Source organism: Rhizobium sp. BK112, assembly GCF_014193215.1.
Lineage (GTDB): Bacteria > Pseudomonadota > Alphaproteobacteria > Rhizobiales > Rhizobiaceae > Rhizobium > Rhizobium anhuiense.
In genome coordinates this window covers 1-57,671 of the sequence record NZ_JACHYZ010000019.1, presented here as the reverse complement: position 1 = coordinate 57,671, position 57,671 = coordinate 1, and the positions used below count along the sequence as shown (strand labels likewise).

Below are 57,671 nucleotides of genomic sequence, written 5' to 3'. Positions count from 1 at the left end.
TTGCCGTGCTGCCATTGGCTTTCAGAACCGTCGCGCGGGTCGTCTTCTTGTCGACCGTAGCATTGCCGTCAGTGTCGTATTCGATGGTCTGCGTCAAGCCGTCGGCAGAGGTGGTAATAGTCTTCGAATCCTTCAGCGCGGCGTTCGCACCGAAGTCGCTGAGGGTTTGGACTATCGAGCCATTGGTTTGCTTTGCTGTGACAGATTTTTTATCAACGATGCTATTACCGTCGACATCGACGGTGACCGTGGTCGTGAGGCCGTGAGCTGCGACCGTGGCGACGGTCTTGCTTTCCAGCGTCGTCCCATCCGCCTTGAAGTATGTTAGGGTCTGCTTCGTGCCGCCATCGGCGTTGAGAACGGTGACGTCGCTCATGGAGCGAACCGTCGCGCCGCTGGCATCGGCCCAGCTCGTCGTCTTGCTCAAGCCGCTGGCGTTGACTTTGGCCGTCGTGCGAGAGATCAGCGCATCGCCGATACCCGATTTCGAGATTGTCTCGGTGCGGCTGCCGTCCGCGTTCAGCACCGTGACGTCGGTGGTGACCAGTTCAAAGATCCCATTGCCGTCGAGGTCGGAACTCGAGGTCTTCGACAGCCCGTCATCCGAAGTGGTGACGACCGCCTGGCTTTCGAGCGTGCCAGCAGCATTATATTGTTTGAGGTCGTCCTTCTGCGTTCCAGCGTCGTCGATTGTGATCGTTTCTACAAAGTCATCAACGTTGTCGCTATCGATCTTGGTCTTCACCGTGGTGGTTTTCTGGTCGGCGCTGACTGTGGTGATCTTCTGCGAGATCAGTGTGGTGTTGGTGTCGGTCGCCCTCACCGTTTCCGTGGTGGTGACCGATCCGAGCGGATCGAGTGGCGTTTTCTTCCACGACAAAATCTGGTTGACCGTGCCGTCGCCGTCCAAATCGTAGTCGGTCGATCCAGAAAGGCCGTTGAGATTGGTCGTGACTTTGGTTGTTCCTACGAGCGACGTTCCCCGATAATTCGATACGGTCTGGAACTGCAGTCCATAGGTGTCGAATGTCGTGACATCGGTCATCTTGGCATCGACCACCTCGTCGCCGTTGATGTACTCGCTCGTCGTGATCGACATGCCGTTGCCTGACGTGACGATGATTTTCTTGTCGAGACGCGTGGCATCGCTGCTCGTCAGAGAGATCGTCTCGGTCTTGCTTCCATCGGCATTGAGCACCGTTTGGTCGTTCGTAATCCGGTCGCCGACGCCGTCGTGATTCAAATCCGCCGATACGGTCTTGGTCAGGCCATTGCCGCTGATGTCGGTGATTGTCGTACTGATCGTCGATGCATCCGCAGCGTATTGCCGTTCCCAGATATTGACATTGCCGCCGACCGAGACCGTTTCGACCCGGCGCGTATCGGTCCTGCCGTCGCCATCCGCATCCGTCACGATGGTGGTGCTGCGGCGATCGGCGCTGACGTCGGTGACGATCTGGGTCTTGAGCGTTCCGTCCGCGTTCGTGCTCCTCACAGTTTCCTTCCGCGCTCCGGTGGCGTCAAGAACGGTGACGCTTTTCGTCATGTCTTCGAAGACGCCGTCGCCGTTGGCGTCGGTCTTGACGTACTGGGTCAGACTATCGGCCGATGTGTTGGTGAGAGTCGTGGCAATGGTCGCGCCGTTGGCGTTCTTCGATGTCACCGTTTCAGTGCGGCTGCCATCCGACCACGTGGTAATGACGTCCGTCACCACGAGATCGTTGACGGTATCGCCGTTGACGTCGGTGCTCGTCGTCTTCGACAAGCCGTCGGCAGATGTGACGGCCACGGTCTTCAGGACCAATGAGCCGTCGGCGTTGAGGGTGCGGACCGTTTTAGTCGTCTTGCCATCCGTCCCGACCACAGTCTCGGTCAGCCTGTCGGTCTTGGTGTCACCATTCACATCCTCGGTGACCGTGATCGACTTGCCGTCAAGACTGGTCTTCGTGATCGTCTGCGACAGCAGCGTACCTGTTGTCCCGGTCTTGGTGCGATGCTGGACGGTCTGCGTGCGGTTGGTGGCATCGATCACCGTCACATCCGTATCGGTAAAATCGATGACGTTGTCGGCGTTAACGTCGCTCGTTGTGGTCTTCGACAATCCGTTGGCGGTGGTGATCGTTGCCGCTTTCGAGCGCTTAGTGAAGGACGCATTGGTATTGTAGACAGTCGTGTCCAGGGTCACGTCGCCCGATGCCGCGACCGTCGACGTGGTGACGGTTTTGGTTTCGGTCGGGCCATTGCCGTCCGAGTCCATCTCTGTGGTGATCGTGCGTCCGTCGGCGCTGGTTGTCATGTTGACGACGGAGAGAACTTTGCCGTTCGCGCTGGTCTCCTTGGTCGTTTTCTTGCGAGTGCCATCCGCCGCGACCGTCGTGGTCTCGGTGACGATATCGTCATAAACCCCGTTGCCGTCGAGATCGAGACTTGTCGTCTTGGTCAGGCCATCGGGGGAGCCGTTGACGGCTGTTCCAAACAGGACGGTGCCGTTGACGCTGAGCTGCTGCGTGGTCGTCGTCGTCGAACCATCGGCGCCCTTCACGAAAGTCTGCCGCTGATTGGCGATGCCATCGCCGTCTTGGTCGAGTGTCGTCGTCACGGTCAGGCGGTCAGCGCTGGTGACCGTTGTCGTTCGGTGGGAAAGCGATCCGTCGGCATTGAAGTTGGACACTGTCTTCGTCTGGACGCCCGATGCATCGACCGTCAGGACATTGGTCTGCGAGCGGTCGAATGTGCCGTTGCCGTCATCATCGAACTGGGTCTGTACGCTCTTTCCGTCGGCGCTTGTGGTGACGACGTTGCGGAAGGCGAGGCTGCCGTCCTTGTTGTAGGCAAGAATCGTTTTCTCAACCGAGCTATCGACCTTCGTCACGCTGCTTGTCTTGACGATATAGGAGGCATTGTCGGTTGCCAGCGTTGCATCGCCGACGGCTCCCGTCGTGCCGTCAGCACGGGTGAAGGTCGTGGTTCCGGTGATAGCGGAGCCATCCTCAAAGGTTTGGCCGCTGCCCTTCGGCGTCAGGTCGATAGAGGTGATGCCGAGGCTGTCGAGGGTCACCAGTTGGCCGTTCAAGTCCACTCGGAATTTCGACCATTGGGCATCGCCAGCATCCAGCTTGCCGTTGCCGTTGGTGTCGAAAACATGCTTCAACGCCTCAAGGTCGCTCGTCGCAGAAGAATCCCACTCGGTGAAGGCGAATTCGCTCGAACGGCTGATCTTGCCGTCACCGTCGGCATCCAGTACGAGAACGCCGGTGCCTGTTCCTGCCCAAGCCGTCTGATGCTGGTAACCGTCGCCGTCCACGTCAACGAACTTATCCGAATCGTCCAATGACGTAACCGACAAACCGTTACCCGCGATGTCGAGAAGCACAGGTTTGCTTTTCTTGCCGCCGTTGTCTGAACGCTGCCCCCATCCAGATGACGCGTCCATCCAGGTCAATTCCCAATGTACGGTCAGTCCAAGAGTTAGAACGCCATTATCATAGTTACCGTATTCTTTGCTCGCATCTCCAACCCGGGTCCATCCCCATCCCCCCTGGCGGGAATATGAATCCTCTGTACCTGACCAGGCATCTGGCGCACCGCCTGGCGACGACGGTCCGTCTTGATAGTATCCATAGTTCGGGAGAGCCGAAAAATCCTGAATTGCTGCTGGTGCCAACGGTGCGACAGAAGTCATCGGTGCCGGAGCCGTCAGTGGGGTCAACGAAGAAGCGGTAGTGACCGATGAAGGAGTTAAGAGCGCTGGGAATTGAGGCAGCGCCCACGAGCCGCCAAGCTGCATGCCGGCGTTGATAATGGCAAGATTGTTCAGATGCTGTTGCCCACCATCTCCATGAAGGTCGAAATCGAATTGGGCACCGGTTTTTTTTGCATCGGCAATTCGCTTGTCGATATTCTGTGAAAGTGTGTCTGGCTTCATCTTATAAAACATGACACGCGCGGCGTCTTGTTCGTCTGATGTCAATCGGTTCCAGGCCCCTGAGTCTTTGGAACTAAAGAAATTGTCAGCCTTTGCGATAACGAGCCCCGCAAATGCGAAGGTTGCATCGGTGTCGACAAAGTTTTCCAAATCCATTGCAAGCTTGTAGTAGTTTCCGTCATACTGCTTGAGGTTGAGCGGATCGTCGCTGGCCCCTTGGTGCGCAGCAATATAGTCGTTAAGCATGTCAATGGCGGTTGCAATTTTAATATTGCCTGGACCAACATCGATCAAGGCCATATTATTGAGCTTGCCTCCGAAACGTTCGACACCTCGTTTCAAGCCATTGTAATTATCGGCAAGGTTTTTATTATTACCCCAGAATTTCACCCAACGGTCTGCGAAATTCTGGACGGCACCTCCTCGGGTACCAAAAGCAAGATCCCGATTGTACCTCGTATCAAGCTCGTTGGCGACTGCCCCCATGAGGGCAAGGGATGAAATCCCGAGCTTATTAGCAACGGTATTGGCTTTGAGTGCATTCTGTACGATAAAGTCTGTCGTTCCCTGCGTGAAAAGCGATGTCGCTTCTGCCATGGCATGTCCTCTTGAAATTACTCGTTGTTAATTGCGTATATAACCAGGGCGGTCCACGCTGAACCAAGTATAAGTATTGCAGACCAAATACACATTAACCGCCTTAAGGCGCCATCATTCTTCCGAAAGACCTGTATTAAGACTGCCAGGACCATTAGCAAGTAAACCTGGGGTGACACCACCAGTATTTTTGCAAAGATACCCTTAATGCTGAAGATACCGGAGATTTCCTCATGCACGCTTTGATAATAGGCTCCCTGCCTTAGGAAAGTATACAAAGATATAAAGTAGAAAATTGAAATTGCGATTATAAATAATCTACACAAATCTTTTCTATTCATGAATTAAATCTCACACAATCGGCTATTTTACTTGGCATACATTATTTGCCGAGTGAAAAGACATTCGGAGCCTGATAATAGGAAGGAAATGCGCCAAAAGCGGGAGGCGCATGCGATAAAGATGCATTCAAATCGAGCGGGCCGGGTTCAACCAAGGATAACATTTGAGGGCTCATTTCAAGGTCCCGCTGACGCCGCTTTGCCGGGATGATTCAATAGATCAACAAGGTTCTCACACGCTGGATTCCGAAATCACGCGCGCCGCAACTTTCGTAAGTAGTAAAAGTGGAGTTGGCAAACAGGTCAAAACGACACTTTTTGAAACGGAATATTGAGTACACTTTCGCTTTCAAAGATATCCAACTGAAACTCCGGAGTGTAAGAAATCAACTTAATGACGAAATTATTTTTGCTCGCGGCAGTTGTCAATAGCCTTCAGTTTAAATTATTTCTTTGATAGCCTGTAATTTTTGAGCTCACGGAACTCAAGTGAAGAACAAGCGAACGGGGCCAAAGCCAAGAATAATCCCCATCGGCGTGATCAAATCTTTCCAACTGGAGATGAAATCTTTTTATTAATCGCATATTGAAATGCTTCTCGCACTCCGCTTCGTGGTTGCGAGAAGCATTCAATGGCTAGACAAAACCTGGTCCGGATTATCTAACGGGATATACGTTAAGTGATTCCGTGTTACTCGCGGCAGCCAACCACTTGGCGTCGCCAAACCTTCGGGGAAACCTCCACCCGAGCTATCTCAGCAGAGCGATGAGCCCACTGGCGCGAGAATTTTCAAACGATCGAGGTCATCGGAAGCGATTGGTCTGGAAAGCGCGACTTGGCACTCGTCCCTGTCGACCTTTTTGACTATTGCCGCGGCAGCCGGAACAGGGCAGAGACCCGAGCAGATGATCAAAAGCAGCAGCAGAGCAATGGCCTGCTGTCCACCTGCCGAGCAACTGAACCCAACGTTTTTCAAGGCCCGTTCTCTTCGATGTCTTTGTAGCAAGCGTCGAGAGGACCGATCTCTCGCTTCGCGATTGCGCTCCAAATTCCATTCGCGAAGTCGAAATACTCCATGATGCATTTGCCGCTGTCATATGAGCCCCACTGCGCCACCATCAGGCGGCTGTCGAGCTGGTATTTGAGGGTGAGATACATGTTGTCTTCACCACCTCGCGGAAACGAATATGGTCGACCGGTTTTGTTGCTGGCGACAATCACCGCTGAGCAGCCCGTGCCGCAGCCAAACTGAATCACTGAATATTCACCCGCAAAGCCCGGTCCCCCAGCCATTCCTTGTCGGATCCGAGTGCGAAAGTCCCTGAAGTGAGCGTTGCTCCCGGAAAAATCAGGCTTCGCTGTCTTACCGCGATAAACACGCTCTACCGGGAAGTCGGCGGTTTCAGGCTTCCTGGACGCGGCCTGTGGGGATTTCGGTGCTTGATCCGAACCGCTCCCCGGCCAGTCTATGGCGGAATAGTTGGGCGACTTAGTTTTATCGCTGCCCCAGATCGTTTCGAGATAATCCTTTTCGCCAACGATGACCGCTTCAAGTTTTGCTATGTCGCCAACGTTTGGGTTTGAGCCCTTTTCCTTGATGGATTTTACGGTCACGGCAGAAACGCTAGTCACGAACGTGGCGATAGTGCCCGAATCGTTTACCTCGTACGAATTGAAAAGCGCGAGTCCGCCGTCAGGGGTTGGAGTTGCGGGAGGACGATCCTTGAAACTCATCCCGTTGCTTCCGAGCTTGGTGCGGATCTCGGTGAGGGTGGTCTTGCCGAATTCGAACCCTTCGAAGTCCGAGAAGGCTCCGGCCGTTTCGCCTCCCCAGTCCGTCTCCAGGTAGACAATCTTGCCGGAGGCTCGATGGTACGTAACGGAAAGCTCGTTGCCGCCCGAAAGCTTGTACTTCTCAATCGTGTGGGGACCCATTGCCTCTGTCGCGACCGGACGGCTGCCTATGCTGACGAGTTGCTGTCGATCGCCTCCAACTGACACGCCGGACATCGACTGAGCAAAGGCTGTCGATACCGTGGAAATCATAAGGGCGGAAAGAGCCGCTGCGAAAAGATGTTTCATCGAGTACGGGTCCCCTGCCGGAAAAGATCAATCGGATACTGAGACGTCGATCCAGCGGCCAGCGCCCTGGCTGCCGTAAATATCCACGTCAATCCAGACATTCCCGCGAACGATCATGTTGGCGGCGTCCCTCGTCATTGTGCCGTTGCGAAGCATCTGTTCAAGCGCTTGGCGGTTGACCGGATCTGCAAAGAACGTATCCGTCTCGTCATCGCGGTCGCGTACATCGTATTGATGGAAATTTGCTCGGTCTTGCCGAATGATCTGCCACGGCTGCGTCAGCCTTGCGCCGGTTGAGTTAAACAGGTCCGCCTCACCGATATAGGCTCGGTAGCTTTCGACTAGGCCGTTTCGATGTGTTGCAGTGACCCTTGCCTGAGCATGCGCAGTCCCGCTCATGGCCGCTACACCAAATAGTATCAACAAAAGTTTTTGCATGGTGCCCTCTTTCGAGGACGTTCGTACTCAGAGTTGTAAGAATTGACTAGACGAAAAAGCGCACCTGGTTAACACCGACGCCGAGAGCCGCCTGAAACAAGAGCTTAGCGCACCCTCGTCGGGCACAGCTCCTTGAACTGGTCGATTGCAACGGGATAGCCGCTGGCCATGCTCCCATCGAGCGGCTCATTGGTATCCGGGTCGATCAGCACAAAGTCATTTCCCATCGTGCCAGCGTTGGTGGCGGTATTTCGCCCGAAGAAAACATAAGTTTGCCCTGTAATCGTCGTAAAGCGTCCGGTCTTGCAGTCGCCTGTGAACTTGTTTTGAAGATCGATGGCCAGCTCGTCTTCAATGCACTGATCCGTTACCTTCAGAACGTAGTCACGGCAAAACGCAACTGCGTCTTCGCGGCGGTGTTCGATCTGGATGACGGCCCGGGGCGTATCAATGCCTGAGCGAGACACCACTGAGACCTGCATCCCGGCGCGAGAGCCGTAGTAAACCTTGTCTTTCCGATCACCGTCCACCGGCTCACCCAGGATGATTGACTTGTAAGCGCCTACGGCCTTTGTCATGGTTGTCTTCAAGCAATCTATATCCGCGCCACACGCCCGCCGTTCCGCCAACAAGGACCGCGACAATGGTTTGACGACCACTGGCGCCTGTCTGCGAGCCTCCCTGAAGCCCGCTGCCATCGCGTCATCCAGGCCCGAAAGCTCATCGTTGGAGCAAATGGCATGCTCATCGGCACTGGACGCCTTCCGGCAATCGAAGCTAGCCGCGGAAGCCGGGCTCGCTGCAAACGCAGCCCCCATGATCAAACAGACAAAAATAAGCATGCCGCTACGGACAAGCCGCTCTGGCCATGCATAGCTTTCGGGCGCAGGGACTTGAGTGTCCATCATTGTCATTGATCCCGCCTGAGGTGGAATTTGCTGTCGTCGGAGACGTCTTTTTCCAGGGTCATGGTGCAGCGCCAGTCCGAACCGCAAATGATCACCGGTTGGATCTCAGAAATCTGCCAGGCGTCAAACTTCGTCTTCTTGACGCCCGCAGCGCTGTCCAGGCCGACCAAACTTCGCACTCCAACTCCCTCAACCCCAATCGTCCTAAGAGAGCACGCCGCTGAACCACACTCAACTTCAATTTTTCGGCTATTGCAAAGCGTAACGATCTCGCCCGACAATAGATTGACCGCATCTCGATCAATCCCGCATGAATTGGCCTGCTGCCGGTTTATCGGACACGAGATTAAGCTAATCCCACCTTGGTTTCAAAGTCATTTGGGCTGAGATACCCCAGTGTCGAGTGGCGACGTTTCGGGTTGTAGAAGCGCTCGATGTAATCGAACACGTCCGCTCTGGCGTCGTTCCTCGTGCGATATACCTTGCGTGCCGTTCTCTCCGTTTTCAGTGATGAGAAGAAGCTCTCCATTGCTGCGTTGTCCCAGACATTTCCGGAACGGCTCATCGAACAGGTGATGCCGTGGTCGCCCATGAGGCGCTGGAACTGCTCGCTCGTATATTGGCTACCCTGATCGGAATGGTGCAGCAGCGCGTCCGGTTTTCCTCGACGCCAGATCGCCATGATCAGTGCATCGGTGACGAGTTGGGCCGTCATGTTGGCATTCATCGACCAGCCAACGACACGGCGTGAGAACAGGTCGATGACTGCTGCGACATACAACCAGCCCTCTGCGGTCCAGATATAGGTGAAGTCAGCCACCCACTTCTGGTTCGGACGGTCCGCTACGAACTGGCGGTCGAGGACGTTCGGCATGATGACGGCACGGTCACCGGCATCCTTTGGCAAGCCACGCCGTCTTGGCCTGGCCCTGAGCGCATTCAAGCGCATCAGCCGCTCTATACGATGGAGGCCGCAGGATAACCCCTCTTCCAGCACATCGTGCCAGACCCGTCGAGCACCATAAGTGCGGTCGCTGGACTTGAAGCTCTGCGTGATCTTGTCCAGCAAGAGCTCATCATAGCGGGCGTGTTCGCTCGGAGAACGATTGAGCCAGGCGTGAAAGCCTGATCGGGAAACTCCCAGCGCTTCGCAGAGCCATGCCACCGGCCAGATCGAACGGTGCTTTGCAATGAACGCGAACTTCATATCGCGTCCCTGGCAAAGTAGGCTGCGGCCTTTTTTAGGATATCGCGCTCCGCCTTCAGCTTGGCGACTTCACGACGGAGCCGCTCGATCTCAAGCTGCTCCGGCTTCATATGCCCTTTTCCAGGAAACGACTGGCTGGGATCGTCGCCGTATTCACAAACCCATTTGCGCAAGACATTCTCGTGGACATCAAGATCACGAGCCGCCTGCGCAACAGTGACCCCACGTTCCCTGACAAGCTTCACAGCCTCAAGCTTGTACTCGCGGCTGAATATTCGTCTTTGCATTCATGCTCTCCGGTTTCAGGAGGAACACCTTAACTCGATGTCCATGAAACCGGCAGCAGGCCACCCAGCCATTACGCAGTGCGGTTGAGGCGGACTTGGAGCGCTTTAATGGTAAGCTTGCGGAAGACGTCGCAGCAGTTTGCTATTTTTACATGCTGCCAAATCGTAGCGTGATGTCATCGCTTTTCGCACGCTCCGTGCCAACCATCGAGGCGAAATGTATTCCTTATGTTTACCCCGCGCTAGGATGGCTTTTTTCAATATTGCTGCAGCTTAACAAGCCACGCATCGATGACGCACTTATCCGAATCAGAATAGTCTTGGAACAAACAGATGGGCGGCTGTCGGATGGACGATCTTATATCTCTGGAGAACTGCTCACCGTCGCTGATGTGGCACTAGCTAGCGCTTTAGCGCCTTTGCTGCTGCCGGCTGAATATTTCGCACCAGTACCGAAGTATGAACAAATGCCGCCTGAACTCAGAGTAATTGTAACAGACCTGCGGGACCGGCCCACGGCGATGTTAGTCCAAAAGCTTTATTCAGGATTTGCAGTGAAGCTAAACGAACGCTAGTTGGCAGACTCGCTCGGCGAGCGTTGTCCCCTCGGCGCGCGCATTCGCGGAGCCGCTGAACCTGACGGAATAAAGGTTCGTGCGGATGCGTGGAGAAGCTTATCTGTTTATGCCGGGCCGGAGCGCAGTGCGATTTCGCGCTCAATCTAGCAGCAATTAACAGCGCTCAAACGACCCAAAAGGACGCTGAGCTTGCCGAGGCAGAAAGACGAATGAAACTCCGCCGTCGATGACATTCACTTTGCCAATAGAAATAGCCACGCACCACAGGATATCCATGAACCGGAGAGGAAAATGCTTACACGTTCGACATGTATGATGCTCATCTCGCTGGTCGTACCGATGCCGATGGAGGTCGCTCGAATGGATAAATCGGAACATGGCTACTCGAATGAATGGGTGGTTGACATATGCTGCCGGGCTCTCGCAATGGCTTCGTCAAGGCGTGCACGGGAAACAGCGGCAAGACGCTCGACACCAAGCAGCCGAGCCAGATCTCGCGCCGGATCCAATTGGTCCAGTAAGTCGGGATTGTCGAGTACCACAAAAGCAAGTTCCGCAAGCGGGATATCGGCGATCGACCTGCGTGCATCCTCGCTGGCTGGTTGGCGATACGGAATAATTTCGGAAACGGTTCCCACCTTCCAGACGAACTCGCCGCTCGATTCCTTGGTCGTGTCGAGACCACGCAGATGAAGGTCGATCCTCTCTCGGATTCGTCCGCCAGTACGCAACCAGCCGTGCGCACGAGAAATCCGCTGGGCTAGTATGTCTGTGCGTAGCGGACTTTCGGTTTCGATGACCACTTCGATCATACCTCGCAGGATATCCCTATAGCCGAATTCAAAGAACTGATCGGGATCGGCTCGGAAGCTGGACAGATCGGTGACACTGTATCGCCGCCGATCCGAAGCTTCGTCGCCAACCGAAGCGGCAGGTGGTTGCATTTCCACCGATTCAGACACGCTGGACGATGGCGACGTCTCCACAGAGACGAGTTCGGTCTCGACGGTCTCTGGAGGCAAAATAGACTGCTCGACAGGAGCGGCAGCTTCGTCGTTACGAATTTCGTCGATCCCCTCCACCTCGTGTCCCATGTCCCAATGGGTCGCAGTGCTCTCCATTTCCGTAGCGCGACGCACCCTGCTTTCCTCCAGCAGGCCCTCGAGGCTGGCGTGAAGCCGCTCGGCGCAGCCTGCTGCATCAAACCACCAATCGGTCGACCAGACACGCAGTATGTTCCAGCCAAGGCCTCTCAACACCTGTTCACGGACCTTGTCGCGATCTCTGGCGGTTGCCGATCCGTGATAGGTGGCGCCGTCGCACTCCACGCCCGCCAAATAGGTACCAGCCAGATCGGGATGACGGATACCGAAGTCGATCCGGAAGCCGGAAATCCCAACCTGCGGCACGACCCTCCAGCCGCGCCGTTCCAATTGTGCAGCGACGGCCTCCTCAAAGGGGGAATCGAAACCACCGACAGAGCCGATATCTTGCGCCGGCAGGGCGATTGCGCCACGCTCGGCATAGTCGAGGAACGTCTTTAGATGCTGTACGGCGATCGCCTTGGTTCGGGCCGGGTCGATCTGGTCAGCCGTGAAACCTGAGAAGACGATGAGTTCCTGTCGTGCACGCGTCACAGCAACATTGAGGCGCCGCTCGCCCCCCTCGCGGTTGAGCGCACCGAAATCCATCATCAGCTTGCCAGCGGAATCCTTCCAGAACGTGATCGAAAAAAGGATGACATCCCGCTCATCGCCCTGCACGTTCTCCAGATTCTTGACAATCGTCGACTCGACGCGTTCCTCGACAAAGAACCACTCGAGCTCCGGATCGTCTCGGCGTGCGGCATCGAGGAGATCGAGGATCAGCGACTGCTGTTGCGCGTTGAAGGTTATCACCCCAAGCGTCGGGCGATCTTTTTCAGGCAGTTTCAGCCATGCCTTCATCCGGGAAACGGCTTCTTTCGCCACAGCCTCTGCTTCAATCCGGTTGGTTCTGCTCTTGGCACGATCGTAAATGCCGTTAGGCACCTTGCGCAGATGTACGGCGCGGTCTTCAACGGCAGGCGACGGAAACGTTACCAGACGGTTCTGGTAGTAGTGATGATTTGAGAAAGCGATCAGAGACTCGCTTCGACTGCGGTAGTGCCATCGTAAATCGCGGACCGGAATACCCGCGGCCTTCGCCTCGTCAAGAATGCTCTCCAGATCCTTCTCGTGATCGGCGACTTCATCCTCTTCCTCGTTGCGCCCGAAGAAGTTCGTCGGCGGCAACTGCTTCGGATCCCCGACAATGATAGTCTGGCGAGCCCGCGCGATGGCTCCAACAGCGTCCCAGGTTGTTATCTGCGACGCCTCATCGAAGATCACAACGTCAAACAACGCCTGGTTTGGCGGGAGATACTGAGCAATGGAGAGCGGCGACATAAGCATACAGGGTGCGAGCTTTGAAAAGTTCTGCGGCATCTTGCCGATCATGTCTCGTATCGACTGGCTCGGCCGCTGCAATTCCATCTGGTAGCGCAGCAGGCCGAGTTCCGAATTGCGTGGAACACTCTGCACGGGTGGCAATCCGTGGGCAATCACGCTGACGACGCGCGAGGTAGCGTGTGATCGGACGAGATCATCGATTTCACGAAATTCACGGATTGCGTTTTCGTGCTGGAAACGCCGGAAATTCCGCAGAACAGGATCGGCGTCGAGAACCTTCGGAAGCCACCACCTGGCGTAACCGAGGCGAAATGCAGCCCGCGCTTCATCGGGCCGGATCACCCCATTCTCAATCTGTTCGACCAGAGAGGACAGGTTCGCATGCATTGCGCGGCTTCTGATCCGGCACCACGCTGACCAATCGCGAAGCAAATGTCGTGCGCCGATGAGAGCATCAAGTTTCTCCCTGAGCGTCGTAAAGTCGACCACATCTTTCTCAACGGAGCCGTCCCATCCTGCAATCGCGCTGAAGCGCTGTCGCGCTTCTTTGAAACCGTCGACTGCAGCGAGAAACCTATCTCCCGCCTGCCGGACGCCATCGTTTTCAACCGCGGCTTGGAGTGACGGCGCGATGATACGAAGCACCGACCGTATCTCCTCCTGGTCACGTCCCGGAAGCGGCATCGTGGCACGAAACTCTCGCGCCAGTTCGAGAATTTGCGCAACGGCTCCGACATCTGTACCCAGGCCGCGTACTGGCAAAGATTTTCCGTTCAACAAATTCTGGTCGATCGCCGACAGGCAGTCCTTCATGCGGCGCAACAGTGGGAGGTCGCGGTCCGGTTCCGCGGTACCTTGATCGGCATAGCTTTGCAGCAGCTTCTGAATCTTACGCTTGCCGAGCATCGCGTTCGGCCAAAACGAAGCGTTCGCCTCACGCCATTGGCGATCAAGCACCTCTGGATCAAGATCTCGGACGGCGGAAGCCTCATAAGACGCTGCGAGTCCGCGCTCTGCGTCGCGATAAGCCTCGATAGAATTTCCAAGGCTTTCCAGCGCTTCGGCGCATCGCGCGAAATCCCGATCGAATACGATCGTGATGTCGCGACCTCGACATTTCTGAAGTGCTCGCGCGAGGCCTTCCAATGCTCGGAGTTCGGCTTGTGACGACCGTTCCCGCGGCTTCAGGCCGATGCTCGCGAGATACCCATCGATTGAGCTGGCCAACAGATCGATCGCATTCTGCAACGATTGTGCGGACGCTAACAACCCATCCTGCCAGCCGGAACTCCATTCGCCAACCCTGACAAGGTCCAGTGCTGGTTGCCGCTCGACCGATGCGAAGACGAGGCCGAGTTCGCCCGCAAGGTCTTCAAGCTCGCGTAGCGTCTGCGCGTCATGAACGTCTCGTTCCAACCATGACAAGCTTGGTGCCGGAGCGTCCACAGCCTTGAGAGTGATTCCCAACGCCAGATAAGGCGTCCATCCGTTTGGATAACGATTGTGCAAAGCCTCCACGTAGGCATTGAGCTCGTCGCGACGCAATCGAAGACGCTCGTTGATCGCGACCCACTCAGACGCATCGGTCCGACCACCATGCTCCCAGGCTGCCTTGAGCTGTCCAAGGAAATGTCGGCGATCAGCCTTGTGCGAGTGCAATTCGATGCAGTGATCTCCGAGGCCATGCGTTCGTAACCGACGATAAACAACGTCGAGTGCAGCCGTCTTTTCAGCGACGAACAGAACCGTTTTCCCCACTGCAAGACAGTTCGCGATCATGTTTGCGATGGTCTGGCTCTTGCCCGTACCGGGAGGGCCGACGATGACGAAGTCTCGCCCTTCGGCAGCCGCGAGGCTTGCCGCTGTCTGCGACGAATCCGAAGGAAGAAGGCAAATTATGTCCGCCGGCGCATAAGCATGATCGAGCTCACGCTCGTCGCGAAACGTCGATTGTCCGCCGCCTTCTTGGAAGGCTTCCTCTGGCGTATCGATCAGATGGCGGACCACCCTGTTCTCGCGAAGTGCCTCGGTGCGTTCGACCAGATCCTTCCACATGAGGAATTTCGCAAAGGAGAAGGTCGACAACGCTGTCTCGTCCACAACCTCCATACCGGGCACGTCGCGGACCGCCTGCCGCATCATAGCGAGAAGACGTGGCACATCGACCCCATTGTCATCGAGCGGCAGATCGCCGCCGAACTGGGGGAGCGTCAGGTCAAAATCCCGCTCCAGGAATTGCAAAAGGGTCGCATTGAAGCGCGGCTCATCCTCATGAAAGCGGATCGTGAAGCGCGAACTGGCACTGCGGCGCTCAAGCTTCACAGGAACCAGCAAAAGTGGCGCTCGATAGCTACGCTCATCCTCCGGCTTCTTCTTCCACCGAAGGAAGCCGACGGCAAGAAAGAGGGTGTTGGCCCCGCCCTCGGCAAAATCATTACGGACCTGCCTATACAGGTCGATCAACCGAGCCTCGAGCTGGTGGGTATCCAGTGGCGACGGGAGTTCGTCCCTAAGCAGAGCTTCGGCAGCAAAACTGCGCTGAAGATCACGACCATGCACGTCGCGGTAGAGCATCGCATCCCGTTCGCCGAGTGGGTTCTGTTCGGGCAACGAAATAATCCGCACTGCAGCGCCATTCGCGAGTCGGTCTTCGAGATAGGCGACGTCAGTGCAGAGAAACGGTATCGTCTTCTTCGATTCCGGAAAGTTGAGGAGCCGGTTGCGAAGGGTGAGATCCAACAGCTTCTTCTGCCATCGGTCGATGCGGCCGGCGGCGGTGGTCGGTTTGATCTCTATAGTCTCAGCCGGTAACTCGCCAAAATTGGGAGCTGACGGAAGTGGCAGGTCCGAGACGGGTGTCATATCGTCATCGAAAACATTGCGCCGGACCGGCTCATGTGAGGCGAGCGGCATGACCCCGCCGCTTCGCGATCGCCTAATGTCGATCGCCGCAACGAACGCGTGAGCTTCCCCCTCCCCCAGACGGCTGTCCAGGACCCGCTGTGCGCTTTCCAAGATCATGGCGGGGCGATGCGTCGCGCCAGTCGTTTCAAACACTATCAACTCGCGCGATGCCAGGGCCTTTCGAACCTCCATCTGATCCGTCTCGACCGCATGGGCGAAGGTTCTCTTGGCCAGCCATACACCAACTGCCGCATGCCCATTGAACATCAAGACGACCGGGTGTAATCCGGCTGCTTCCAGCCCGGCGGCAAAAAGAAGGGTAATATCGAGACAGGTCGCTAGCCGCTCCTCGGCAATTGTGCTGGGACGCCGAATCTTCTGGCCGCGGCTCTCGAAACTTGCAGGCGGTTCGGCGTAGTGCAATCCCATCTTGGCAACAGCCGAATAGATAGCTGCGGTCAGCATGTATGCTCGCTGAGGATCCTGTGACTGGTAGCCGTCCAATCCGCCTGGATGGCCGTGTGCTGCAAGCCTTTCGGCGGCCGTCCGCAGGATTTGGGCCACCCCCGGATCGTTTGGCATGACGAAGGCTGGCAGCAGTTGCACCATGTCGGCAACGCCTCCCCATTCGTCCCGCGCAAGCAGTCTGACGGGAAGGCGTTGTTCGTCCAGAATCTCTCCACCCCTGGATAAGCGTAGCGTGATCTCACCGCGCTCCGCCTCATTTAGGCCGGAGAGATAGCCGGCGTCGAATTCGACTTTTCGATCGACCAGCGGAAGCCGATCGCCCGGCGTCAGGCGATCAACTATCCATGATTTCGGCCTCAGGAACGAAGGCGAAGATGTCAAATCGAGCCGGCAGTTTTCAATGTGCCTATCAGTATTATTCTCAATCAGGATCGATCGGATGACCGGGATGGCATTTTGATAAGAAGCGTAGGTGAAGCTTGCCGCAACATCGACAATAATGGCAGGATTGTCAGATTTATCGGCTTCTTGTTCCTTGGTACCATTATTTTCGAAAACCTGCATCGCTGTCTCCCCCTAACGGGAGACTAGCGACGTTTCTCAACTTTAAGAAGACCATTATTGGTGTTGCGATTAAATTTTTAGGAGGTTTTCTGCGAGCTACACGCACGGCTATCGTTTCTATTTGCGTCAGCCGCTTGTAAGGTCATTCGCCACTGAGGACACGAAGATAAAGAGGCAAAGCGAGCATTCGCCTGAGCGAAATCGAACTGGCGACCGCTTTACGATCGCGAAGTCCGTAGGCGTTTAGCGTTCATTTCAAGGCGCGGCATTTTCTTTCAGTGTTTGCTCTTCTGGCTTGCCTTCGTGAAAATGACGGTGGCTTGCCATGCGGTTGTCTGCCGTTCAACTAGCGGAAGTATCTATTTGCGAGCTCCCTACTCGGAACGCCGGCAATGAACAAAACCGAAAGCATATGGTTCTGCATCCGTCGCCCAGACCGTCTCGGCATCGGCAAGAGCAAGCGTCGAGACAGACAATACTTCTACCGCCCGGCCGGAATGCAATCGACGAAGTACCTCAGAGACAACAAGACAGCCCGCTACCAGTCCGACGAACGGAACGGCGATTGTGCGAGTCGCTAGGCGCACAAGCCCACACTCGTCCATTCCATCTTTGGCAAGCGACAGATATGCTGGCGCATTTCTGTAAGACGGGTTCGACTGCCCGATTTGCCGTCCCCAAATAAGCCCTGATGTTCGTGACGCGGGAAATGTGTGGATGCCGATGCTTTGAAAGGAATCGAGTCCGGCACCGAGACCGGCTTCTACAACAAGTCCGAAACCGGCCCTATCAAGAGCAGAACGAGCCTCGGCGTTATCAACACCGCACAACGCAACACCCGGCTCCGACACTGTGCGCCGGCTCCAATCGCCGAACAGGCGTTCTTCGAGCATAGTTTCGAAACCCCGTTGCTCGAGCCACTCTGCCAGCACCCGTGTTTTCCTTGCTCCCGCATCCTTGGGAAACGACAAAAGAGAGGTGCTGTGGTTGGAAACTCCTATCCTGTCGATGTCCTGAAGCATCAGTTTTGCCTTCTGTGCGCCATCGAAATCGAGTGACGCTATGGCCCAGGCATACGCTTGCCCGAGGTTGCCAAGTCCGATTAGCCAAAGCGACGCGGGAAGGTAGGTCAATTCGGGCTCGCCGACATCGTAACTCCAATCGGCGTCGGGGTTCCACAACGACAGGCCAGCGGGCCGTCGTCCGGCGAGCGCATGCATCTTCGAAAAGAACGCGAATGCTTCCGTGGCGCATACTGCCGATGCGAGCACTGGCGCAAGGCCAATCGCCCGCCGCTCGTCAAGGCGCCTTTGTCCCTCCATCACAACGCCCCCGCGCCACCCGCTCCATGTCAGCCGCCATTGCGGCGCTGCGTTCGGCGACGGTGTGGCATCACCGATGAGGACGACCGGGCATATCGAGGGTTCGCCATCGACTGTGGAGTGCTTGCCTCCGAGTTCGACAACGACGTCGCGAATGTTCCGACCATCATAGAGCGGCGATGTCGCAACGCAGTCGGGCGCACCTACTACTTCAACACCACCCAGAAAGGTCCTGGAAGCTAGGTTAACCAACGTGAACAAAGCGGTCTGTTCCAAGGGGGACGAACGCATGGATTCGGAGACCCGGATAGAGAGGCTAAAAGATTCAAGAATTGTCATGGCCTCGGCGTGACTTGCCGCCTTCCCGCTATCCATGAAATATTTAGCGGTGCGGTGTAGTTCATCAGCGGTGACAACGGGCATGTTCAGCTCCACGTTCCAGTATAGAAGAATTTCGATTGACGCGTTCCGGACCTGTTCACCCACTCATGGTCTCCGCGATACTGATATATTCCGATATCTGCCATGTTGACGGGCGACCTTGCGAAGTTGGGGATGATGAAGGCGATGTGGCCGGCGCGTGCCACCATGGGGTTCGTCTTGTCGGACCAGCTTTGACCCGCGTCCCCTGGGTGGGTGTGGACATCGGCAACGACCGTAAAACCGCGACGTCTGCAAATCGCCCAGAGTCGAGAAAATGCGTCTCCATGAAGGATGCAGACGCCACTGTCATAGGCGGCCCGATCGAGGTCATCGTAGTAGACGACGCTCACAATGTTCCGCTTCTCGCCCGAGATCGTACCAAGGAGGAAAGCACCTGCCTCGTGTCGGCCCGCGCCCCGTCGCTCGAGCTCGCCGAGCACCCCGTTCCAAAGGCTAGGCGAGCAACGAATAGCGTGATTAGGCGCTACGAACGCCCGAATAATCGCTCTGATGGAAAAGGTCATAGATTTGCTCCAGGTAGCCGACGATGCCGCGCTCGGCGTTCCACAAACGGCTCGGATGTTCGGTCCGCCAGTTGTCGTGCCCTTCGATTGAATGCCGGTCGCACGGTAGGTAAAGGCATTCGCCGTTCCGCCAATCGGGGCGGAACACTGCTGGGACATGCGAAGTGCCGGTCGGCCATTTCGCGGCGTTCAGCGGGCTATCCGCTTGTATATCCCATGGCTGCGCCGTGACCGGAACATACGGATATCCGGAACACTCGAAACGAAAGGCATATTCTGAAGGCGCGTCGCTTCTCGGTGGCGCTGAGACGGCAATGGTCGCGTGTGGCCAAGAGAGCTGAACCAAGCGCCACCTGCAGTTGAACTCGCCGCACCGGAAATCCGGGGCGGCAAGATCGCGTTCAAGGAGCAAGCGATCAGGAGGGAAGGCGACGTCCATGTCAGCCCTCGACGCGCTTTTCAGGAACCAGATCGAAGCAGACGGCACAGGTATTATTGTCGGTCAGTTCCTGGAGCGTGGTGTCGCTGGAGGGACGCTTCGTCGAATTGCATAGCTGCAGCACATGTTCGGCAGCATCCTTGGGGTTGATCTTGAACTTGCGAACCGCCCATTCCTTGACCGCACGGACGCGAGCGCCAGGTGCAAAACGGTGCTCGTCAGAATGCTCGAGATAGTTCACCGTCGTCGCGACGCGGCGGCAGCGGGTGACATGAATGCGAAGACCGTCCTTCAGATGATCGAGCGGATCGGCAAGGTTCTTCGATACGGGCTCTTCGGCATCGCCGAGGAACACGTGCGTTTCGCCATCGACGTCGATGCCGGCTTTCGCCAGAACATCGTGAAGGTCGCGAACCGTCGCGGTGCTGTTGAGGAGACCTTCAACCAGATCGCCGCGGCTGTGACCCAACATAAACACAGTAATAGTGCTCATTTTGCTTCCTTTCGTCGGGTCCCGGTGACCCACATAAAGAAAGCGGTTCGAGCTTCAAAAAATGGGGCGCGCGCCTAACCGGTGCAGCGAAAATAGTAGGGGCAGTTCGGGCAGTATCGACGGTCTGCATTCTCAGTGCCGAAATCGCCCGCCTCGATGCTCGAAATGACGGTTTCGTACTCTTTCAGATTTTTGGCATCAGTTTTCGACGAAGACGGTACACGTTCGCCTGTGGACAAATAGAGTGTTTCGACCTCGATTTTCTTTCCTGGGTGGTTGATCTCCGCACTTCGTCTGAGGATGGAATAAATGGGCTTTTCCGGTTCGGATTTCGTTTTCCGCCCGGTTCTCACCCTCTGAACGCGCACGGTATTCCCCTCTTTCACTACCCTGTCCGGCCTTACCGAGATCACGTTCGCGCCGAGCGGTACCGTCCACTCGACGCGCTGGTCACTCCATGGCTCGGATGCGACGATGATAGCCATCCGGCTTATCATTTCCCGAGCGATATTGAGGTAGAAGCCCGCGAAGCCGTGCGTAAGTGGGCCGCTTACTTCCCAAATCGACTCAAGCTGTTTCACGGCCGCATCCGCGCCCGCCTGCTGTCCCGACCGGACCTGTTCTTCGACCCAATTCACCGCCTCGTAAACACAGCGATGGAAAGCGACGTAGGGTGATTCGTCTCTCCTTCCTCGTAGGGCGTCCACGATCTGATAACGATAGCGGCGGCCACATTGGAGATAGATGTCGAGATCACTCACAGGGTAGACGTCTTGCCGAGGAACAGGCATCAGAAGGCGAGCGCCACCTTGATCCGAACTGGCCTGCGCTCGACGACCGGCCTTCAGTCGCAACGGCGGAAGGAATGCAGATTCGCCAGCCTTTCGCGTCTTGTATGTCTCCGCCCGGGTCAGCGACAGGTAATCCCTCGCTCGGGAGAGCGCGACGAAAAACAGGCATTCCTCCTCAGCTTGATGCCCGTCGCGATCCATCGCCAAATGCTCCAGGCCAGTGGGAGGGACATATCGGACACCGCGCCAGGAGCCCGGCATATAGCCGGTGGCGAGTGCGGGCAAATGAACGGCTTCGAATTCAAGACCCTTGCTGCCGTGGATGGTCATGACGCGAACGGCGTCCATTTCAGTCGCTTCCGACGAGATCGATCTGTATGCAGTATCTTCGTTTAGCGCCTCGATGCGTCGTATCCGCGCCAAGAACTTCTTTCTGCTCTTCTCTCCCAACGCGGCGAACTCCCCGCAAACCTTCAAAAGCTGATAGATTGCGACCAGTTGCTGCTGCGCGGACGGGCTATCGTTGGTCAGGAGAGGCTGGAGATATGCGCTTCTGTCGATTAACCAACTCGTCAAAAGCGTCCATGGGGAAGCGTTTTCCAGCCCTGACAATTCCGATCCGAGCTTTGCGAGACCTCGGGCACCGCCCGGCGAAATATCGACGACTTCGGCGGCCCGTCCAAGTGCCTCGTAAATCGCGAGATTATTGGCTTTCGCCCATCGTACGAGTCGAAGTGAATCGTCTTCCGGCACGGCATAGTCTCGCAAAGCCCCCACGCGTGGCAGTCCGACTGCCCCATGTTCGGCATCCAGTGCAAGCAGCGTAAGAAGGTCCCGAACTTCCTGGCGCTCGAAAAGGTCGCCCAGGTAAAGCAATGGCACTCCAAGGCTCTCCAGAACCCCCGCAATGCGTGACAGTGTCAAATGAGATCGCGCAAGAATGGTTTGACCAGCGAAGGCCACGCCGCGCTCTTTCAGCTCTAGTATCTTGTCTTTAATTGCTTCGGCCTCGGCGACAACCGAAGGAGCGACCGTCATCGCCACTTCTTCGGCCGTCTGTCCCTCCCGGGAACGGCGTTGGACGTTCCAGGTACCCGACATGCTCCTGCCACCACCCATCGACGCCGAGAACGTCTCGAAGGCACGGACGACGGGACCAAGGGATCGGTAGTTGTTGGTCAGCGCTGTCCTCGTTCCCCCGAAATCTGCTACAAACCTTGTCACATTGGTAGGTTCGGCACCGCGGAACCGATAAATCGATTGCCGGCCGTCGGCGACCACCCACAGATTTGCGCCCGCCTCGTTAATCGCCCGGAGCATCTCGGCGCTGGCAAAATTGACGTCTTGATATTCATCGACCAACACCTGCGAGAAACCGGCAATGTAAGACTTTACAGCCGCATTGTTGCGGATCAGATAGTTCGCCAGTCTGACGCAGTCCCCGAAATCGACCGCGTCGCGTTCGATCAGACATTCCTCGTAAATTCTGTATATCTCGGCGATCTCGAGTGACCGTTCCGCTTTTTCTATCTCGTCGTCCCCGACCGCTGCGCGCAAATCTACAGTGGCGGCCGCTGCCAACTGCTCATGCGACACAAGTTCGTCTTTGCAGCGCGAGATCACTTTCAGGACCTGCGCGAGTTCGTAAGCGGGTTCATAGAGGTTCTGATAATGCTTTAGGGACAGCCGCTCCAGGTTGTCTTCAAGGATAGCAAGCGAGGCCGCCTGATCGATCACACGCACCTTGGTCGTCCGTCCGAGCTGGCCCGGCCATTTCATAATCAACTCGAGGCCAAAAGCGTGGAACGTTCCGACCCACATCTCTATGGACGCATCCGCGTTCATCGCGGACAGGCGCTCCCTCATCTCCTCCGCCGCCTTGTTCGAGAACGTCAGGGCCAAGAATTCTCCGGGCGACGTACCATTTTCGAGGAGATGCTCAATACGATGGATGAGAGTCCGGGTTTTTCCGGTACCGGGGCCGGCATCCACCAACAACGGACCCCCGCTCCAGGTCGCGGCAATCCGCTGGCTTTCGTCCAGCTCGATCTTCGGACCGGGCTCGGCAGTCGTCGGTGGCGCGGTCAACGGTGGCAGCAGCAGCGCCCGGACCATCTGGTTCATAACGAGATTGAACGGTAGCTCGAGTTCAGCGGCGATGTCGGACGGTCTCCTGCCCCTGAGATACTCCTCCTTCAACCAGTCGGCCGGACAAAGGAATTCGCCCGCGAAGACATCGGCTTGCTGTTCCTTTCTTTCCCGAGCCGAATAACCTTCAACTCGACCAGCACCGCTATCGACGGGGTCGCCGCCGAGGCCGCCGGTCGATGAAGTCACCTCGCTGTGGGGATCGTTATGCAGATGGAGATGCCCGAGCTCATGTGCAATCACCACGCGCTCGTCGATCGGTTTCTGATCTGGCGATAGGTTGACCAAAAGAGCCGTTCGATCAAGAGAGCCTAGCGTGCCCTTCCCAAGATCGATGCGGCGTATTTCCAGATCGTCGATTTCAAGGGCCGCGGCAATGATCGAAGCAGCTCTCCTGTCGCCCCCGGATCGTTCGAGCGCCTGCCGATGACATTCACGTGCTTTCCGTCTGACATCGCTCCAACTGTCCATGATCAGGTTTCTCCCAACCAGTATTTCTTCCGTTCCTGGGCCATGTTGCTACCTGCAATAATCTCGGCATAACTTCGCCGTGGTATGATCGGCGGGCCCGATGACTTCGCGTGCTGAAGCGTTGGGTTGTCGAAAGCGTGCTTGTAGGCGCGTTGGAACGTCGCTTCGCTTATTCCAAAAAAACCGCGAACGGCGTCAATGAGCATCCGCCCAACGGGCTCGATCATCCAGCCGTTGAAGAGATCGGCAAGCACATCTCGGCCGATGCCAAGCTCCCTTGCAACCTCATGAACCCTCTGCCCTCTCTGTTCCAGCATTTCGTGAAAGCCGATCGACGGCTCGGCCTCCCGGGTCGCCGCTTCGCTTTCACTTTGGAAAAGAGCATTCAAAACGCGGCTGCGTGCCCTTGCCATCATCGTGTCGCTGATCGGCAGATCGGTCGGCTCGCCCATCGAATCGGCGGCGTCCCAATCAAGGGTGATCGCTGCATGAATGCGAATATCCTCCGCAAACTCGGGATAACGCTCGGTCCACTCGATTATCTGCGCCGCCGTGGGGTGCGGACATGCGACATGGAACTCGTAAAGCGCACGATCGCGGTTGTTTTCTCGGGGTGATCTGATCATTGTCTTCCTCCACTCGTGGCGCTGTCGAGTAATGTAACCTCCTTATGTTGGGAGAGTTGTTCCTGCACTTCGGCAATCCAGCTCCCGACAGTTTTCCTGTCGACGCCAAGCGCCTTGGCTATGGAAGGGCCGCTATTCGAATGGATTGGGATGCGATTCATATGAAGACGAAAGGCAAGACGCTTCCTCGGGTCAGCGACTGCCAAAAGTATCCGCTCATTATCGATGGTCTCGTCCAATTCTCTGACGCCGGCGAACAGGTCTGCATCGCCGATCGTCTCCGCGTCAAAGTCCATGTCTTCACCGTCGTTATCGTACGCTTCCGCGGATCGACAATCGGCGCGACTGCTTTCATTGCCGCCGCCGAGTTCATGGCCATCTTCATGCTGCTCGACATCCGAATCTGTTGGGGGACCGAGTTGCTCCGTCTTGGCCTGTTCCTCGAGTGCGATCTCCGATTGGGTGTCGGCGTCCGCCGCCTTCCATGCCAGTTCATCGGTCGGAATACGAGAATGCTTGAACTCAGCCGCTATGGCATCTTTGATGCGGAAGCTGACCCGCGCAGAGAATGCCGTCCTCAGTGCCTTGCCGTCTGCCGAAGCGGGATCAAAAAGCGCAGTGAGAAGCTCGGTATGGACGCGGTCGATGATATCGCAGCCTTGGTTGGGATGATTGAAGCCCACTCTGTTGCGAAGCATCCGCATCAACGCATTCGAAATTCGGAACGCTAGAGGCTCGCGAACACGTCTGTCCGTCTCCGGCCCAAGGTCCTGCAACGCAGCGACCAGTACCTCGAGCTTGAACTCGCGAAGACGATCTTTTGTGATCGCCTCGCGCCAAAAATCGAGATTACCCGGTGACGGCGAAGGGGTATCCCTTACCTTCATTTTCGTTATCTCCGGCGTCGTTAAAAGTTTCTCCCTAAAAGACAGCGGCGCGAGCACAAAAAAATGGGAACCGTCTGAAGAAAAAATCCGCCAACCGTCCATTATCCATCCGGGGTAGAATAACTGATTCTTGTGAAATCAACCCATAGATGTTCCGACCGTTACCTTAATCGCGCCTAACCCTCTTTGGCTGTGGCGTTGAGAGAAAAAACTATTGAGGAATGCAATGCCAGTACTGGATTTCAAGGAAATACCCGAAGCTCACGTGGCGACCGGCCGTCAGGATACCTTCGAGCTGTTCGCCCGTGATTTCTTCAAGCTACTTGGCTATGAGATCGCCGCGGACCCGGATCGCGGAGCCGATGGCGGCAGCGACATTAAGCTGATCGAGCGCCGCGTGGGAGTCGGCGGAGAGACGATTGTTCGTTGGCTCGTCAGCTGCAAACACAAGGTTTCCAGCGCGAAGTCCGTCTCGACAACTGACGACAGCAATATCGGCGACCGAGTCAAGGCGAACGGATGCGACGGTTTTATCGGGTTCTACTCGACTTTGGCCAGTTCGGGGCTGAGTACTATAGTGTCAGGGCTGGGAATACCGTTTCACATTTTCGACCGAGAAAAAATCGAGGGGCATCTGCTCCATTCGTCACGCGGCCTGGAGTTGGCTAAACGTTACTTTCCCCAGTCCATCAAAATCTGGAGCAACGACAATCCGACGCCTGCCCAATTATTTAGAGAGCAGCCAAATTTGCCATGCGAGATTTGTGGGACCAATCTTCTGGTGAAACCGGGCAAGGGGATCGTTTCGCTGTGGCAAAAGATGCGTGAGACCCCTCAGCAAACAAGCGCGTTCGAGCAAATCCACTTCACATGCTTCGGCCATTGCGACGACGTCGTGAAGACACGCCTCCGCGGCAGCAAGCTCATAGATGGATGGGAGGACATCCAGGATATTTCAATACCAACCGTCTACATCCGTTGGATCATGTCCGTTCTAAACGAGATGCGCTCGGGTGTAACCTACTCGGACGATGCGTTTGATCATTTGAGGGAATTGCTGCTTCAGCTGTTTCCATATGTTGCACGCCATCCCACTCAAAAGGAAAGCGAACGCCTCCGCGAACTTGCTACTATCCCGGCCTGGATGGGTGGATTGGGCTATTCGGATTGAAAATAAGCCACCTCGCTGTGCCGCCCCTCGCCGGGATCGTTCTGTCGATGGGCAAATGAACTGAGCACCACAGCCGGCCGCACCAATGATCATTGCCATGTGGCCAGCGCCGCGATGGTTGGCGATCTCTAGTGGCGTCACTCTGAAGCAGGACCCTTACCGCCCCCAGCCCCGATTGTGTTACGACTGAGTTTTTCTGAAATGCGAACCAGACAGGTACGCGAAAAATGAATTGCATCCAGACTATGACCGTCAATTGAACTGCATCTCACAGTGTAGAGATGGCAACTGTCCTGATGATCATTTTATTAACCATATGAATTAACTTCATTCTTTCCCCAAACGGAAGCGAATATAGCTCCAACTTCCGTCATTCATTACGGCAGGCGCGCCGATCTATAACCATCGATAAGTAATGCTTATCGATGGTAGATTGATTTCAGGGCGCAAATCACCCTGTCGGTCGTCCTGGATCAGCGGAAATGCCCGGTTTTCCGGGCTTCTAGGGCGATTTCGCCCGAGATGAACGGACTCCCCGAAGCAGAATTCGACGGTCGCTGGCGGCGCACATGGCCCTCCTCTTCTGCGGAGTTGAGTTTCCCGCGCCTCGCAGCAGACTCTTGCTTCCACAGCAGTCCCCGAAACCCCGCGTTTCCGGCATTTCCGCCCCAGACGCCCGCTGGCGCGCGTTTGCCTATGTGGACGCTCCGTGGCTCGCCCGCGGTAGTGTTTCGAGTCTGGCGGGCGCCTATTCAATGCTTAAAACACGCTTGCAACTGTTCATTTTCTCACGCATGTTTTATCTGTACAAACTACCTCGAAACGAGCCGCTGAAAAGCCGGATGGCAAAGAGACAAACAGTTAAAGTCCCCCAACTTCCGAAGCGGCTCATCGGCTACGCCCGTGTCTCGACAGACGATCAGCTCCACGACGCCCAGATGGATGAGCTGCGCGCCGCCGGCTGCGATCGAATCTTCCAAGAACACGGCTCGGGCGCATCACGGGCTCGGCCGGTTCTCACCAGGTTGCTCGGGGAGCTCACAGCCGGCGACGTTCTTGTCGTCGTCCGCCTCGATCGGCTGGCCAGATCCGTGAGCCATCTGCTGCAGGTCATCGAGGACCTCGAAGAGCGCGGCGTCCATTTTCGATCGATCCGAGATCCGATCGATACCTCGACGCCGCAAGGCATGTTTTCCCTCCAGGTCCTCGGTGCTGTTGCGCAGCTCGAACGCGCGTTGATCGCAGAGCGAACCAAGGCCGGCATCAAGGCGGCAAAGGCGCGAGGAAAGCTTCCTGGAAATCCCGGCCTTCGAGAACGTCGGCCGGAGGCAATCAAGGCGGTTTCGAAAGCACGCGAGAAATTGTATCTCGACGAACTCATTGCCTCCGCGCAAACATGGCTGCCGACGGTGCGGCAGCTCCGGCCTCAACACAGCTGGGACAATGTCGTGCGGGTTCTCAACCGCCGCGGCCACGATTGGACCGTTGAGCGTCTCCGGCGCGCCGTTCATCGTATGGTCCGCGAAAAGCTCGCTGAGAAAGAACTCCTGGCCCGGTCCCCTCGCCGTGCCCCTGAGGACCATTTGATGAAGCTGGTGGCGGCGATCGCCATTGCCGATCCCGATCTATCGCTGCGAGACATCGCCGCTCAACTGGACCAGATGGGAGAACGGCCTGCGCGAGGCGGCAAGAAATGGCAGCCATCCTCCGTCCGGGATCTGCTGGACGAAGCGCACCGGTTTGGCCTTATCCGCCGCTGAGGGCACGGTTCATCAGGCGACCGATCGCGCGGTTCTTTTTCCTGCGGTCGTTCGCCGGCGTTGTCTTCCAGGCTTGGCTATTGAGGATCTGCAGCGCCAGGCGATGGTAATCGCCATCGCTCCGCAGTTTCAGCTCAGCGCTTTCAACCTGAGCCGCGGCCGCCGGTTCTTCCGGCGCCTGCTGGCCCTCCCCTTCCCTGAACCTCCTGAAGGCTTCATGCAGGAAGGGCGGGACAGTTCCGACCGCACAAGGCTCGAGCAGGCCTGTGAGCTCAGCCATGGCTTCGATGGAAACGGCCCGCCAGGCGAGAGGCAGCGTGGATAGCGGCGCGTGTGCCCTTGGTGATGGCGGCAGCCTCCCATACGGGAGCGAAATCCCAAGGTAGCTGATATAGGGCGATCCGTGCGGTTGTGCGGCCCAGAGAAAGCGGCAAGCGGCCATCACCTGATCGAGCTGCACTCCCTTTCCGTCGATCGCGCGACCAATTGCCGACATCGATTCCAGCATCCTGCTCTGTCGTGGCTGCCGTCGCCCTCGTTCCGAGATCACCGCCGCACACCAGGGACAGACCAACCTGGCGCCTTCCGACAGAAACTGAAACTGGAATAGACCGCCTCGAAAACAACGCTGACAGGCGCTCTGCAGGCCAACTCCATGCTTGAGGCACGCGACCGCTTCCACATGCGCCCAACTTCGCCGGCAATAATGATCGCCGCCGTTTTCGGCATCCTCGTCCAAGCAAACCGCGCAAACCCCTCTTTGCAGCGGATCCCTGAGATAGCAGTCTTCAGGCCTGTCGAGATTGGATAGCGCCAGCCGCTGGAGATCGCGTTCCTTGAGCCGGCAGGCACGCGCCCAGCGCCACGTCATGTCTTGATCTGGCCGGAAATCCCGGGCCTCAAAGCTATCTTGCATTGAGACCGCCCGCCCGCCTAGCCATGCCAGGATTTTTGGTGGCGTGCTGGAATAGCGGGAGACGATGCGGCACTGCCAGGATGTAAGTAGCTCGTCCTTACAGGGACGGGGCGCGACCGGAAGCAGCCGCACGTGTCTCACCGAGCCACCTGTCGCCTAAGTTGGCGCTCCGCATGCTGTGTCATGGCGACCAGAGGCAAGACCAGATCCTCGCCTTCGAAGCTTTCGAGGGTCATTGCTTCTTTGCCGCTGCGGACCGCCTCTGCCGCTGCAGTCTCGATCAACCGAAATATCCGCACCGTGACGCCGTCCGTGAGTTCGAGAATACGCCGACGAACCGGTGCAGACCCGAGATCCGATGGGCGCCTTAGCGGAAGGATAGTGCCCAGGCTCGCCAGGAGTTGCGCAAGATGCTGGTCATTGACCCACCTCTTTAAGTGAAACGTCTCGAACCGCTCTGCCAGTTGCGGATCCGTCAACAGCGCCTGCCGCGCAAGGTCCGTTCCTGCACAGATCAGCGGCACCTTCAAATCGTTCGCGAGGAACCTGATGACATTGAGGAAGATCCGCTGCTGCCGGTAGGTGCCGGTCAGCATCGCGTGGATCTCGTCGATGATCAGCATACGGACGCTCATGCTGCGCATCAGGTTGCGGCAGGTCGCCTTCAGCCGAAAGGTGGCGTCGCCCATCGGCCCAGGTGCGTTCATTGCATTGAGAAGTTCGCCATAGACGTCACGCTCTACCGGTTCCGCAGGCATTTGCATCGCCACCACCGGCATGGTGGTCAAACCAGTGCCGCGATCGAAAGTCGGTGTGTGATCGCGAAGGAACTTGCGGATGATCTTGGTCTTGCCCATGCCGGTATCGCCATAGAGCAGCAGGCATGGCATTCGGTCCCGCGGCGGGTATGTGAGCAGGTCGTTCAACCTCGCAAGTGCCAGATGTGCATTCGCCGTTTCCAGCCACCGATCGGCGCGGATCCAGGCGATCCGCTCATCGGCCGTGAGGTCCGCATATTGCCTGTACGCCGGTTGCAGGTGGAAGTATCCCGTCATGACCACTCCTCGACGCTAAGCGGAGGCAGGTCCGCAAAGTGCTTGTCGTCCTCAGTCTCAGGCGCAGGGACGGAAGAATGCCCCTCCAGCGCCAGCGCGCGGAAGCGCTTTTCCTCACTCCGTCGCATGCTGCGGGTCTGCCGGCCCGCCAGTTCGACGATCCGTCTCTGCCCGTCGATGGTCTTGAAGATCAGGTCGGCATTGACGGAGCGCACGCCACGCTGTCTCAATGACGCCAGTGCCTGCCGATGCTCGCCGAGCGTGATGCGGGGCCAGCCGAGGTTCGCAAAGCGAATTGGCCAGGTCGATCCGTCGGGCGCTTCGACGTACACCGTGGAGAGGTCGCGAGGATCATATCGCACTCGTATCTTGCATGGTCCGCCTGCCTGGGGACTAAGGACGTCATCCCAATATCGCAGGCCGAATAGATGGACGCCGTCCCTTCGGACGTTTCGCTCCTCGAATGGCAGAAAGTCGATGAGGAAACGGTGTTCGTCATAGGGTAGCCGTCGGGGATGTGGGCGTGCAGCGACAGCATCCCGCCAGGCGTTATTTGGAGGTAGTCGCAGCGTGCGGTGGATGTCGGCGTGATATCGGCCGACGATCTGCAAGGCCAACCAACGCTCAAGCTCGTCGAGCGTCATGACGGCGTGCCTCTGTGCGTCGTAGTCCCCGCGGCTACCGATATCGCTGGATGTAGATCCCGGCAGGAGATGCACGGCGCCCATCATCGTTCCGATCAGCCGTTCGATATGGCCACCGTAGTGAGGACGTGCGACGGGACGATACTGGAGGTCTATGCCGTGTTCTGCAGCGCCCCGCACCAGCGCTTTGCCATGAAACTCCCGGCCGTTGTCCAGGTGGATGACGTCAGGCAATCCGAAGACAGGCCATTCCGCTCCAATCCCGCGCGATGCAAGCCAGCTATCCTTCGGTAAGACAAGGTGCTGGATCGCCAAGGCGACCGAGGTCGACGACGGGCTTTCCAGACTGAGATAAAACCCGGTCACCACCCGGCTTGCCACATCAATTGCCATCGTCAACCACGGTCGCTGAAGCGGTTGCCGGCTGACCGCATCAACGATGAAGAGATCGACAAGGGTGTGATCGATCTGAACGACCTGGAGTGCGTATTCGGCCGAGTATTCACCGACCACTGGCGCGAATTGCTGTCGGGCCGCCTTCGCACCCTCTCGCAACTTCATCAGTCGCCGTTGGTCGCTCTGATCCACTCGCGCTTTGACTGCCTTCCAGGACGGAGGGCGCAGATCCCGCTGGTAGCAGGCTCTGAGAACGTGATCGTGAACCGCGCTGACGGTCGGACGTTCGCGAGCGCAATAAATTGCCTCAATGGCAAGCCTGACCAGGTCCTCCTGATCGGCGGAGAGCAGCCGCCTCCCCTTCTCTGGCCCAGGTATTTCGTCGAGGAGCGAACTGGTGACAGGCTTTTTGCGAAACTTGGCGACGAGTTCATAGAGCCGTGTGCGCTTCACTCCGAGTTGTCGGCAGGCCGAAGCGACATTGTTGCGCGATATTCGCCTTGCAGCGATCAAAGGCCTTATGACGGCCTCGCGTGCCACGGCCTTTTGCCAGGCCGGGTCACCCGCGGTCAGCTTATCTGGTCCGTCCGTCATCGAAGACCTCCTCGTTCCTGGCTAAGGCGCGAAGGGAATTCCCAGCTCAGAGCTATGGTGACCGTTGATCGTTACAGATCGACGACAGAGGCGTCACTTATGTCGCCAGACCTTCACGGCCGAGAGCAGGAGGATGACAGCGAGAAGCGGCAGCAGCACATAGCTCGGAATGACGCCTAGCAACTGACCGCCGACGAACGTGCCGACGATCGAGCCCGCCGCCATCAGCAGCACGAAGGTGCCGTTGCGGCGGATGGTCGAAAAGCTCTGGTCCTGACTGTATCGCGCGAACCCAACCAGCATCGTCGGCAGGCTCACCGCAAGCGACAGGCTGCCAGCAAGCTTGATGTCGGCGCCAAATAGGAGGACCAGGGTCGGAATCAGCAGCTCGCCGCCAGCGACGCCAAGGAGGGCCGCAACAATGCCGATGATGAAGCCGGCAATGATGCCGGCGACGATCTGCAGGCCGCCGGTGACCAGCGGCTGGCCTGCAGCAGCCTCGTGACCGACCATCAGCACGACGGCAATCGCCACCAGCATGATCGCGATCACGCGATAGAGGGTCTCTGAGCGCAGTCGGGTAGCCCACCCTGCTCCGAACCAGGCGCCGATCAGGCTGCCGGCCAGGAGGTTGACGATAATGGGCCAGTGCGCAAGCACGTCGGCGCACGGAACGGCGGCCGTGCGAAACGGCAGCGCTGTGGCGACGACGACTAGGCTCATCGCCTTGTTGAGGATGACCGCCTCAAGCCCGGGAAAGCCAAACAGGCTGATGAGAAGCGGTAGTCGGAACTCCGCTCCGCCAAGACCGATCAGACCGCCGAGAGCACCGATGACACCGCCGCCGAGAAAGGCGGCCGGCTTGCTATGCGCAAGTGTCGTGGTGGCAGTGTCTGTCATGATCGATATATTTCTCCGAATATTCCGTTGGTTTTATGCTGACAAACACATCGAGCTGCAAGTGGCGTGACCACGCCGGCGCTACCCTTGCGGCAAACCTAGCGAAAAATCCGCTGAACTTGGCAACGTCCACCGATCTTCGCCCGTGCCAAATCGTTAAAAAACAGTTAATTGCAGTCCGTTTATCCTCAACGGCTGACAAATGAGATTAGCCATCGATGTGATCCAATGGGCTGAAAGTTAGATGCCAAAGCAGCCGACAAATCTGCGCCAACGCGCAATATTCGTACCTCACGCCAGGCTACCATGGCGCGACGGGATCGCGGCTGTCGTCAATCCGGACAATATGGTGATAAAGGCGCAGACGCCTGAGGAAGCTTGGATCGAGGAAGCGACTTCCAAAATTGGCGAATGGCGATCGCTGACCAGAAGCGTCTATCTGCGTTGGGCCATCACAATCAATGCCAGTGAGCTGGCGCAGCGGCGCTACGAGGAGCTTCCGGAGGACCAAGCTCTCCGTACGGACGCTATGCGGATTGTCAACGGCGATCCCACGCGCGTGACTCTTTCTCTTTGGCCAGCACGTGAGGCGGCCGAACATTATCAGACCACCACACCATTGATTGCGGCTTACGGCGTTTCCGATTTGTTTGGAGCGCTTGAGGACATCATCTTCGATCTCTACGAGATCGTCCTTCGGCACAATCCGCAACCGCTGATGCAAGGCCCGGATTTTCGAGAACTCAGGCGGCTCTGGCATAACCGTGCCAACAATGCCGATAGCGAGGCCGCATGGCGAACAGCATGGCTTGAGCGATACAACAACTGGCGGCGAAAGCGTGCCTATGACGGTCTAGGAAACGTCTTGATCGCATTATACCAGCATGCCGGCCTCCAGCGTCCAAGCAATTTCAAACAGACGGATGTTTCGGACTGGGCGCGCACCCTGGAGATGATAGCCGAGCTTCGCAATCTCATTATCCATGGTGCGGCAGCCGTTTCGCAGCGTCTAGCGGAGCTAAGCAACACCCAGAACTCGTTGACCTTCGATTTTATTGCTGATGCAGACCTCGACGTAAAACTGCACCACTTGCAGTCTGTCGAATGTTTTAGTGATCAACTGCTAAATGCCTTCAATATGTCTCTTGTCGAGAAAGCGGTCGGGCGTCTCGATCGCAAGGGGCGGCGCGGGGATGGTTAGCAAGAACGATGGTGTTCCGAGGAGAGCGGCGAAGCTTGATGAGTTCGCTGCTGTCCTGCCAATGGATCGACGCGATCGACTCGCGGAAATTCTAACAGATCAGGATGTTGAAACCCTCCGCCATCTTGTCAGGGAGGGCATGGGCGAAAATACGCTCATGTCGCTCGCCTCCGACCTCGCCTATCTCGAAACCTGGTCGCTGGCAGCGACCGACACCCCCCTCCCCTGGCCGGCGCCCGAGGCGCTGCTGCTGAAATTCGTTGCCCATCATCTTTGGGATCCGCGGCGCCGCGAGCTCGATCCGGAGCACGGAATGCCTGTCGAGGTCGACCAGGTTCTACGTCGCGAGGGTGTACTAAAATCTCCTGGGCCACACGCGCCAAGCACGGTGCGCCGGCGGCTGGCCAGCTGGTCGACGCTGACAAAATGGCGTGGGCTCGAGGGCGCGTTCGCCTCGCCTGCCCTCAAGTCGGCGATCCGGCTCGCTGTCCGCGCCGTGCCGCGGCAACGCCGCCGCAAAAGCGCCAAGGCCGTCACCGGCGAAGTGCTTTCAAAACTGCTGGCGACCTGTGAGAGCGACAATCTTCGCGACCTGCGTGATCGAGCGATTCTGATGGTTGCCTTTGCCTCCGGCGGCCGCCGCCGCAGCGAAGTCGCCGGTTTACGAACGGAGCAATTCACCGTCGAACCGCCAGTGATTGCCGAGGACAATACACCCCTCCCCTCGCTGTCGATCCACCTCGGCCGCACCAAGACAAGCGGCGCAGGTGAGGACGAAGTGGTCTATCTCACCGGCCAGCCGATAGAGGCGCTGAACGCCTGGCTGCAGGCCGCGAAGATCGACGGTGGCAGTGTGTTTCGGGCGATCGATCGCTGGGGCAACGTTTCGAAGCGGGCGCTCGATCCGCAGGCCGTCAATGCGATCCTCAAGCAGCGGGTGGCGATGGCGGGGTTGAAGGTGGGGGAGTTTTCTGCGCATGGGCTGCGGTCCGGCTATCTCACAGAGGCCGCTATGAGGAACATCCCTCTCCTCGAAGCGATGGACCAATCCCGTCATCGTTCGGTGCAGCAGGCCTCCAGCTACTATAACGGAGTAACCCGGCGGGGGAGCCGAGCGTCTCGACTTCTGCCGTGAGCTAGATTCGTCCGCCGTTGAATACTATCTCCGACACCGTGTCGGGATCCTCAATTTCCAGCTCCCAGTTAACCGCAGCAGTAGCGGCGACAAGATTGAAATCAATGGAACTGGTATCGAGCTCGGGGGTATGATGCGGTTGAACGAGACCTGCGTCTTCGGAAATATCGAGGATGTTTTCGAATGCAGTTTGGCTAGTTCCAAGAGCGACGATATGCGTGATTTCCTCTTGAACGAGAGCGTCAATGGCGGCGCGCAGTGACACCTCCGTAAGGTAGCTCAGTTGTTCGGCGTCCTGCGACGATGAGCGGAGGATATAGGAGGCCAGATCGCAGCAATCGTTGGTGAGGTCCACATCCAACGCGTCTTCACCGTGCGCGAGAATGTGGCGAATGTCTTTGACAATCGGCGACGCCGGCTGGGCGATAACTCGTTTGAAGTCGTTATTATAGAACAGGTAGCTGCAATGGCATCCAATCCTAGCAAGCCGCGCTAGCCTTCGAAGCTGGTTTCCCCCGTCATTCTCGTCGCGTCTGTCGTATCCGCGCCTAATATCGACAGCTGCAGCATTCGCTCGTTTCGCCTGGAAGCAGTAAACAATATATCCTGGATTGCCTGCGGCATCGTTCATACCAAGTAGGAACGCGATATCTCCGCCAGTTCTAAGCTCCCTCCCCCGAACATTTAGATCAGCTGCGAATATACCGGGAATTTGTTGGTTTTGCTCCGCGGAGTTTTTGCTGTCCTCCAGCCACCAAACGGCGTCTTCCACTCGGCGTTTGAGCAGTGCTGTCAGGCCATCTTCGTGACAAGGGATGAGACAATCTCTCACAGCAAAATTTGATTGTGCTAGCGAAAAGACAGCAAAGAAGAACGCAATTGGGCCAACAGGACTAAAATTGGTCAAGCCGTTTAGAATCCTTAAGAACTCTCTGTGTTCCCAATTCTCACCGTCTTCGGCGCCGATGCATTCAAAGGGTTGGCTGCCGTAGTCCCGCAATATTTCACGCGACGTTGCAAAGACGTTGGGGTAGCGGACAGCGGTCGCGACAAACGTTGCAACACGGTTATCATTCAAAAGCTCTTCTGGCACTTTCAATGCATTTGCTCCAGTGGAATTGCTCGACTTTCATTCGCAGCTGCGACTATGTTCCACCCGACGCAGCCTGTGGCTTCGCTCAAAAAATGGCCTTAAAACGATGATCCTCTATAAGTACATGCCGTTCACGATCGGTGAATCCGTTGTCCGGAATAATACGATTCTGTTTAGTCAGCCTCGTCACTTCAACGACCCTTTTGATATGCCGGCATATCCCGATGAAGCGACTGCGGATCCACTATCCGCCATATTCGCAGGTCTTCGTACCATGGTGAAAAATCAGGCTTGGGCAGACAATAGCGGAATCCTCTCATTGACCCGCACTCCCGTGAACGCCTTGATGTGGGCTCACTACGCCGAGCAGCACCATGGAATCGTCATCGGCATAGATGTAGCTACAGCTTGCCTCACCGATGAAACGTCAAATTTCATACCGGCCCAATTCGGCAGCGTCATTTATGCCTCCCGACGTGAAACGTCGGATTTTGCCACCCGTCCGTCGACCGGCATAGCGGTGGGTGCGACACATCACTTTCCGGTTGACCATTACGAGAAGCTACAACGTGTCTTTCTGCGCAAGCCGCTCTATTGGGCCTATGAGGAAGAAGTCCGCGTGGTGAAATGCCTCAAAGGAATTTCCGGTGCATTGGCGGCAACACCGAGCGGCTCGTTCGAACTTTCAAGCACTTCCGCGCGCGACTTGCATCTCTACAAACTGCCCGAGGGATCAATTAGGGAACTCTACATCGGAATCCGCGCTGACACTGAAAGAGCCGAGCACCTTGTTATGGAAGCGCGAGTCAGACACCCTCACCTCGCTGCCTTCGAATGCACTCTAGACAACAATGCTTTGGCTGTTGGCTTTGAGGAATACAAATCGATAAGCGAAAATCGAGACTGACCCTCCGTCACCTATGGCGCCGTCCACCTTGAATCGGGTTGGGGCATAAGGCAAAGAGTTCGCGACGCACGGCCGCAACATCGGTTGGCTCAAGGTCCAACATCCCAAAAAATTTACGACCAAACCCACTGAAGGAAGTGCCAATCATTTTCCCCTCAGAGCCGTCCTTCAGGACGAAGCGATCATGGAGAAGGTTCGTGCTGAAATGTCGAACATTGCGGCCTTCCTTCAAGGCGTTGAGGACGACCGGGCGCACAGCACTCTGATAGCTGTTGGTGTAGAGATCAAGCTGTTTTGCCGAAGCCGGGATCAGCTTCGCCAAAGCTTGCGCGTAATCCTCGACACTCTGGTATAGATCTGAGCGCGAAAACTTCAAGAGATAGGGGTCGCAGATGATGACGTCCTGCGCTCCCCTGAGCCAATTCCGCAAGTGCGCCAACCCGTCTACAGCCTCTTCCGCCCCTGCGCGGACGATCATGTGGATGTAGTTGCCATCCGGCGGGGCGGTGTCTGTTCTGGAAGCGTACGCCTTCAGCCTCTCACATAAAAAAACAAGCGTCGCCTCGAATTCCCGAGACGTCAGAATGCGCGGTCCCGGCGTGCCGCTCCTGATCTGCGCAAGACAAGCCTCGAACAATCTCAAGCAAGAGGATCGCAGCTCTTCATCCATCTCGAAAATCGCCTCTCCGCAACTAAATACAATTATTTCAAGGTATTATCCTGTAGTCAGCTGACTACGAGCCGTACTCAGAGCGTCTCGTCTGATATCGATAGGTTTTCAAGCGAACCTCGCGCGCTGCCTCAGCCCGTTGCCAACGTTGCCTCGCCGCCCCGGGCTCGTAGGAGCGCCATCAGCATTGGCCCAAGCGAAAACTCGCCCCTCTTCGCCCGTGACGTCAGGTCGCGAAGATAACCTCCAGCCGAGGTGATATGTCCTGCCCGCTCCAATATCGCGGCCATCGCAGCTGCAGCGTTTTCGGGGCCCATCGCCTCGCACGCATCTTGGTACGCCGAGGGGCTCACTCCCAACATCGATCGGACCACGACCGCGGCCGTCATGAGCTCCCGCCAGCTCGCGATCGCCCCTCCTGGACCGTATGCAGAGATTTCTGGGCAGGCCCTCAGCACCATCCCGATTGGGAAGGCCTTTATCGGCTCGGCACTTCGTTCATCAAATTTACTCGACTTTGCCCCCTGCTCTTTTTCAGAGCTAGGTTCAGGTTCATTGATAGATTCGGTATTTGAATTCTGTATGTGCTGACGGGATCCGCTATCATTGGTGTCGGATTCTTCGAGATTGATGTGGCTTTCCAACAAATTAATCACCTCTTCTCTCAATAGTTCCAACTCATCGAGGATCGATGTCAACTCTTCCTGTGTCTTTGCCCGCCGAAGGCTCGCCATCACGACAATATAAACGTTCTCAACTTTCCCCCAATTGCCAGGAACACCGTCTTCCACAGCGGCGGAGATCAGCTTTCGCACGTCTCTTCGGGCGATCGTAATCCGCTCTTTGGCGATTTTCAGATGCCGATTGGCTTCCACGACGCGCTGAGCCAGGAGCGCAAGTTCCTCCGAGCGAGCAAGGAGGGGTGCGAGACTGAAGCCGTACGCGGTCTCGATGGAGCCATCCGAGTCCTTGCGGGCGTAACGCTTGCCGTTGGGGCTGTCGTTTCGCTGAACAAGCCCAGCCTCGACCAAGACAGCCAAGTTCTCCCGAAGCGTCGTGCCGGCTATCCCGTTTGCCCGCGCAATGAGCTGGGCGTTTGAGGGAAACACAATGAGGTTCGCGTCCTCCTTGAGTTCCGTCTCGGGGTAAAACGACAGCAGTGCGTTCAAGACCGCGAGCGCGCGATCGCGCAAGCCCAAAAGAGAACGAGCATCGCAGGCATCGCGATAGACCTTCCATTTGTCGACTGACTTGCCCTGCTTGATGTCAGCCGCTTTAAACTGCGTTTTTACCAAGGCAAGCGTCATCGGCCGCCGCCCAAAGGGCGTCGTCACACTTCCAATCTGCATCTTCCTTCACCTTCCAATAGGCAAAAGAAATCCGCTCACCAAAACGGTGCCAAAGACTCTTGACTGCGATTCATGGAAATGCGATTCTCAGGCTGCTTAGACCTATGAGAGAGGCTTCCACGACGGCGACGTTTGGGGGCCTTTTTCTTTTGCTGTGTTCCTATCTCCAATTAACCTTCAGACGACGGATTGTCCTTCCCGAAGCTTGCGTAGAGTTCGGGTAGCTGCTCCATCACAAACTTGGCAAAAGCCTCGTCCCGATCTCGGTTCATCTCAATTTTGCAATGCTTGCCGGCGACAGCAAGCGTTGCGATTTCAAGTCCCTCAGACGACCTGGCTATCAATCGAACCGGGGATGATGCCGACGTCTTCCCACTATCTGCCTTGACCGCCCGAAGCACGGCCAGGAAGCGATCGTCCGTGTCCTTGTGACTAAACGACGAATCTTCGGCTGCTTTGCGGGCCTTCTTCTCGGCGCCAGCCGCCTTCAGTAAGTCAGCCAATTCCTGCCATCTCGGCCGGCCGATTTTTGGTGCGCGACCGATCGAATCAATCAGCCATTTCGGTACCGCTCGCGCCACGCCAACAAGCTTATGAACCTCCTGTCGATCAACCGAAAGCGCCGTCTGGATGAGCGTTCGCTGGAACCCGCCGTCTTCGAGCTTGAGCGCGAATGACGCTCGCTCAATGAATGTCAGGTCCTCTCGCGCAGAATTCTCGATTCCTTGAGCAACGACGAGCCTATCGTCATCGAGGTCGCGAACGAAAGCCTTGACGGTCGTCCCCAGCTCGGTCGCCGCGCGCACGCGACGATGGCCATATGCGATCTGATAGCGTCCGGGTTCTGACGGATGTTTTCGAACAAGAATTGGAATTTCCTGCCCGTGATCCTTGATCGAGGTCTTGAGCGCTTCGACTGCTGCAAGGTCCTGATCAGCAAATCGATCGGCAAAGGGGGAGGGGTCGATGAGTGTGGGATCGAGGTCGACTGGGAAAGCGCCGTTAGCCACTTGCTGTTTCAGCTCTTCGTAGTCTCTCTCGACTTCGGAGAAGGTGTCTTTCAACGACCGGACCGCACCAGAAGCAACCCGCTGCACCGGCTGCCTTGTGTCTTCCGAGCTCGGCTCGTCGGACCCACCGGCAAACATGGAGCGGATCGATTGTGTACGTTTGCTCATCGATACCCTCCTTGACGAAAAACGCCATCCGTCGCAACGAAGTAGTCAGCTGACAACACGTTAAGCCACTGTAATCTTTGAATTTCCACGGTGATCATCGGCCCCAAACCTCGTTGATCAGCTCGATCACTTCCTTGTTTACGGCGTTGATGGATTCCATCGCCCTGTCGTAAGTCGATCTTCCCACGGCACCCCGCGAAAGCTCATAGAGCGATTGCTTCGTCAGGCCCGCATTCGCGATCGCGGTCGACTTCCAAGCGGATGCTGCCATCACGTCTGATCCGAAGACATCCCTTAGCAAGCCGACGATTTCCTGTTCGGGAACGTCTCGAGGATCGTGCCTTGTTACGAGGAAGCGCAGGAAGTCATAGTCAAGGCGCCCACCAGCCTCCTCGATGACTGAGACCAGGTCGGAGGTCATCAGCAGGAACTGGCTCATCGATGCGACATCGACCATTTGGGGATGGACTGTCACAATCATGCCGGTCGCTGCGTTTAGCGCGCCCATGGTCAGAAAGCCAAGCTGGGGAGGGCAGTCCACGACAACGACGTCGAAATCATCCTCGATCTGAGCTATCGCACCGGCGACACGCCGAAAAAACAGATCCTCCGGTCGCCCGCGGTTCTGCAACATAAAGCGCGGCGTCTGATGTTCGAACTCCATCAGTTCGAGGTTGCCAGGCACGATGCTGATCCCGGTGAAATAGGTGGGGCGGATGATGTCTTTCATCGCGACCCGTTGGTCATCGTATCGGATTGCGCCATAGAGCGTGGTATTTTCCGCCACATCAAATTCCGGCTGGTAGCCGAACATAGATGAGAGGGAAGCCTGTGGATCAAGGTCAATTGCAAGTACACGATAACCTTGCAATGCCAACCCTTGGGCGACATACACCGAAGTTGTCGTCTTTGCGGAGCCACCCTTAAAGTTGGCGACCGTTATGATCTGTAGCTTTTCACCGTCACGCCGCCGGGGCCAGAACCTACCAGCTTCTTTTGGCCGTGAACTTGCCAGATATTCACGAAGCTCGTTGATCTGGGCCAGCGTATAGGAACGGCGACCACCGGTTCCGAGATCCGGAGAAGGTCCAAGCCCGTCAAGCGACAGCTGGCGCAAGTAGCCGTCGGATACACCCACGATCTCGGCGACTTCGCCTGAGGTAAAGGAGCGAAGCGATTTCTGGGCGCTGGGCGGAAATGCGCGCTCACCAACCGCTCTCAGCCTCGCAGACAGCGCCTCGGCGCGCTGCGTAATACGAGCGGAAGTGGACGCTCGATCGATGTGCCTGTCTATCACGTTCACATTGGCCTCTGGTTTCAGACGGTTTCTTGGCGTCAGACGCGCTATTACCGTCTCAAGATTAGCCACGATTCTAAGAATGCTGCAAGAGAAATAGGGTTAACAAGCCCTTAACGCCTATACCTGGGGTCGTAAGGCGCTACGCCCAGAATTACGACTTTTGCAACGAAAATAGACGCTTATTGCCTTTGGCGGTGGATGTCGTTCGTAGTCTGTTCTTGGGTGAATCCTACAAATTACAGCCTCTAATGTGCACCGATCCATTCCTGTCACAGACCGACTCACAAGGTCTTTCCTTGTAGGATTCTACAACTGCCCCTCGATTCCAATCTGTGCTGATCTCCGGCCGACCAACAATGACGGAGAAAATCATGCAGGTTCTCGCGCTCTCACTGCCCCGGACGCTCCAAGAGGCGCATCTCCTCCACATGCACTACCAGCTTCGTGCGCGGGTCTTTTCCGATCGCCTGGGTTGGGAAGTCGAAGTATCGGCTGGGTGCGAGTCGGATGGTTTCGACGCGCTTCGGCCGACCTATGTTCTCGCCATCGCTGAGACCGGCCAACTTGCGGGGTGCGCGAGGCTCCTTCCTACGCTTGGTCCGACAATGGTGGCGAACGTTTTCCCGTCGCTTCTCCCCGACGGTCAACTTAACGGTCATGCCGCAATGATCGAGAGTTCTCGCTTCTGCGTCGACACGGCCCTCGCGGAGGGGAGGGGCGACGGTTCCGTCCATGAGGCCACGCTGACCATGTTCGCCGGCATCATCGAATGGTGCTTCGCGAATGGCTACACCGAGATTGTTACGGTGACCGATCTCCGGTTCGAGCGCATCCTTGCTCGCGTCGGATGGCCGCTGCAGCGTTTGGGCGAGCCGAGGAAGATCGGCGTGACTATGGCCGTGGCGGGCACGCTGCCCGCCAATGCGGAGATATTCCTCAGGCTCCGTCCTTCCAATTACCGTTCCGAACTCAGCCCTCTCAGCCAGGCAGCTTAAGGAGAAATCCGTGAACCAGCTTCGCTCTCATCCCCGGCTTGTCCGCAAACTTCAGGAGGCGCTCGGCGATCAGCTTTGCGTTGCCCTGGACGACGCGACTGTCGTCGAGATCATGCTCAATCCAGACGGAAAGCTGTTCATCGAACGCCTCGGTCACGGCGTTGCGCCCGCTGGCGAGATGTCCTCCGCTGCCGCGGAGATGGTCATTGGCACAGTGGCGCACGCGCTTCAGTCAGAGGCCGACACGGAACAGCCAATCATCTCCGGCGAGCTGCCAATTGGTGGCCACCGCTTTGAGGGCCTGTTGCCCCCAATCGTCGCCAAGCCTGCCTTTACCATTCGGCGCCGCGCGTCACGCCTCATTCCGTTCGAAGATTATGTCCGCACCGGCGTCATGACCGAATACCAGGCGTCGACGATCCGCAGTGCCATTTCCGCGAGGCTCAACATCATCATTTCCGGGGGAACAGGCTCCGGTAAGACGACGCTTGCGAATGCTGTCATCCACGAGATCGTCAAATCTGCGCCGGAGGATCGTCTCGTCATTCTTGAGGACACCGCGGAAATCCAATGCGCGGCCGAAAACGCTGTTCTCCTCCATACCAGCGATACGATCGACATGGCGCGGCTCTTGAAGAGCACCATGCGGCTGCGTCCGGACCGGATCGTCGTTGGCGAAGTTCGCGACGGCGCGGCCCTGACATTGCTCAAGGCCTGGAACACCGGTCACCCGGGCGGTGTCGCGACCATTCACTCGAACACCGCCATGTCGGCGCTACGCCGCCTTGAGCAGCTGACGGCCGAGGCAAGCCAGCAGCCGATGCACGAGGTGATCGGAGAGGCCGTCGACCTGGTCATTTCAATTGAGCGGACGCCAAGGGGGCGGCTTGTTCGCGACATCATTCAAGTCGAGCGGTTCATCAACGGACGGTACGAGATCGAATCCGATCAGCTCACCGAAGAACAGGAGGCGCGCCATGTCGCGTAAGCATACCCTCATCGCCGCCGCACTCGTGGCGGCGCCAATCATTCTTGCCTCTGCCGCGCCGGCGCTCGCCAGTTCCGGCGGCAGCCTCCCATGGGAAGGGCCACTGCAGCAGATCCAGGAGTCGATAACCGGCCCGGTCGCGGGTGCGATCGCCCTTGCAGCCGTGGCCATTGCCGGCGGCATGCTCATCTTCGGCGGTGAGCTCAACGATTTCGCACGGCGTCTTGTGTATGTCGTGCTCGTCGCCGGCATCCTGCTCGGCGCTACCAACATCGTCGGCCTGTTTGGCGCGACCGGCGCTTCGATCGGGCTGACGGACGAGCAGATCACCTCGATCGGTTCGAGCGGAGGAGGGAAGGGAGAGCATGGCTGAGTCCCTCTCCGGCCTGCGGCGTAACCGCATCCACCGCGCGCTGTCGCGCCCGAACCTGCTGATGGGCGCCGACCGGGAGCTGGTGCTGATCACCGGTCTTGCAGCCGTGATCCTGATCTTCGTCGTACTGACGGTTTATTCGGCGATCTTCGGGGTCGCCGTCTGGGTCGTGATCGTCGGGCTGCTCCGGATGATGGCGAAGTCCGACCCACATATGCGGCAGGTCTATATCAGGCACATTTCCTACAAACCCTATTACAAGGCGACCACTTCGCCGTGGCGCCGGTATTGAGGTGGCGCCCATGGTAGCTCTTAAACGCTTCCGGGTGACCGGCCCATCCTTTGCCGATCTCGTTCCCTATGCCGGCCTTGTCGACAATGGTGTCCTCCTCTTGAAAGACGGAAGTCTGATGGCCGGCTGGTATTTCGCTGGCCCGGACTCCGAAAGCGCGACCGACCTCGAGCGCAACGAGCTGTCGAGGCAGATCAATGCCGTTCTGTCGCGGCTCGGAAGCGGGTGGATGATCCAGGTCGAGGCCATCCGCATTCCGACGGTCGACTATCCCACAGAAGACCGTTGCCATTTCCCGGACCCGGTGACCCGCGCGATCGACGCCGAGCGGCGGGCGCATTTCGCGCACGAGCAGGGGCATTTCGAGAGCAAGCATGCGCTAATCCTGACCTACCGGCCGCTCGAGTCCAAGAAGACTGCTCTCAGCAAATATATCTACTCGGATGAGGAAAGCCGGAAGAAGTCCTACGCGGACACGGTGCTCTTCGTGTTCAAGAACGCGGTGCGAGAGCTTGAGCAGTATTTTGCCAACGCTCTTTCGATCCGGCGAATGGAAACCCGCGAAACCTTTGAGAGGGGAGGGGAGAGGATTGCCCGATATGACGAGCTGCTGCAGTTCGCCCGGTTCTGCACCACCGGCGAAAGCCATCCAATCCGGCTTCCCGACGTTCCCATGTATCTCGACTGGATCGCCACGGCGGAGCTTGAGCATGGATTGACGCCAAAGGTCGAAAACCGTTTCCTCGGTGTCGTCGCGATAGACGGACTGCCGGCCGAAAGCTGGCCGGGCATTCTGAACAGCCTAGACCTGATGCCGCTGACCTATCGATGGTCATCGCGCTTCATTTTCCTTGATGCCGAGGAGGCCCGGCAAAAGCTCGAACGCACACGCAAGAAATGGCAACAGAAAGTTCGGCCGTTCTTCGACCAGATATTCCAGACACAAAGTCGATCCGTCGACCAGGACGCGATGACCATGGTGGCCGAGACCGAAGATGCCATCGCGCAGGCCTCGTCGCAGTTGGTTGCCTATGGCTATTACACGCCGGTCGTCGTGTTGTTCGACAGTGATCGCGAGGCACTGCAGGAGAAAGCCGAAGCGATCCGGCGGCTGATCCAGGCGGAAGGTTTCGGGGCGCGGATCGAAACGCTCAACGCCACCGACGCCTATCTCGGTAGCTTGCCGGGCAACTGGTATTGCAACATCCGTGAGCCGCTGATCAACACCAGCAATCTCGCCGACTTGATTCCGCTGAACTCGGTATGGTCCGGAAACCCGGTTGCGCCATGCCCCTTTTACCCACCGAATTCCCCGCCTTTGATGCAGGTTGCGAGCGGCTCGACAGCGTTTCGTCTGAACCTGCATGTCGATGATGTCGGCCACACGCTGATCTTCGGGCCGACCGGTTCTGGCAAGTCGACGTTGCTCGCCCTGATCGCCGCACAGTTTCGCCGGTACGAAAATGCGCAGATCTTCGCCTTTGACAAAGGCAGTTCACTTCTGCCCCTGACGCTCGCAGCCGGTGGCGATCACTATGAGATCGGCGGCGACAATGCCGAAGAGGGGAGGGCGTTGGCCTTTTGCCCATTGTCCGACCTTAAAAATGACGCCGACCGGGCTTGGGCGACGGAATGGATCGAGATGCTGGTCGGCCTGCAGGGCGTCACCATCACCCCAGATCATCGCAACGCTATCTCTCGACAGATCGGCCTGATGGCGAGTGCATCCGGTCGGTCGCTCTCGGATTTTGTCAGCGGCGTGCAGCTTCGCGAGATCAAGGACGCGCTGCATCACTATACCGTCGATGGCCCGATGGGCCAGCTGCTCGATGCGGAAGAGGATGGCCTCACACTCGGCGCCTTCCAGACTTTCGAGATCGAGCAGCTGATGAATATGGGCGAGCGCAATCTCGTGCCGGTGCTGACCTACCTGTTCCGCCGGATCGAAAAGCGTTTGGATGGGTCGCCCAGTCTGATCGTGCTCGACGAGGCGTGGCTGATGCTCGGCCACCCTGTGTTCCGCGACAAGATTCGCGAGTGGCTCAAGGTGCTGCGCAAAGCGAATTGCGCTGTCGTTCTTGCGACCCAATCAATCTCCGACGCCGAACGGTCCGGGATTATCGACGTGCTGAAGGAATCCTGCCCCACCAAGATTTGCCTTCCGAATGGCGCCGCTCGCGAGTCGGGAACGCGCGAATTCTACGAGCGTATCGGCTTCAACGAGCGGCAGATCGAGATCGTCGCGACCGCCATGCCGAAGCGCGAATACTACGTCGCCACGCCAGAAGGCCGGCGGCTCTTCAACATGTCGCTTGGGCCAGTCGCGCTGAGCTTTGCCGGCGCGTCGGGCAAAGAGGACCTCAAACGCATCCGCGGACTGAAATCCGAACATGGCCGCGACTGGCCGATCCACTGGCTTGGAACGAGAGGAGTTCAAGATGCCGCATCGCTACTCAAATAGATGGTTCGCCTGCTTGGCGGCCGCCGTTCTCACAATCGGAGCTGCAGGCTCGGTGCAAGCCGGCACAGCTACCGGCGCTGCGACGGAATGGACGCAGCTCGCCAACAATGCGCAGCTCGTGGATCTCATGAAAAGCTCCGGCATCCAGGTCGACAATCAGCTGACCCAGATCAGCCAGCTTGCAGAGCAGATCCAGAACCAGCTGAAGATCTACGAGAACATGCTGCAAAACACGGCGCAGCTTCCTGGCCATGTCTGGGGGCAGGTCGAAAGCGATCTCAACCAGCTGCGCAGTATCGTCGACCAGGGACAGGGCATCGCCTTTTCGATGGGGAATGCGGACGACGTTCTTCAGCAGCGCTTTCAGAGTTATGCCGATCTCAAAACGAATTTGCCGAGCAACGCAACGTTCTCCTCGACCTACCAGTCCTGGTCGAACACCAACCGCGACACGATCGCCAGCTCGCTGAAAGCGGCGAGCCTCACGGCCGACCAGTTCGATAGCGAGGAAGATACGATGTCCTCGCTGCGGTCGATGTCCGAAACGGCTGACGGGCAGATGAAGGCTTTGCAGGTCGGCCACGAGATTGCCGCTCAGCAAGTCGCGCAAATGCAGAAGCTTCGCGGTCTCGTCTCCCAACAAATGACAATGATGGGAACCTGGCTTCAGACGGAACAGACCGACAAGGACCTGGCGCAGGCGCGGCGGGAAAAGTTCTTCAACGCCGAGGTCAAGAGCGTTCCCGAAGGCCAAAAAATGGAACCGCGATGGTGAGCCGCTCCGTCCTGATTGCCTTGCTGTTGGCTGTCGCCGCTGCATCGTCTGCAGCGACAATGCTGATCGTCAATTCCCGAAACACAGGAATCCCTGCGCTTACCGAAGAGCAGCGCGCCGTCCGGGAAAAATTCTTCGGCTCCGACAAGGAGCTGCCGCCAATCAATGAAGGCCAGGAGATGCGCCCGAGATGGTGAAGGTAACGGTTGCGCGTTCTTTCCTGATCACAGGTCTCATTTTCCTCGCCTATGCTGTTCCCGCATTCGCGCAGGAGGGACAGGTCCTCACGGAACTGGAAAATCAGGTCTCCTCCGCTGCGAAGGGGTGGGAGACCACCATCATGGAGGCGGCGAAATCCCTATTCTGGATTCTCGCAACGATCGAGATCGGCATTGCGGCCGTCTGGTTGGCGATCCAGTCAGCATCGCTGGACAGCTGGTTCGCTGAACTGGTGCGGCGGATCATGTTCATCGGGTTCTTCGCATTCGTTCTGACCCAAGGTCCGACCTTTGCGCGAGCGGTGGTCGACAGCCTTTTCCAGATTGGCGCCGGCGGTGGATCAGCTTCACCCGCTGAGGTGTTCGACGCCGGCATCCGCGTCGCGTCGCAAATGTCGGAGCAAGCGCAGTTCGGGGTTTTCGAAGACAATGCCCTGGCGATCGCGGCGGTGTTGGCAATGGGCATCGTCGTTATCTCCTTCTCGCTGGTTGCAGCGATTTTCGTGTCGGTCATGGTCGAAATGTACGTCGGCTTGCTCGCCGGCATGATCATGCTCGGGCTGGGTGGTTCGTCCTTCACGAAAGACTTTGCCATTCGATACCTCGTCTATGCCTTCGGCGTCGGCATGAAACTCATGGCATTGGTAATGATCGCCAAGATCGGATCGAACGTCCTGCTTGGCCTCGCTCAAGCTCCGACTGCCTCGTCGGATCAGTTCGTCACGACCTTGGCCATCGCCGGTATTTCCGTCGTGGTTTTCATCATCGCCATGTATGTCCCAAATATCATTCAAGGCGTTGTCCAGGGCGCATCGGTCTCCGGTGGCATGGAGGCAATCCGGCACGGCGGGCAAGCGGCGTCTTTTGCCGCGGGTGCTGGCTTCCTCGCCGCCGGCGCTGCCGGTGCGGGGTTTGCAGCGGCTCAAGCTGCACGAGCTGGCGGTTCATCCGTTGCAGGAGCCGCACTTCGCGGCGTGGGCGCGAGCTTCAGTTCCGGCGCGCAAGCAGCCGGATCTGCCGCGAAAGAAAAGGCAATAGGATCTCCCGGCGCCTATGCCGGGTCGATCCTTGGGCTAGCGAACGCCAAGCTTGATGAGCAGCGCGGTGGTCATAGTGGACCGAAGTCTCCTCCCGAACGCAACGACAAACCGTAATCGAGACAAGGGAAGAATAAATGGCAGCGAACCGCGCCCCGGAAAACCCGTACCTTGCCGCCCGCCAGGAATGGAGCGAACGCTACGGCTCCTATGTGAAGGCCGCAGCCGCATGGCGTATCGTTGGTGTCCTCGGTCTGGTCATGGCCGTCATCGGCTTCAGCTACGCGATGTATCTGAGCACGCAGGTGAGGCTCGTGCCTTACATCGTCGAGGTCGACAAGCTCGGAACTGCGGTCACGGCAGGTTTCCCCGAGCAGATCGAGTATGCCGATGTCCGCGTGGTGCGCGCCACACTCGGAAACTTCGTCACAAGCTTTCGCTCGATCACGCCGGATGCGGTGGTACAGAAGCAATATATCGACCGCACCTACGCCCTTCTTCGCACCTCCGATCCGTCGACGGAGAAGGTCAACGCCTGGTTCCGGGGCAATTCGCCATTCGAGAAGGCGAAGTCCTCGACCGTGGCCATCGAGGTCAACAACATCGTGGCACTCTCGAACCAGACCTATCAGATCGACTGGACGGAATACGTGCGGGACCGCAAGGGCAAGGAGACCGGCACACGCCGTTTCCGCGGGATCGCAACGGTCACGCTTACCGCGCCACAGGATGAGGCGACGATCCGCCTCAATCCGATCGGCCTCTACGTCCGAGATTTTGACTGGACGGCACAGCTTTAAGGGCAGGGATTCTTTCAATGAAAAAAACGGGATTGATCGCAGCCGCCGGCTGCATGGCCGGACTCTTGCTTGCTGCGGGCGCGCAGGCGCAAAGCATGACGAGTAACGAGGTGAAAGGAACAAATCTTTCCAGAAAGTGGCGCGGCACGCCGGGACTGGTCACGACAGGTCCGGACGGAAAGGTGATCTTCCTGTTTGGCGAGACCCAGCCGTCCGTCGTCTGCTCTCCTCTACAGGTCTGCGACATCGAACTTCAGGGGGGCGAGATCGTTCGCGACGTCCTCGTCGGTGACACCGTGCGCTGGAAGGTAGAGCCGGCCACCTCAGGGGCCACAGGCGGACAGGCGATCCATCTCATAGTCAAACCGTCGGAGCCGGGCCTTCTCACCTCAATGGTCGTTACGACGTCGCGGCGCACCTATCATATCCAGCTCAAGTCCCATCCGAGCCAGTACATGGCGCGCATTGGTTTCGAATATCCGGAAGACGTGTCGACCAAGCTCGCCGACATCAACGCCCGTCTCGAAACGGGCGGCATTCCGGGCACCGCGCCGGACAAGCTAAACTTTTCCTATTCAATCAGCGGCGGTGCTTCGTGGAAACCGAAGCGGGTCTATTCGGACGGGGTGAAGACCTACATCCAGTTCCCGAAATCGATTTCCGGCCAGGACGCGCCGGTGCTCTTCGTCGTCTCCGGCGGTCAAAATCGTATCGTCAATTACCGGATGAAGAACGACATGATGACCGTCGACTATGCGATCGACAAGGCGATCCTCGTTTCCGGTGTCGGTTGGCGGCAACAGAAGATCACCATCCGGCGGGGAGGCTGAACCATGCGGAAGCTGCTCGCATTCTTCATCGCGGCCGCGCTGCTCTCCGGCTGCCAAACGGCCGACGACGCACTCACCACCAGCTCGACCCCCGTGGCAGTCACTGGACCGGCTGCAAGCGCCATCGCCGGCGACATGGCAAGTCGTTTGGCTGAACAGATCGGCCCCGCCGGTGCTGCGACGACGATCAAAATGGAAAAGGACCCGTCGGAATTCGCGACGGCCCTCGAGGCGGCCCTGAAGGGGTGGGGTTATACAGTCGTCACGGACGGCAAAGTCGCCAAAGACGTCAAGCCGGTCGAACTTGCTTATGCAATCGAGGGCTTCGACGGACAAATTTTGGCCCGGGTCTCAACACCTTCGATCGCTCTCGGTCGCGCTTATACGCCGACGGCGGCCGGCGCCACGCCGGCTAGTCCGCTTTCGATCACGCAGCGCAACTGACGGAGATTAACATGGTCCAGTCGCTCCAGCTTGGCACGTCGAGCCAAGCCGACGATCAGAATGGCATGCGCCGGCTCAACCGGCTGCCGATCATCATCGCCATCATCGTCATCGTGCTGTTCGTCGGCGTCGTCGTGATTGGTCTGTCACTGCGCGGGCTTTCCTTCAATCATGGCGACATCGAGGGTGCTTCCAACAGCCCTGCGACCAGTTTCGGCGATCAGCTTAAGCGGGGTGTCACCGACGGCATTATCGGTGACCCAGAAAAGCGGGAGGTGTTTCAGCCGACGCCCGTCGTCGCGGAGAAAAAGGAAAAGCAGGAACCGGTCGTCGAGCGCCAACCAACAGATCGACAAGATCGCCGACAAAGGCTCGAATCCGAAGAGGAGTGGAAGGCTCGCCTGAAGAGAGAGCAGGATGAACAGTACATGCGCGAGGCACAACGCCAGCGGATGGCGCGCCTCCAGGCCCGCGCTACAGCGCTCGATTCGCCGCTGAAGGTACACATAGGAGATGTCGAAAAGGTAACCTCCACCAATGACACCGGCCGCCAGCCGACAAATGTCGCAGCGAACAGTGCATCAGACCTTTATGCCACCGCCCTGAAATCCGGCCTGATGGGCCAAAACGTCGATCAGAATGGCCAGACGTCGAAGGAGGATTTCTTCAATCAGGACATCAAGGATCTCGGTTACCTGCCGAACCAGGTCGTGCCCCAGATGTCGCCTTACGAGTTGAAGCGCGGTTCGGTCATCCCGGCGACATTGATCACCGGCCTCAATTCCGACCTGCCAGGCCGCCTTACCGCTCAGGTCAGCCAGAATGTCTACGACAGCGCGACCGGCTATCGTCTTCTCATCCCGCAAGGCGCAAAGCTCTTCGGCCGCTACGACTCCAAGGTTTCATTCGGCCAGGAACGTGTTCTCGTCGTCTGGACGGACCTCATATTTCCGAACGGCTCGACCCTGCAGATCGGTGGTATGGCGGGCACAGACGCCGAAGGGTATGGTGGATTCCAGGATAAGGTCGACCGCCATCTTTGGAGGACATTCGGTTCTGCAGCCCTGGTGGCAATCATCGGGACGGGTATCGATATGTCGATGCCTGAGAGTTCGACGCTCGCGACGCAGGACACGGCCTCGGATGCAGCACGACGGAATTTTGCCGAGTCATTCGGCCGGGTAGCGGAAGAGACGATCTCGAAGAACCTGAACGTTCAGCCGACGGTTCGCATCCGGCCCGGTTACAAATTCAACGTGCTGGTCGATCAGGATATTATTTTCCCGTCGACCGACCGGCAGTGACGGTCTTTGTCGGTCATATTGTGGATTCCGGCAGCAGCCGTCACTTGCGCGAAAAACACACCCACAGATAGCGGACGCCGGAGATCTGGCCCGAAATCGGCCTTCTGGGGTTGCAATTCAGGGCGGGCTCGACGATTTTGTGTGAGCACCCTTCAACGAAAGTTATTGTTGCAGAGAAAGAAGCATGCAGGAAAATCAATATTCGCCGAGCTATCTTAAGGCCTCCACCGCAGTGAAAAATGCAACGACAGTAGCCGTCGCATTGGACGAGTTCCAGCAGCACTATCCCGTGGATTTCGTCACGTTTCACCTCGCAAGGACCATCGTCGGTAGCGTCGATGCACCGTTCGTCAGAACCACCTACCCTGATAGCTGGGTTTCGCGATACCTTCTGAACGACTACATCAATGTCGACCCGATTATTCGAGAAGGCTTCTCTCGTCAGTTGCCATTCGATTGGCGTGAGATTGACATCCCTGACAGTGCACATCAATTCATGGTGGATGCAGAGATACACGGTATCGGAGGCAACGGCGTCTCGATACCGATCGTTGATAAATCCCGCCGGTCGCTTCTTTCGATCAATTCGCAGTTGAGTGATGAAGAATGGACATTGATAGAACGGCAGTTTCGACCTGAGTGGATCGAGCTGGGTTTTCTTCTGCACCGGAAAGCGGTTTTCGAACTTCACGGGGAAAACGATCCGGTGCCGGCGCTCGGAACCAGGGAGGTCGAGTGCCTTCACTGGGCCTCGCGCGGCAAAGACAGCAAGGACATTGCTGGAATCCTAGGACTGTCCGAGCACACGGCGCGTGGATATCTGAAATCAGCACGATACAAGCTGGGTTGCCCCACGCTATCAGCCGCAATTGCCCATGCGGTACACCTGAACCTTATCACTCCGCATGTGGGTAACCCAAACTAGGCTATCGGTTTGGGGGATTTATCTCCTCGCAATCCCGCTGCATTTTCCAACGGCGCGACAAGGGAGCCTGTAGCTGCCTTGCGCGCCGGACATTGGAGAGTGGCATTGAATGACGCACTAAGAAATTTGATTGATATGATAGAGGCTGCACGCGATGAGCGTATGATCAAGAGTGCCCTGAAAAGCTTCGCGAACGCTTATGGCTTCGAGCGATTCGCGTATCTTCAAATTGAAGGCGCTGAAGTCCGTGCATTCAATTCCTATCCCGAGGAATGGCAGGATATTTACCTCGGCAACCAATATTCCCGCATCGATCCGGTCGTCACGGAAGCCAAGCGTCGCAAGGAAATGTTTTCCTGGACGGCCGACGATTGGCCGGCTCGTGGAACCTCCGAACTCAGGCGCTTTCGGGACCAGGCGATCGAACACGGCATTCGCAGCGGACTGACGATACCCGTCGAAGGAAGTTTTGGCTCCACGATGATGCTGACGTTTGCATCCTCAACACAGACGGCTGACGTTTCAAAACTGCAGGATGCGCAACATGCGATACGGGCGGTACTGACGATCCATTACCGCCTGAAGATCATCGCAGCGACGACGATTGTCGCTCCGAAACGGTTGCTTTCACCAAGAGAAGCAATGTGCCTTATGTGGGCGGCAAAGGGCAAAAGCGCCCCGGAAACCGCAATGTTGACGGGGATCAATCCGAGGACAGTACAGCACTACCTCGATAAAGCGCGCGAAAAGCTCGAAGCGGCAACCGTTCCGCAACTCGTTGCGATCGCTAAAGACCACGGTCTGGTGTGAGCGTCAGTCTTCGCCATCTGGGGCAACTTCAGGGACGTAGCCAAGCGCATCGATGATTTCCGACAGCGCCTCCTGTTGGGCTTCGGATTTTTTCTGGCGAGCGACGTACTCATCCTGCAAAGTCTTGAGCACGGCGGCAGAAACCGACGGGTCAGCGCTCGCGCGAGTCCACTCCTCATGGACAGCTTCATCGGCGGCAATAAGCTGGCGGTGTTCGCGGATTGCAGCGACCGCCAGAGCCTCTAATTCTGACTTTTGCATTGAGCCGTAGCGAGATCCGCCGTCGTTTCTTTCGTCGTTCGCTTCGGATGAGTTCAGATCCTTCATCCGATCCTCCATGAGTTCATTTTTTCGCCAAGCCCTTCGTCCGCATTATAGAGTTTAGGCCATAAGTGCACGGCCCGTCTTCCACCAATGCCCCTCCTTCAACGGTGGATCGTGCGTCGGAAATCGGTGTAAGTTCCAATTACATACTATAGTTGATAAACTTAAAGTATGTAAACCGCGATCTTCCGCGCATGGACATGCGGAAACTGGTCGGTCGCAATTTTGCGCGCCTACGTCGGGAAAAAGGCCTGACGCAGGAGGACGTGGAATTGCGATCTGGCTACAGCCAGCAGTATCTTAGCGGCTTGGAGCGTGGGCGACGAAACCCGACAGTGATTACCCTCTATGAGTTGGCGCAAGCACTCGGTGTCAGTCACGTTGAACTTGTGGCTCCCGACGAGCATCACCAGTAATACGCTCCATGAATTCGAGAGCACGTCTACGCGCGGCGCGAGCTGACACCTGCCGTGGCCGCCAAATGCTCCGAGGCCCGAGTCCCTGCTTACTCGAGAATCTTTGGGACCAGGAAAAAGTTGCGTTCACTGAGCGGCGCATTTGCCACAATCTCTTCGGCGTGATTGCCTTCGGTCACGACGTCCTGGCGCATTTTCATCGTTGTTGGCATAACCGAGGTCATCGGAAGGATGCCTTGGACATCAACCTCCAAAAGTTGCTCGATGAAGGCCAGAATTTCGTCCAGTTCGCCGCACATTTTTTCAGCCTCGTCCGCGCTGAGTGCGAGACGGGCAAGGCGGGCAATACGCCTAACGGTCGCGATATCTATCGACATAGTGTGCGTCCTATTTGATGGCTTCCGTCGCTTGCGCAACGATTTGCCGATCTATGCCTTCTGCCGCTAACACTGACTGCAGGCTGTCGCGGTCCTGTGCCCGGATTACCTGATGACCAACAGAAAGCGAGCCCCGTCACGGAACAGCTCAAGGGTGGCTATAGCTGTCTTTTTGCTGATGGCACGGCGCAACTCGGCGACAGAAGTGACCGGGATTCTGTTGACCGCAACGACCACATCCCCGGCGCGAAGGCCGGCGCGGTCAGCGACGCTGCCAGCGTCCACGCTCTCGATGACGACGCCGGAAACACCAGCTACCCCAGATTCAGCAGCTGAGGCATTCCGCAGTTTGGCGCCGTCGAGCGGTGTGGCGGAGAAGTCCCCGGAGGCGCGATCCTCGCTTTCTATGGGTACCTCAATTTCCCGCTGGTCATCACCGCGCTTGACGGTCAGCCTGATCTTGCTGCCTGCGGGCGTCAGACCGATGCGGTTCCTGAGGTCAGTGGCGCCGCGCACGGGGCGTCCATCAAAGGCAGTCACCACGTCGCCTGTCTTCACTCCAGTCCGATCGGCCGCCGAACCGGGTTCAACATTGGCGACGAGCGCGCCGCGAAGGCCGCCGAGATTGAGGGCTTCTGCCAGATCCGGCGTAAGATCCTGGATACCGATGCCCAGCCTGCCACGCTGCACCTCGCCGTGAGCGGTCAACTGGTTCATTACGGACGCCGCGATGCTGCTCGGTACCGCAAAGCCGATACCCACATTCGCACCGGCCGGGCTGAGGATTGCGGTATTGACCCCGATCAGCTTGCCGTCGAGCGTCACCAGCGCTCCACCTGAATTGCCGGGATTGATCGAGGCATCGGTTTGGATGAAGTCTTCATAGCCTTCGATATTGAGCCCGCTGCGTCCGAGCGCACTGACAATGCCTGAGGTGACCGTCTGGCCGAGCCCGAACGGGTTGCCGATGGCGACGACATAATCACCGACCTTGAGAGCATCGGAGTCTCCGATCTGGATCGCCGTGAGGTTCTTCGCGTCGATCTGCAGCAGGGCAATGTCGGTCTCCTTGTCGCTGCCGATCAGTTTAGCACGCAGCTGCCGACCATCTTTCAACGTGACGGAGATCTCCGAGCCACCATTGACGACGTGGTGATTCGTCAGCACATAGCCATTGGCAGCATCGACGATGACGCCAGAGCCGGCGCTCATCCGAGCCTGCGGTTGTTGCTCAGGCAGATTGAAGTACCGTCGGAAATAGGGGTCGTTGTAAAGCGGATTGTTATTGGTCGGCGACCGCGAAACCACCGCAATATTGACGACGGCCGGCGTGACTCGCTCAAGCATCGGCGCAAGTGTCGGCAGGTTCACGGACGAAGCAGCTGGTGCGAGCGTCTGCGCAAAGACCGGTGCGACGGTGAACAGAATGGCGCAGGCGGCAATCGCTGCGGACGCGGCTATCGTGCGAAACCTCGGGGCGGGATCGGACATCGGTTGCTCCTTGAGTCTGATGATTTTCTTCTCTTCAGGCGTAACGCAGGAAGGGAGCAGAGGAACGGGCCCGGGGGCCCGGGGGCCCGGACCCGTTCTCACTCGGTTACACGGTTGACAACGGATGGTTATGGCTGAACCAGATGTTGCCTGCGGCGAGGACCGCGACGACAAGGCCGGCAATCACGTGCGCCCACATGGCTGGTGTCACGGCAGAGAAGCCGAGGATCCATGGAGCGACCACGGCCCATATACCAAGCACCAAGTTGATCCACTCCTCTGCCTCATAAAAGGCATAGAGAGCCGCGACGGCGACCACGGCGATAGCCGCACCGACAATCCACGCATTCCAGGCGGCATAGGTCTCAGCGGCGAAACCGAAGAGCCAGGGCGTGATCAAAAGACCGAGACCGGCAACGATATTGACGATATCGAAAGCCGTCCGGTTGTTCGAAGATAGGGACTTCATCATCTTTCATTTACTCCTTCTCGGTTGGTTGCATCATCATAGGTCCGTCTCCTGCAAGCAGGAGACGGGGGCGGCGGCAGCATTTGGATCGCCGTCGCCGCGAAACCCGGTTATCGTGGAACTGGAATCCGGTAGGCACTGGTGCCGGTCCGGGCACTCCTGGAGGGCAAGTTTGCTCCCATTTGTGTCCCGCAGATCAAGCCTTGGCTTCCCACCACGGTTGAGGGCGGGGCAGCGCGCGGCTGCCGCAACAGCCAGGGCGAACTTGTTGGGCAGGATATTCTGGCAATCGAAGACGACATGTGGGTCCATAGGCGCACCTCACGCGACATTTCGATCGACCATTCCATGGTCCCGCCTGCTCTCGACCTCTCGCTCGAGCGAGAGCAGCGCCCGCTCAACCTCATGAAGACGCGAGCGCTGGTTGTTCTCCGAGATGCCTCCGATGGGCGCCTGATCGACCTGATATTCGGTCCAGGCCCAGTTCATCAGGATCGAACGCTTCGCTTCAATCGACAGTGTCGGGTCAAGTGCGACACCCATCGGAGATGGCCATGTCGCCGGGCCGGAAGCATCGTCTCGGTTCAACGCCCCATCCAGCGCTCGCCTGTAGTTTTGCTGAAGCGCGGCAAGGCCAAGCCGCTCCAGTGTCGCATCCGCGAAGGCATCAGACGGTTGGTGCGACCGCTGGCCGACGCCTTGCTTTGCCTGTGCAGCCGCTTTGCGTGGCCGGCGTTGCGCCACGTAGCTAAGCCCCTGACGCTCGGCATAGCGGATGGCGGATTCGAGCGTGGGGAATTTCAATTCCACCTGGGTGAGCGCGTCGGCACTTCCCGTGTAGCCCATCAAGGGTTCGATGAATGGCGCGCTACGGCGGTTGAAAACAAGACGCCAGCCCTTCGTCCGCGCGGTCCCTGATGTTGTCACCGAGCGCGACGGTTTAAAAATTTGGGCAACGGCATTCTCGGGAAACAATGAGTGCCCGAAACAAGGATGGCTCCACCGGTTGTCGTTTAAGACGCGCAAACCGGGAGCCGTTACTATTCTCTCGTTATCTGAGTGTCTGCCAGTCTCCATCATTTGTCCTCCCCATGTTGGAGAAGGATGCGCGGCGGCCGCCACTTGGCCGCCGCGCGTTCGTCTCGATCAACTCTTGATGGCGATGCGCTTGACCTGCGACTGCGCCTCCTCGGTCTTCGGCAAGGTGATCGTCAGTATTC

General features: G+C 57.5%; 49 protein-coding genes (1 of these 49 running past the window's edge). 22 read left to right on the top strand and 27 right to left on the bottom strand.

Annotated features, from left to right (window positions below):
- The 6 genes from FHT75_RS32570 to FHT75_RS32545 form a co-directional block, all read right to left on the bottom strand.
- Positions 1–4,522, bottom strand: the 5' portion of a protein-coding gene (locus FHT75_RS32570; RefSeq protein WP_245445234.1) for a hypothetical protein. It extends 3,035 nt beyond the left edge of the window; only the first 4,522 of its 7,557 coding nucleotides appear in the window; its start codon is at positions 4,520–4,522; its stop codon lies beyond the left edge, outside the window.
- A 1,314-nt stretch (positions 4,523–5,836) separates the two neighbouring features.
- Positions 5,837–6,946 (bottom strand): hypothetical protein, encoded by a 1,110-nt coding sequence (locus FHT75_RS32565; protein WP_143541153.1) that lies wholly within the window; start codon positions 6,944–6,946, stop codon positions 5,837–5,839.
- A 27-nt stretch (positions 6,947–6,973) separates the two neighbouring features.
- Complete coding sequence (locus FHT75_RS32560) at positions 6,974–7,384, bottom strand: hypothetical protein (protein WP_097623540.1); 411 nt, start codon at positions 7,382–7,384, stop codon at positions 6,974–6,976.
- A 104-nt stretch (positions 7,385–7,488) separates the two neighbouring features.
- The gene (locus tag FHT75_RS32555) at positions 7,489–8,298 is read right to left on the bottom strand and encodes a lysozyme inhibitor LprI family protein (RefSeq protein ID WP_143541152.1); all 810 of its coding nucleotides are present in this window, start codon (positions 8,296–8,298) and stop codon (positions 7,489–7,491) included.
- Positions 8,295–8,462 (bottom strand): hypothetical protein, encoded by a 168-nt coding sequence (locus FHT75_RS32550; RefSeq protein WP_179877584.1) that lies wholly within the window; start codon positions 8,460–8,462, stop codon positions 8,295–8,297. The genes FHT75_RS32555 and FHT75_RS32550 overlap by 4 nt, the downstream gene beginning before the upstream one ends.
- A 176-nt stretch (positions 8,463–8,638) precedes the next feature.
- Positions 8,639–9,786, bottom strand: a protein-coding gene (locus FHT75_RS32545) for an IS3 family transposase (protein ID WP_097623646.1) whose coding sequence is annotated in 2 segments (ribosomal slippage) — positions 8,639–9,537 and positions 9,537–9,786 — 1,149 coding nt in all. Because the reading frame shifts where the segments join, the coding sequence is not laid out codon by codon here.
- A gap of 95 nt (positions 9,787–9,881) precedes the next feature.
- Here FHT75_RS32545 and FHT75_RS32540 point away from each other — a divergent pair.
- Positions 9,882–10,361, top strand: coding sequence for a hypothetical protein (locus tag FHT75_RS32540; RefSeq protein ID WP_143541156.1), 480 nt, complete (start codon positions 9,882–9,884; stop codon positions 10,359–10,361).
- Between the two features lie 383 nt (positions 10,362–10,744).
- On the opposite strand, the gene FHT75_RS32535 is transcribed toward FHT75_RS32540, so the two are convergent.
- The 7 genes from FHT75_RS32535 to FHT75_RS32505 form a co-directional block, all read right to left on the bottom strand.
- Entirely contained in the window at positions 10,745–16,729 is a 5,985-nt protein-coding gene (locus tag FHT75_RS32535; protein ID WP_097623574.1) for a DUF3320 domain-containing protein, read from the bottom strand.
- A 374-nt stretch (positions 16,730–17,103) separates the two neighbouring features.
- The gene (locus FHT75_RS32530; protein ID WP_183845732.1) at positions 17,104–18,537 is read right to left on the bottom strand and encodes a ThiF family adenylyltransferase; all 1,434 of its coding nucleotides are present in this window, start codon (positions 18,535–18,537) and stop codon (positions 17,104–17,106) included.
- A 414-nt stretch (positions 18,538–18,951) separates the two neighbouring features.
- Entirely contained in the window at positions 18,952–19,437 is a 486-nt protein-coding gene (locus FHT75_RS32525) for a hypothetical protein (RefSeq protein WP_097623577.1), read from the bottom strand.
- Position 19,438: 1 nt separating this feature from the next.
- A complete protein-coding gene (locus FHT75_RS32520) occupies positions 19,439–19,930 on the bottom strand; it encodes a hypothetical protein (RefSeq protein WP_143541158.1) in 492 nt (163 codons plus the stop codon).
- Positions 19,931–20,004: 74 nt separating this feature from the next.
- Positions 20,005–23,340 (bottom strand): UvrD-helicase domain-containing protein, encoded by a 3,336-nt coding sequence (locus tag FHT75_RS32515; RefSeq protein WP_183845733.1) that lies wholly within the window; start codon positions 23,338–23,340, stop codon positions 20,005–20,007.
- A 2-nt stretch (positions 23,341–23,342) separates the two neighbouring features.
- Positions 23,343–23,966, bottom strand: coding sequence for a hypothetical protein (locus tag FHT75_RS32510; RefSeq protein WP_097623580.1), 624 nt, complete (start codon positions 23,964–23,966; stop codon positions 23,343–23,345).
- On the bottom strand, positions 23,963–24,955 hold the full coding sequence (locus tag FHT75_RS32505) for a hypothetical protein (RefSeq protein ID WP_143541159.1): 993 nt from the start codon (positions 24,953–24,955) through the stop codon (positions 23,963–23,965). Before FHT75_RS32505 ends, FHT75_RS32510 begins: the two co-directional genes overlap by 4 nt.
- Positions 24,956–25,079: 124 nt before the next feature.
- Between FHT75_RS32505 and FHT75_RS32500 the strand changes: the two genes are divergently transcribed.
- Both FHT75_RS32500 and FHT75_RS32495 read left to right on the top strand, forming a co-directional pair.
- A complete protein-coding gene (locus FHT75_RS32500; protein ID WP_097623582.1) occupies positions 25,080–26,024 on the top strand; it encodes a restriction endonuclease in 945 nt (314 codons plus the stop codon).
- An 842-nt stretch (positions 26,025–26,866) separates the two neighbouring features.
- A complete protein-coding gene (locus FHT75_RS32495) occupies positions 26,867–27,784 on the top strand; it encodes a recombinase family protein (protein WP_028758541.1) in 918 nt (305 codons plus the stop codon).
- On the opposite strand, the gene FHT75_RS32490 is transcribed toward FHT75_RS32495, so the two are convergent.
- From FHT75_RS32490 to FHT75_RS32475, 4 genes are all read right to left on the bottom strand, one after another.
- Complete coding sequence (locus tag FHT75_RS32490) at positions 27,771–28,832, bottom strand: TniQ family protein (RefSeq protein WP_179877587.1); 1,062 nt, start codon at positions 28,830–28,832, stop codon at positions 27,771–27,773. The genes FHT75_RS32495 and FHT75_RS32490 overlap by 14 nt on opposite strands.
- Positions 28,833–28,837: 5 nt before the next feature.
- Positions 28,838–29,755, bottom strand: a complete 918-nt coding sequence (locus FHT75_RS32485) for a TniB family NTP-binding protein (protein ID WP_179877588.1) — start codon at positions 29,753–29,755, stop codon at positions 28,838–28,840.
- The gene (locus FHT75_RS32480; RefSeq protein ID WP_028758538.1) at positions 29,752–31,389 is read right to left on the bottom strand and encodes a Mu transposase C-terminal domain-containing protein; all 1,638 of its coding nucleotides are present in this window, start codon (positions 31,387–31,389) and stop codon (positions 29,752–29,754) included. The genes FHT75_RS32485 and FHT75_RS32480 overlap by 4 nt, the downstream gene beginning before the upstream one ends.
- A 93-nt stretch (positions 31,390–31,482) precedes the next feature.
- Complete coding sequence (locus tag FHT75_RS32475) at positions 31,483–32,289, bottom strand: sulfite exporter TauE/SafE family protein (RefSeq protein WP_028758537.1); 807 nt, start codon at positions 32,287–32,289, stop codon at positions 31,483–31,485.
- A 244-nt stretch (positions 32,290–32,533) separates the two neighbouring features.
- Here FHT75_RS32475 and FHT75_RS32470 point away from each other — a divergent pair, with 244 nt between their 5' ends.
- Positions 32,534–33,490, top strand: coding sequence for a hypothetical protein (locus tag FHT75_RS32470; RefSeq protein WP_097623585.1), 957 nt, complete (start codon positions 32,534–32,536; stop codon positions 33,488–33,490).
- The gene (locus FHT75_RS32465) at positions 33,483–34,625 is read left to right on the top strand and encodes a tyrosine-type recombinase/integrase (RefSeq protein ID WP_097623586.1); all 1,143 of its coding nucleotides are present in this window, start codon (positions 33,483–33,485) and stop codon (positions 34,623–34,625) included. Before FHT75_RS32470 ends, FHT75_RS32465 begins: the two co-directional genes overlap by 8 nt.
- Before the next feature lies 1 nt (position 34,626).
- Here FHT75_RS32465 and FHT75_RS32460 read toward each other — a convergent pair whose 3' ends face one another.
- Complete coding sequence (locus tag FHT75_RS32460; protein WP_097623587.1) at positions 34,627–35,724, bottom strand: hypothetical protein; 1,098 nt, start codon at positions 35,722–35,724, stop codon at positions 34,627–34,629.
- A 13-nt stretch (positions 35,725–35,737) separates the two neighbouring features.
- Here FHT75_RS32460 and FHT75_RS32455 point away from each other — a divergent pair, with 13 nt between their 5' ends.
- Positions 35,738–36,625 (top strand): DUF2971 domain-containing protein, encoded by an 888-nt coding sequence (locus FHT75_RS32455; protein ID WP_143541160.1) that lies wholly within the window; start codon positions 35,738–35,740, stop codon positions 36,623–36,625.
- Between the two features lie 7 nt (positions 36,626–36,632).
- Here FHT75_RS32455 and FHT75_RS32450 read toward each other — a convergent pair whose 3' ends face one another.
- The 4 genes from FHT75_RS32450 to repA all read right to left on the bottom strand — a co-directional run bounded on the left by FHT75_RS32450 (position 36,633) and on the right by repA (position 41,125).
- The gene (locus FHT75_RS32450) at positions 36,633–37,295 is read right to left on the bottom strand and encodes a hypothetical protein (RefSeq protein WP_097623589.1); all 663 of its coding nucleotides are present in this window, start codon (positions 37,293–37,295) and stop codon (positions 36,633–36,635) included.
- A 131-nt stretch (positions 37,296–37,426) separates the two neighbouring features.
- Complete coding sequence (gene repC, locus FHT75_RS32445; RefSeq protein WP_097623590.1) at positions 37,427–38,644, bottom strand: plasmid replication protein RepC; 1,218 nt, start codon at positions 38,642–38,644, stop codon at positions 37,427–37,429.
- Positions 38,645–38,814: 170 nt separating this feature from the next.
- Positions 38,815–39,822 (bottom strand): plasmid partitioning protein RepB, encoded by a 1,008-nt coding sequence (gene repB / locus FHT75_RS32440; RefSeq protein WP_097623591.1) that lies wholly within the window; start codon positions 39,820–39,822, stop codon positions 38,815–38,817.
- A 94-nt stretch (positions 39,823–39,916) separates the two neighbouring features.
- Positions 39,917–41,125: a plasmid partitioning protein RepA gene (gene repA / locus FHT75_RS32435; protein WP_097623592.1), complete on the bottom strand. Its 1,209-nt coding sequence runs from the start codon at positions 41,123–41,125 to the stop codon at positions 39,917–39,919.
- Positions 41,126–41,493: 368 nt separating this feature from the next.
- On the opposite strand from repA, the gene FHT75_RS32430 reads away from it, so the two are divergent.
- The 14 genes from FHT75_RS32430 to FHT75_RS32365 all read left to right on the top strand — a co-directional run bounded on the left by FHT75_RS32430 (position 41,494) and on the right by FHT75_RS32365 (position 53,374).
- On the top strand, positions 41,494–42,117 hold the full coding sequence (locus tag FHT75_RS32430) for an acyl-homoserine-lactone synthase (protein WP_143541161.1): 624 nt from the start codon (positions 41,494–41,496) through the stop codon (positions 42,115–42,117).
- A 10-nt stretch (positions 42,118–42,127) separates the two neighbouring features.
- On the top strand, positions 42,128–43,105 hold the full coding sequence (gene trbB / locus FHT75_RS32425; RefSeq protein ID WP_097623593.1) for a P-type conjugative transfer ATPase TrbB: 978 nt from the start codon (positions 42,128–42,130) through the stop codon (positions 43,103–43,105).
- Positions 43,095–43,478, top strand: a complete 384-nt coding sequence (locus FHT75_RS32420) for a TrbC/VirB2 family protein (RefSeq protein ID WP_097623594.1) — start codon at positions 43,095–43,097, stop codon at positions 43,476–43,478. Before trbB ends, FHT75_RS32420 begins: the two co-directional genes overlap by 11 nt.
- Entirely contained in the window at positions 43,471–43,770 is a 300-nt protein-coding gene (locus FHT75_RS32415; RefSeq protein ID WP_062577398.1) for a conjugal transfer protein TrbD, read from the top strand. Before FHT75_RS32420 ends, FHT75_RS32415 begins: the two co-directional genes overlap by 8 nt.
- Positions 43,771–43,780: 10 nt before the next feature.
- Positions 43,781–46,231: a conjugal transfer protein TrbE gene (locus tag FHT75_RS32410; protein WP_097623595.1), complete on the top strand. Its 2,451-nt coding sequence runs from the start codon at positions 43,781–43,783 to the stop codon at positions 46,229–46,231.
- The gene (gene trbJ, locus FHT75_RS32405) at positions 46,209–47,006 is read left to right on the top strand and encodes a P-type conjugative transfer protein TrbJ (protein ID WP_097623596.1); all 798 of its coding nucleotides are present in this window, start codon (positions 46,209–46,211) and stop codon (positions 47,004–47,006) included. Before FHT75_RS32410 ends, trbJ begins: the two co-directional genes overlap by 23 nt.
- On the top strand, positions 47,003–47,203 hold the full coding sequence (gene trbK, locus FHT75_RS32400) for an entry exclusion protein TrbK (protein WP_097623602.1): 201 nt from the start codon (positions 47,003–47,005) through the stop codon (positions 47,201–47,203). The genes trbJ and trbK overlap by 4 nt, the downstream gene beginning before the upstream one ends.
- Positions 47,197–48,378: a P-type conjugative transfer protein TrbL gene (trbL, locus tag FHT75_RS32395; RefSeq protein ID WP_097623597.1), complete on the top strand. Its 1,182-nt coding sequence runs from the start codon at positions 47,197–47,199 to the stop codon at positions 48,376–48,378. Before trbK ends, trbL begins: the two co-directional genes overlap by 7 nt.
- 20 nt (positions 48,379–48,398) lie before the next feature.
- Positions 48,399–49,061, top strand: a complete 663-nt coding sequence (locus FHT75_RS32390; RefSeq protein ID WP_097623598.1) for a conjugal transfer protein TrbF — start codon at positions 48,399–48,401, stop codon at positions 49,059–49,061.
- A 17-nt stretch (positions 49,062–49,078) separates the two neighbouring features.
- A complete protein-coding gene (gene trbG / locus FHT75_RS32385) occupies positions 49,079–49,891 on the top strand; it encodes a P-type conjugative transfer protein TrbG (protein ID WP_097623599.1) in 813 nt (270 codons plus the stop codon).
- Positions 49,892–49,894: 3 nt separating this feature from the next.
- Positions 49,895–50,335: a conjugal transfer protein TrbH gene (trbH, locus tag FHT75_RS32380; protein ID WP_097623600.1), complete on the top strand. Its 441-nt coding sequence runs from the start codon at positions 49,895–49,897 to the stop codon at positions 50,333–50,335.
- 11 nt (positions 50,336–50,346) lie between these two features.
- Positions 50,347–51,639: an IncP-type conjugal transfer protein TrbI gene (gene trbI / locus FHT75_RS32375; RefSeq protein WP_183845734.1), complete on the top strand. Its 1,293-nt coding sequence runs from the start codon at positions 50,347–50,349 to the stop codon at positions 51,637–51,639.
- A gap of 184 nt (positions 51,640–51,823) precedes the next feature.
- The gene (locus FHT75_RS32370; RefSeq protein WP_097595939.1) at positions 51,824–52,564 is read left to right on the top strand and encodes a helix-turn-helix transcriptional regulator; all 741 of its coding nucleotides are present in this window, start codon (positions 51,824–51,826) and stop codon (positions 52,562–52,564) included.
- Between the two features lie 135 nt (positions 52,565–52,699).
- Entirely contained in the window at positions 52,700–53,374 is a 675-nt protein-coding gene (locus tag FHT75_RS32365; protein ID WP_376772370.1) for an autoinducer binding domain-containing protein, read from the top strand.
- Positions 53,375–53,377: 3 nt separating this feature from the next.
- On the opposite strand, the gene FHT75_RS32360 is transcribed toward FHT75_RS32365, so the two are convergent.
- Positions 53,378–53,701, bottom strand: coding sequence for a transcriptional repressor TraM (locus tag FHT75_RS32360; RefSeq protein WP_097623603.1), 324 nt, complete (start codon positions 53,699–53,701; stop codon positions 53,378–53,380).
- 191 nt (positions 53,702–53,892) lie between these two features.
- On the opposite strand from FHT75_RS32360, the gene FHT75_RS32355 reads away from it, so the two are divergent.
- Complete coding sequence (locus tag FHT75_RS32355) at positions 53,893–54,114, top strand: helix-turn-helix domain-containing protein (protein ID WP_097542417.1); 222 nt, start codon at positions 53,893–53,895, stop codon at positions 54,112–54,114.
- A gap of 89 nt (positions 54,115–54,203) precedes the next feature.
- Here the strand turns inward: FHT75_RS32355 and gatC are convergent, their stop codons facing one another.
- The 4 genes from gatC to FHT75_RS32335 all read right to left on the bottom strand — a co-directional run bounded on the left by gatC (position 54,204) and on the right by FHT75_RS32335 (position 57,378).
- Positions 54,204–54,491, bottom strand: a complete 288-nt coding sequence (gene gatC, locus FHT75_RS32350) for an Asp-tRNA(Asn)/Glu-tRNA(Gln) amidotransferase subunit GatC (RefSeq protein ID WP_097542418.1) — start codon at positions 54,489–54,491, stop codon at positions 54,204–54,206.
- A gap of 105 nt (positions 54,492–54,596) precedes the next feature.
- Positions 54,597–55,982: a DegQ family serine endoprotease gene (locus FHT75_RS32345; protein WP_097614859.1), complete on the bottom strand. Its 1,386-nt coding sequence runs from the start codon at positions 55,980–55,982 to the stop codon at positions 54,597–54,599.
- Positions 55,983–56,088: 106 nt separating this feature from the next.
- Positions 56,089–56,454 (bottom strand): SPW repeat protein, encoded by a 366-nt coding sequence (locus FHT75_RS32340; protein ID WP_097542420.1) that lies wholly within the window; start codon positions 56,452–56,454, stop codon positions 56,089–56,091.
- 318 nt (positions 56,455–56,772) lie between these two features.
- Positions 56,773–57,378: an NADH dehydrogenase ubiquinone Fe-S protein 4 gene (locus FHT75_RS32335; protein WP_312865402.1), complete on the bottom strand. Its 606-nt coding sequence runs from the start codon at positions 57,376–57,378 to the stop codon at positions 56,773–56,775.
- Between FHT75_RS32335 and FHT75_RS36115 the strand changes: the two genes are divergently transcribed.
- A partial coding sequence (locus FHT75_RS36115) for a hypothetical protein (RefSeq protein WP_246713035.1) occupies positions 57,308–57,671 on the top strand: 364 nt, incomplete at its 3' end. The two genes, FHT75_RS32335 and FHT75_RS36115, sit on opposite strands and share 71 nt — an antisense overlap.

Coding starts and splice junctions, on each gene's coding strand:
- FHT75_RS32485 (WP_179877588.1), bottom strand. CDS start 29,755: ATGACGGGATACTTCCACCTGCAACCGGCGTACAGGCAATATGCGGAC.
- FHT75_RS32505 (WP_143541159.1), bottom strand. CDS start 24,955: ATGGACGGTTGGCGGATTTTTTCTTCAGACGGTTCCCATTTTTTTGTG.
- FHT75_RS32515 (WP_183845733.1), bottom strand. CDS start 23,340: ATGGACAGTTGGAGCGATGTCAGACGGAAAGCACGTGAATGTCATCGG.
- FHT75_RS32420 (WP_097623594.1), top strand. CDS start 43,095: ATGTCGCGTAAGCATACCCTCATCGCCGCCGCACTCGTGGCGGCGCCA.
- FHT75_RS32340 (WP_097542420.1), bottom strand. CDS start 56,454: ATGATGAAGTCCCTATCTTCGAACAACCGGACGGCTTTCGATATCGTC.
- FHT75_RS32355 (WP_097542417.1), top strand. CDS start 53,893: ATGGACATGCGGAAACTGGTCGGTCGCAATTTTGCGCGCCTACGTCGG.
- FHT75_RS32470 (WP_097623585.1), top strand. CDS start 32,534: ATGCCAAAGCAGCCGACAAATCTGCGCCAACGCGCAATATTCGTACCT.
- FHT75_RS32390 (WP_097623598.1), top strand. CDS start 48,399: ATGGCAGCGAACCGCGCCCCGGAAAACCCGTACCTTGCCGCCCGCCAG.
- trbH (WP_097623600.1), top strand. CDS start 49,895: ATGCGGAAGCTGCTCGCATTCTTCATCGCGGCCGCGCTGCTCTCCGGC.
- FHT75_RS32360 (WP_097623603.1), bottom strand. CDS start 53,701: ATGAAGGATCTGAACTCATCCGAAGCGAACGACGAAAGAAACGACGGC.
- FHT75_RS32465 (WP_097623586.1), top strand. CDS start 33,483: ATGGTTAGCAAGAACGATGGTGTTCCGAGGAGAGCGGCGAAGCTTGAT.
- FHT75_RS32450 (WP_097623589.1), bottom strand. CDS start 37,295: ATGGATGAAGAGCTGCGATCCTCTTGCTTGAGATTGTTCGAGGCTTGT.
- FHT75_RS32510 (WP_097623580.1), bottom strand. CDS start 23,966: ATGATCAGATCACCCCGAGAAAACAACCGCGATCGTGCGCTTTACGAG.
- FHT75_RS32535 (WP_097623574.1), bottom strand. CDS start 16,729: ATGCAGGTTTTCGAAAATAATGGTACCAAGGAACAAGAAGCCGATAAA.
- FHT75_RS32555 (WP_143541152.1), bottom strand. CDS start 8,298: ATGACAATGATGGACACTCAAGTCCCTGCGCCCGAAAGCTATGCATGG.
- trbG (WP_097623599.1), top strand. CDS start 49,079: ATGAAAAAAACGGGATTGATCGCAGCCGCCGGCTGCATGGCCGGACTC.
- trbI (WP_183845734.1), top strand. CDS start 50,347: ATGGTCCAGTCGCTCCAGCTTGGCACGTCGAGCCAAGCCGACGATCAG.
- FHT75_RS32365 (WP_376772370.1), top strand. CDS start 52,700: ATGATAGAGGCTGCACGCGATGAGCGTATGATCAAGAGTGCCCTGAAA.
- FHT75_RS32370 (WP_097595939.1), top strand. CDS start 51,824: ATGCAGGAAAATCAATATTCGCCGAGCTATCTTAAGGCCTCCACCGCA.
- FHT75_RS32525 (WP_097623577.1), bottom strand. CDS start 19,437: ATGGACGTCGCCTTCCCTCCTGATCGCTTGCTCCTTGAACGCGATCTT.
- FHT75_RS32495 (WP_028758541.1), top strand. CDS start 26,867: ATGGCAAAGAGACAAACAGTTAAAGTCCCCCAACTTCCGAAGCGGCTC.
- FHT75_RS32410 (WP_097623595.1), top strand. CDS start 43,781: ATGGTAGCTCTTAAACGCTTCCGGGTGACCGGCCCATCCTTTGCCGAT.
- trbL (WP_097623597.1), top strand. CDS start 47,197: ATGGTGAAGGTAACGGTTGCGCGTTCTTTCCTGATCACAGGTCTCATT.
- FHT75_RS32565 (WP_143541153.1), bottom strand. CDS start 6,946: ATGAAACATCTTTTCGCAGCGGCTCTTTCCGCCCTTATGATTTCCACG.
- trbJ (WP_097623596.1), top strand. CDS start 46,209: ATGCCGCATCGCTACTCAAATAGATGGTTCGCCTGCTTGGCGGCCGCC.
- FHT75_RS32560 (WP_097623540.1), bottom strand. CDS start 7,384: ATGCAAAAACTTTTGTTGATACTATTTGGTGTAGCGGCCATGAGCGGG.
- FHT75_RS32430 (WP_143541161.1), top strand. CDS start 41,494: ATGCAGGTTCTCGCGCTCTCACTGCCCCGGACGCTCCAAGAGGCGCAT.
- repB (WP_097623591.1), bottom strand. CDS start 39,822: ATGAGCAAACGTACACAATCGATCCGCTCCATGTTTGCCGGTGGGTCC.
- FHT75_RS32475 (WP_028758537.1), bottom strand. CDS start 32,289: ATGACAGACACTGCCACCACGACACTTGCGCATAGCAAGCCGGCCGCC.
- FHT75_RS32480 (WP_028758538.1), bottom strand. CDS start 31,389: ATGACGGACGGACCAGATAAGCTGACCGCGGGTGACCCGGCCTGGCAA.
- FHT75_RS32415 (WP_062577398.1), top strand. CDS start 43,471: ATGGCTGAGTCCCTCTCCGGCCTGCGGCGTAACCGCATCCACCGCGCG.
- gatC (WP_097542418.1), bottom strand. CDS start 54,491: ATGTCGATAGATATCGCGACCGTTAGGCGTATTGCCCGCCTTGCCCGT.
- FHT75_RS32345 (WP_097614859.1), bottom strand. CDS start 55,982: ATGTCCGATCCCGCCCCGAGGTTTCGCACGATAGCCGCGTCCGCAGCG.
- repC (WP_097623590.1), bottom strand. CDS start 38,644: ATGCAGATTGGAAGTGTGACGACGCCCTTTGGGCGGCGGCCGATGACG.
- FHT75_RS32520 (WP_143541158.1), bottom strand. CDS start 19,930: ATGAGCACTATTACTGTGTTTATGTTGGGTCACAGCCGCGGCGATCTG.
- FHT75_RS32500 (WP_097623582.1), top strand. CDS start 25,080: ATGCCAGTACTGGATTTCAAGGAAATACCCGAAGCTCACGTGGCGACC.